Annotated in this window: 33 protein-coding genes (1 of these 33 running past the window's edge); 31 read left to right on the forward strand and 2 right to left on the reverse strand. The window is 37.6% G+C overall.

The window, feature by feature from the left end:
* From PMI10_RS00010 to PMI10_RS00055, 11 genes are all read left to right on the forward strand, one after another.
* Nucleotides 1-978 (forward strand): FecR family protein (locus tag PMI10_RS00010; RefSeq protein ID WP_007803090.1); only part of this gene is annotated, 978 nt, incomplete at its 5' end.
* Nucleotides 979-1,169: 191 nt separating this feature from the next.
* The gene (locus tag PMI10_RS00015; RefSeq protein ID WP_007803092.1) at nt 1,170-4,838 is read left to right on the forward strand and encodes a SusC/RagA family TonB-linked outer membrane protein; all 3,669 of its coding nucleotides are present in this window, start codon (nt 1,170-1,172) and stop codon (nt 4,836-4,838) included.
* 12 nt (nt 4,839-4,850) lie between these two features.
* Nucleotides 4,851-6,326 carry a RagB/SusD family nutrient uptake outer membrane protein gene (locus PMI10_RS00020; RefSeq protein WP_007803093.1) on the forward strand — a complete coding sequence of 492 codons (1,476 nt, stop codon included), beginning with the start codon at nt 4,851-4,853 and terminating at the stop codon, nt 6,324-6,326.
* A 15-nt stretch (nt 6,327-6,341) separates the two neighbouring features.
* Nucleotides 6,342-7,205, forward strand: coding sequence for a zinc-binding metallopeptidase (locus tag PMI10_RS00025; protein WP_007803095.1), 864 nt, complete (start codon nt 6,342-6,344; stop codon nt 7,203-7,205).
* 38 nt (nt 7,206-7,243) lie between these two features.
* Nucleotides 7,244-8,620: a DUF4302 domain-containing protein gene (locus PMI10_RS00030; RefSeq protein ID WP_007803097.1), complete on the forward strand. Its 1,377-nt coding sequence runs from the start codon at nt 7,244-7,246 to the stop codon at nt 8,618-8,620.
* A gap of 1,506 nt (nt 8,621-10,126) precedes the next feature.
* A complete protein-coding gene (locus PMI10_RS00035; RefSeq protein WP_007803099.1) occupies nt 10,127-14,146 on the forward strand; it encodes a two-component regulator propeller domain-containing protein in 4,020 nt (1,339 codons plus the stop codon).
* Nucleotides 14,147-14,480: 334 nt separating this feature from the next.
* Complete coding sequence (locus PMI10_RS00040) at nt 14,481-16,067, forward strand: glycoside hydrolase family 43 protein (protein ID WP_007803101.1); 1,587 nt, start codon at nt 14,481-14,483, stop codon at nt 16,065-16,067.
* A gap of 19 nt (nt 16,068-16,086) precedes the next feature.
* Nucleotides 16,087-16,224: a hypothetical protein gene (locus PMI10_RS00045; RefSeq protein ID WP_007803103.1), complete on the forward strand. Its 138-nt coding sequence runs from the start codon at nt 16,087-16,089 to the stop codon at nt 16,222-16,224.
* Between the two features lie 5 nt (nt 16,225-16,229).
* Nucleotides 16,230-17,600, forward strand: coding sequence for a glycoside hydrolase family 43 protein (locus PMI10_RS00050; RefSeq protein ID WP_007803105.1), 1,371 nt, complete (start codon nt 16,230-16,232; stop codon nt 17,598-17,600).
* Between the two features lie 33 nt (nt 17,601-17,633).
* Nucleotides 17,634-17,789: a hypothetical protein gene (locus PMI10_RS21980; RefSeq protein WP_007803107.1), complete on the forward strand. Its 156-nt coding sequence runs from the start codon at nt 17,634-17,636 to the stop codon at nt 17,787-17,789.
* A 2-nt stretch (nt 17,790-17,791) separates the two neighbouring features.
* The gene (locus PMI10_RS00055) at nt 17,792-19,312 is read left to right on the forward strand and encodes a DUF5605 domain-containing protein (RefSeq protein ID WP_007803110.1); all 1,521 of its coding nucleotides are present in this window, start codon (nt 17,792-17,794) and stop codon (nt 19,310-19,312) included.
* A gap of 280 nt (nt 19,313-19,592) precedes the next feature.
* On the opposite strand, the gene PMI10_RS00060 is transcribed toward PMI10_RS00055, so the two are convergent.
* Nucleotides 19,593-20,009: an ester cyclase gene (locus PMI10_RS00060; protein WP_007803113.1), complete on the reverse strand. Its 417-nt coding sequence runs from the start codon at nt 20,007-20,009 to the stop codon at nt 19,593-19,595.
* Between the two features lie 102 nt (nt 20,010-20,111).
* Nucleotides 20,112-20,693, reverse strand: coding sequence for a Crp/Fnr family transcriptional regulator (locus tag PMI10_RS00065; protein WP_007803115.1), 582 nt, complete (start codon nt 20,691-20,693; stop codon nt 20,112-20,114).
* A gap of 1,285 nt (nt 20,694-21,978) precedes the next feature.
* Between PMI10_RS00065 and PMI10_RS00070 the strand changes: the two genes are divergently transcribed.
* The 20 genes from PMI10_RS00070 to PMI10_RS00170 all read left to right on the forward strand — a co-directional run.
* Nucleotides 21,979-25,170: a SusC/RagA family TonB-linked outer membrane protein gene (locus PMI10_RS00070; RefSeq protein WP_007803117.1), complete on the forward strand. Its 3,192-nt coding sequence runs from the start codon at nt 21,979-21,981 to the stop codon at nt 25,168-25,170.
* An 18-nt stretch (nt 25,171-25,188) separates the two neighbouring features.
* Nucleotides 25,189-26,775, forward strand: coding sequence for a RagB/SusD family nutrient uptake outer membrane protein (locus PMI10_RS00075; RefSeq protein WP_007803118.1), 1,587 nt, complete (start codon nt 25,189-25,191; stop codon nt 26,773-26,775).
* A 19-nt stretch (nt 26,776-26,794) separates the two neighbouring features.
* Nucleotides 26,795-28,306 (forward strand): glycan-binding surface protein, encoded by a 1,512-nt coding sequence (locus tag PMI10_RS00080; RefSeq protein ID WP_007803120.1) that lies wholly within the window; start codon nt 26,795-26,797, stop codon nt 28,304-28,306.
* A gap of 129 nt (nt 28,307-28,435) precedes the next feature.
* Nucleotides 28,436-29,908 carry a cellulase family glycosylhydrolase gene (locus PMI10_RS00085; protein ID WP_007803122.1) on the forward strand — a complete coding sequence of 491 codons (1,473 nt, stop codon included), beginning with the start codon at nt 28,436-28,438 and terminating at the stop codon, nt 29,906-29,908.
* Nucleotides 29,909-30,083: 175 nt separating this feature from the next.
* Nucleotides 30,084-32,102, forward strand: a complete 2,019-nt coding sequence (locus tag PMI10_RS00090) for an NPCBM/NEW2 domain-containing protein (RefSeq protein WP_007803123.1) — start codon at nt 30,084-30,086, stop codon at nt 32,100-32,102.
* A 111-nt stretch (nt 32,103-32,213) separates the two neighbouring features.
* Nucleotides 32,214-33,692, forward strand: a complete 1,479-nt coding sequence (locus tag PMI10_RS00095) for a cellulase family glycosylhydrolase (protein WP_007803125.1) — start codon at nt 32,214-32,216, stop codon at nt 33,690-33,692.
* Between the two features lie 171 nt (nt 33,693-33,863).
* Nucleotides 33,864-35,396, forward strand: a complete 1,533-nt coding sequence (locus tag PMI10_RS00100; protein ID WP_007803126.1) for a glycoside hydrolase family 43 protein — start codon at nt 33,864-33,866, stop codon at nt 35,394-35,396.
* 109 nt (nt 35,397-35,505) lie between these two features.
* Complete coding sequence (locus tag PMI10_RS00105; protein WP_007803127.1) at nt 35,506-38,049, forward strand: alpha-L-arabinofuranosidase C-terminal domain-containing protein; 2,544 nt, start codon at nt 35,506-35,508, stop codon at nt 38,047-38,049.
* A gap of 174 nt (nt 38,050-38,223) precedes the next feature.
* Nucleotides 38,224-40,623, forward strand: coding sequence for a T9SS type A sorting domain-containing protein (locus tag PMI10_RS00115; RefSeq protein ID WP_007803129.1), 2,400 nt, complete (start codon nt 38,224-38,226; stop codon nt 40,621-40,623).
* Between the two features lie 238 nt (nt 40,624-40,861).
* Nucleotides 40,862-41,143, forward strand: coding sequence for a hypothetical protein (locus tag PMI10_RS00120; protein WP_007803130.1), 282 nt, complete (start codon nt 40,862-40,864; stop codon nt 41,141-41,143).
* Nucleotides 41,144-41,153: 10 nt separating this feature from the next.
* A complete protein-coding gene (locus PMI10_RS00125) occupies nt 41,154-44,000 on the forward strand; it encodes an RICIN domain-containing protein (protein WP_007803131.1) in 2,847 nt (948 codons plus the stop codon).
* A gap of 56 nt (nt 44,001-44,056) precedes the next feature.
* Nucleotides 44,057-45,685: an alpha-L-fucosidase gene (locus PMI10_RS00130; RefSeq protein ID WP_007803132.1), complete on the forward strand. Its 1,629-nt coding sequence runs from the start codon at nt 44,057-44,059 to the stop codon at nt 45,683-45,685.
* Nucleotides 45,686-45,855: 170 nt separating this feature from the next.
* Nucleotides 45,856-46,656 (forward strand): T9SS type A sorting domain-containing protein, encoded by an 801-nt coding sequence (locus PMI10_RS00135; RefSeq protein ID WP_007803133.1) that lies wholly within the window; start codon nt 45,856-45,858, stop codon nt 46,654-46,656.
* Nucleotides 46,657-46,807: 151 nt separating this feature from the next.
* On the forward strand, nt 46,808-47,161 hold the full coding sequence (locus PMI10_RS00140) for an L-rhamnose mutarotase (protein WP_007803134.1): 354 nt from the start codon (nt 46,808-46,810) through the stop codon (nt 47,159-47,161).
* A 227-nt stretch (nt 47,162-47,388) separates the two neighbouring features.
* On the forward strand, nt 47,389-49,296 hold the full coding sequence (locus tag PMI10_RS00145) for a glycoside hydrolase family 44 protein (RefSeq protein ID WP_007803135.1): 1,908 nt from the start codon (nt 47,389-47,391) through the stop codon (nt 49,294-49,296).
* A gap of 158 nt (nt 49,297-49,454) precedes the next feature.
* The gene (locus tag PMI10_RS00150; protein ID WP_007803136.1) at nt 49,455-51,884 is read left to right on the forward strand and encodes an alpha-L-arabinofuranosidase C-terminal domain-containing protein; all 2,430 of its coding nucleotides are present in this window, start codon (nt 49,455-49,457) and stop codon (nt 51,882-51,884) included.
* A 133-nt stretch (nt 51,885-52,017) separates the two neighbouring features.
* Entirely contained in the window at nt 52,018-52,860 is an 843-nt protein-coding gene (locus PMI10_RS00155; RefSeq protein ID WP_035631146.1) for a sialate O-acetylesterase, read from the forward strand.
* A 210-nt stretch (nt 52,861-53,070) separates the two neighbouring features.
* Complete coding sequence (locus tag PMI10_RS00160) at nt 53,071-55,407, forward strand: glycoside hydrolase family 2 TIM barrel-domain containing protein (protein WP_238539433.1); 2,337 nt, start codon at nt 53,071-53,073, stop codon at nt 55,405-55,407.
* A 3-nt stretch (nt 55,408-55,410) separates the two neighbouring features.
* Complete coding sequence (locus tag PMI10_RS00165; RefSeq protein ID WP_007803139.1) at nt 55,411-57,327, forward strand: glycoside hydrolase family 97 protein; 1,917 nt, start codon at nt 55,411-55,413, stop codon at nt 57,325-57,327.
* Between the two features lie 39 nt (nt 57,328-57,366).
* On the forward strand, nt 57,367-57,671 hold the 5' end (the start) of the coding sequence (locus tag PMI10_RS00170; protein WP_007803140.1) for a beta-glucosidase family protein. The gene runs 1,897 nt beyond the window's last position; the window shows 305 of its 2,202 coding nt (coding positions 1-305); its start codon is at nt 57,367-57,369; the stop codon falls past the right edge of the window.

Raw genomic sequence — 57,671 nt, forward strand, 5'->3', positions numbered from 1 at the left:
GATGCCAGACTTTTATTGCTGGCAATGAAAGTTCCTAATATTGTAATTTCTTCTTCCGAACTCAATACCGCATTACAATCAACATGGATTAAGATTGAAGAATTAGAAAATAGTAATAAATCCAATAAATATCATACTGTTAAATACTTAAAAAAGTATTGGTTTGCAGGAGTTGCAGCTGCTATGTTTTTTGCCTTTGTATCGGTTTGGTTTTATCAAAATCAATTTCGGGCCAATCATATTGTTTTGACTTATAAGGAACTTGTAAGCGATAATCATGAAGGACTTGTTGAGCAAACAAATAATTCTGACAAGCCGCAAGTAATTACTCTGTCTGATGGCAGTTCGGTTTTATTACAACCCAAAAGTAAATTAAGTTATCCTAAAATCTTTACCGGAAACGAAAGGAAGGTTTATTTATCCGGAGAAGGCTTCTTCGAAATTAGTAAAAATCCCCATAAACCTTTTTTAGTTTACGCAAACGAAATCATTACAAAAGTTGTTGGTACGAGTTTTCGGGTAAGAGCTTACCCGGATCAACCAAACGTTGAAGTACTTGTTCGTACCGGTAAAGTCAGGGTAATTTCAAACAAATTGGTTACAAATTCAGACCAGAAAAAAGAGGTTATTTTACTTCCCAATCAAGCCTTACGTTTCGTAAGAAGCAACTTAAATTTTGATAAGATAACAGATATTACAGAAGACAAGGCATTAGCCAGCAGTGTTGGTAATATTGAACAATTAAGTTTTGAATTTACTGATATTCCTATTGATCAGATTTTTAAAACAATAGAGCAGGCATATCTGATCAGAATTGATTTCCCTAAAGATAAATTAAAAGATTGTCATTTAACAACTTCGTTAAGTGATCAGCCATTATCAGAAAAACTTAAAATTATTTGTAAAAGTATTGGAAACGATACCAGTTTTGAAATGAATGGCAATCAAATTATAATAACCTCACAGGGCTGTTATTAAGTAATAATAAATCAAACGATATAATAATTTTAATAAAAACCAATTATTGCCTATGTGATAAAACTACAAAAAAAAGTGTCGAATGCGCTAACATCCGACACTTTATAAAATTAAATAACTCTCTGGAAAGAGTCATTTTATTGTGTTTCTAAAATACGCTTGAACAGTATTAATCAAAACAAATCAAATTTATGAAAAAATCAGTTGGTAAACAACGATTACTCTATCGAATCATGAAAATAACACTATTTCAGTTTGTCTTAGCACTTGTGTTTTCAAGTGTTACTTTGGCAAACAGTGTCAATGGGCAAAGAAAATTAGATACAAAAGTCACTATTGCAGTTGAAAATTTAAGTCTGGATAATGCGTTATCCAAGCTTGAAAAAGCTGCGAATGTAAAATTTTCGTATAATTCAAGATTACCACAGCTAAATCAAAAAGTTAGTATAAAGGCTAATCAGGAAACATTATCAAGTATTCTTAATCGAATCCTGAAACCATTGAATATTACTTATACAGAAATAAGCAATCAGATTATTTTGCAAAATAATCTAAAATTTGAAAGTCGTCCCGATCCTGTTATTAAAGGAAAAGTTACTGACCAAAACGGAGTGCCTCTATCAGGAGCCGTAGTAACGGCCAAAGGGACCAATACTTTTATATATACTGATTTTGATGGTAGTTTTTCTATCAAAATACCGGTGAATTGTCACCAGCTGGTTGTTTCTTATGTTGGAATGGGAACCAAAGAGGTTGAAGTAGAGGGTAGTGCTTTGTTAACGATAGTTTTAAATGAATTAGAACAAAGTTTAAAAGAAGTCGTAATTACAGGTTATGAAAAAACATCAAAAAGAACTTTTACAGGTGCTGTCAGTAAAATCCCTATTGAAGAACTTAAAGTTGACGGATTAGCTGATATAAGCAGAATGATTGAAGGAAAAGCGGCCGGGGTTACTGTACAGAATATTTCAGGAACATTTGGTACTGCTCCAAAAATTACGGTTCGTGGATCTTCTTCAATTTTTGGAGATACAAAACCATTATGGGTTATTGATGGTGTTGTTCAGGAAGATATTATTAATGTGTCTGTATCTGATTTGGCTTCAGGGAATTCTGCAACGTTATTAAGTTCTTCTGTTGCCGGAATAAATCCTAATGATATACAGAGCATTGAAATTTTGAAAGATGCATCTGCAACTTCGATTTATGGGTCAAGATCTTTAAATGGAGTTGTGGTTGTAACTACAAAACAAGGACGAAAAGACTCTCCATTAAAGATAACGTATTCATTAGACCAAACGACCAGAACAACACCTAATTATAGTCAGTATGATATTTTGAATTCAAAAGAAACAATGAGTATTTTGAAAGAAGTTGAAGCAAAAGGATTTTTAGATTTGCCTTCAACTGCTCAGGGACGTTATGGAGGAGTCTATAATATTTTAGCCAGAGGAATTAATACGTATGTTCCCGAAACAGACAGCTATTTAGTAAGTAATGATCAGGCTGGGCGCAATGCTTTTTTAAGAAAATATGAATTAGCCAATACAGATTGGTTTAAGGTACTCTTTAGACCTTCGATTGCCCAAAATCATTCATTAAGTTTTTCTAGTGGAGGAAAAAATAATGCGTTGTACGCTTCATTAGCCTATTATAGTGATCCGGGCTGGAGTGTTGCTGATCATGTAAAACAACTTTCATCAAACTTAAAAAGTACTTTTTATATTAATGATAAATTAAATATTACAATGACTACACAGGCTTCTGTAAGGAATCAGGGTGCTCCTGGAAGTTATGATACTGAAAAAGATACTTATTATGGAACGACAACCCGAAATTTTGATATCAACCCTTTTAAGTATGCCTTAAATACAAACAGGACTCTAAGACCTTACGATGACAATGGAAATTTGGAATATTACAGAAGCAATTGGGCGCCTTTTAATATTTTGAATGAACTTAAAAATAATTTCATGGAAATAGAGGTAAAAGATTTTCGTTTCCAAATGGATCTGGAATATAAAATTAATCCTTACCTGACTTATAACCTTGCGGGTTCAGCGCGTTATGCCAACACTAGCAGGGAACATAAAATTCTTGAAGATTCAAATATAGTTGGAGCTTATAATGCTGCAGAAACAACTGCTGTAAGAGATGCAAATATTTTTTTATATCAGGATCCAGATGATTTAACAGCTCCAAAAGTTGCCGTTCTTCCTAATGGTGGAATGTTAAGAAAATTTACAGATGATCTGACTTCCTATTATATAAGAAATAGCGTAAACTATAGACGTACTTTAAATTTTAAACATGAATTTGAAGGATTGTTTGGTACAGAGTTAAGGTCCATAAATAGAAATAGCGACAATTTTACCGCTTATGGGCTACAATATGACAAAGGCCTTACTGGTTTTACAGATCCAAGAATGTTGGAAAAAACTATTAATGAAGGAAATACGTATTTTGGATTTAATGCAGAAAGAGAAAGAACGGTAGGCTTTTTTGGAAAAGTGGGATATACCTACGATCGACGTTATACAGCATCAGTTACCGGACGTTATGACGGTTCAAACAGACAGGGTAATAATAATTCATCCAATTGGCTGCCAACTTACACTTTTAGTGGAAAATGGAACATGAAGGAAGAAAAATTTATGAAAGATGTTGAATCTATAAATAACTTAGCATTAAGAGCTTCTTACGGGCTTACAGCTACGGCAGGACCGGCTACCAATTCATTGGCAATTTATAAAAGTTTTATTACAGATCGTTTAAATCTTAGCGACAGAGAATCAGGTATTCGTATAGACCAATTGCAAAATGGAAATTTAACATGGGAAAAACAATTTGAAACCGACTTAGGTTTTGATCTTGGTATGTTCAATAACAAACTACAATTTACAACAGACGTATACAGCCGTAAAGCTTTTGATTTAGTTGATTATGTAGTAACATCAGGAATTGGCGGACAAACAATGAAACAAGGTAATAATGCCAATATGGAAACTAAAGGTCTTGAAATTAGCCTGTCGACTAAAAATATAACCACCAAAGATTTTAAATGGTCAACCAATTTTAATTTTTCTGTATATAATCAGAAAATTACAAAGTTAGAGAGCCAGGCATCAGCTTTTGATTTAATTGAAGGAACGGGAGGAAATACTGTTGGGCATCCCAGAAACTCTCTGTACTCTTATCATTTTACAGGATTAAATAATCAGGGTTTGCCAACTTTTGTAATGAAAGACGGGCAATTGGATAACATTGCCGGAGCAAATTTTAATGATAGTGATAATGTAACCAAATATTTAAAATATGAGGGCTCAATAGAGCCTAATAAATCTTTTGGACTTTCGAATACTTTCACTTACAAAAATTGGTCATTATACGTTTTTGTCGTTGCATCAGGAGGGAATAAAGTACGTTTGAATCCTGTTTATTCCAGTCAATATGATGACTTAACTGTTTTTACAAAAGATTTTACCAATCGTTGGATCAATCCCGGAGATGAAAATAATACCAATGTACCCGTAATAGCAGATAAAGCTTTGATTAATAATTATAGTGCTGAGTCAAAATCATTGGCAATTGCTTATAACACATACAATTTCTCAGATGTACGTATTGCAGATGGGGATTTTGTCAGATTAAAAAATGTATCCTTAAGTTGGGAATTCCCGAGAGCTTTCAAGCAAAAAATAGGGGTAACAAATTTTACATTAAAAGGATCAGCAATTAATCCATTATTAATTTATTCCGATAAAAGATTAAACGGTCAGGACCCTGAATTTCGTAATGCGGGAGGTGTAGCATTGCCAATTACAACTCAATATACATTTACTTTAAACATTTCATTATAATCTATAAATAGTATGAAAAAAATAAAAATTATACTGGCATTATTACTACTTGTAAGTATTAGCAGCTGTGATGAATTTCTTTCTGAAACCCCCGATAACAGGACACAAATAGATACACCGGAAAAAATTTCTGAATTGCTGGTTTATGCTTATCCTGATGCATGTTATATGGAGTTTGCCGAAACCATGACCGACAATGTCTTTGATAGTGGTGATCCCGGATTATTTAGAGTTATGAATTCGGAAAACTACAACTGGGAAATGAACAATAGTAATGATATTGACTCTCAGGCCTATTATTGGAAAGCCTGTTATACTGCAATTGCCCATGCTAATAAAGCACTTCAGGCTATTGAGGAGCTGGGCAGTCCTGCAAGCCTCAATCCGCAGAAAGGAGAGGCTTTGATTGCGAGGGCTTATGCACATTTTATGTTGGTTTCATTTTGGTCTAAACGTTATGACCCGGCTACTGCTGATACAGATTTGGGGATACCATATGTAACAGAACCTGAAGATGTATTGATCAAAAAATACAAAAGAAATTCTATGAAGGAAGTTTTTGACTATCTTGAAAATGATATAGAAGAAGGGTTAAAATACGTTACCAATGATTACAATCAGCCTCAATTCCATTTTAATAAAGAGGCAGCGAAAGCTTTTGCATCACGTTTTTACCTGATAAAAGGAAATTGGAACAGAGTTATTGAACTTACAGATCAATTAGCAGCTAATCCGGATGGAAAACTAAGGGATTATCCATCTTATCTGAATCTTGATTATGATACTCAGGTAAAAATTTATGCAGAGCCAACTCAGGAAACAAATTTATTGATTGCCTCAGCGACATCTTATTATTCAAGATCTTTTTATCAAAACAGGTTTCAGCTCACGTCAACCAGAATGAACGAAATTTTAGGTTCCGCAACCAATATTTTTAATAAACTATGGATTTATCAAATCTTAAGTTACAATGGTAATACAGTATTTGTACCCAAATTTAATGAATATTACAAATATACAAATGCCAATGCAGGTGTTGGTTATGCATATGTTGGAATGGTATTATTCAGTAATGATGAATTCTATTTGAATAGGATAGAAGCACTTGTAATGGCAAACAGAATAGATGAAGCCAGAGCAGCATTGCAATATTTTATTGGAATACGAACAGAGGAATACGATCCGGCAACCGATATTTTAACTGATGAATCAATAGTTGCTAAATATCCTGTAATCCAAAATGAATATACCCCTTTTTATGCTTTAACTGATTTACAAACATCATACATAAAGGCTATAGCTGAGTTCCGCAGGAGAGATTTTATACAGGAGGGCATCAGATGGTTTGATATTAAACGATTTAATTTAGAGATTGAACATGAAATATACAATGAACCAACAAATATTCTGACTAAAGATGACAATCGCCGGGCATTACAAATACCACTTCAGGCATCATTAAACGGTATCGAAAAAAATCCTAGATAATTTAATATCAAGCATATGAAAATAGTAAAACAATATACAATGGCATTTTTGGCGTTAGCCGTAATTGCTTTCGCAGGATGTTCACATGAGGATTTGTCTGGAGATAGTGAATTAGATGTCACAAATCCTCCTCAATCAACGTTAGATAATTGGATTACGGCTAATTATTTAAATCCTTATAACATAAATGTTCAATACAAATGGAACCAGAATGCCGTTGATGTTAATCGCTACCTGTATCCGCCTCAGGAAGAAAAAGTACAGCCCGTTTTAGAAATTATACAAAAAATATGGCTGGATAGTTATACAACAATTGCCGGTCCTGATTTTGTAAAGAAAATTGCTCCCCGTGAAATTGTAATGGTTGGGGGAATGAATCTGGATTTAACCGGAAATATTATTTTGGGTTTGGCAGAAGGCGGGCAAAGAGTAACACTTTTTGAAACTGATAATGTAGATGTTACAGACAGGGAAAATGTAAAACGATTTATCCATACGATACAACATGAATACATTCATATTTTGAATCAGCATAAACCATATGATGAAAAATCGATGGCAAAAATAACACCATCCGGTTACACGGCAAACTGGTATAGTACCTCAGATCAGGATGCTAATGAAGAAGGGTTTATTACAGCCTATGCAAAATCGAATATTAATGAGGATTTTGCTGAAATGGCTTCTGTTATGCTAACTAATTCTAAAGATGAATACGAGGCCTTTTTGGCTGGTATACAGAGTGAAACAGCTGTTGCTGCGATAAGAGCGAAAGAAGCTATTGTTGTCAAATATTTCAAAAAAGAGTTCAATCTGGATTTTTATGCTTTAAGGGATGAAGCAGAAAAAAATACTACAGCAGTATTAAATGGAAATTAAACTAATTGAGGTTAGGTTAACTTAAAAAAGAAAACATTATGAAAATAAAAAATATATTTAAGTTTCTGATTATTGCTTTTCTGGCAACACAATTAGAAGCCTGCGACCAGAATGAAGCAGAACAAAAATTTGATAAGACGCCAACGGAAAGAATAAATGCCCAAAAAAAAGAGCTTAATGATGTCTTACTTTCGTCTGAATATGGATGGAAGGCAGTTTATTTTACAGATAATACACAACTTGGCGGATTTACGCATTTGTTTAAATTTTCTGCTGACGGAAAAGTAGCTATGGCATCTGATTTTGACAGCGATACCAATATTTATAACAGTGATTACAGTATTGAGATAGGAAGCACAGTTAGTTTATTATTCTCTACCAAAAACAGAATACACCTGTTATCGGATTCAAATAATTATCCTACGGAGGCATTAAAAGGTAAAGGATACAAAGGAGACTTTCAATTTTTATATTACGGACAGGAAAATGGTGAAATAATTTTTAAAACTAAACGTAGTTTTCAGGAATTGCGCTTCGTAAAAGCAACAGCTGAAGATTGGACAGATCTGGAACTACATACTGAAATGGGCCAAAATGTAAAAGGTTCAGATAAGCGCCCTCTTTTTAGATTTTTGGAAATTAATGACGGTACCGAGATTCATAAATTAGATTTTAATTATGGTTCAAATACTCGATTTGCAACTGCAAATTCTGTAGAACAGGGTTACAGTATAAGTTATAATATGGGTATTGCTTTCACAAAAACAGGTATTATTGTAAGTCCGGCTTTAGTAGTCAACAATCAGGAATTAACTGAATTTATTTATGATGATAGTACCGGGGATTTTACTGCAACCGGTACAGATGGAGTGAGTGCTGTAATTAAATATAGTACAAAACCTTTGATTTTAACGGATGATTATCAATTGCTGTTACCCGGAGGCGGAAATAATGTCTATGCTTATATGCGTGGTCTTACAGAATCTGATGCACAAAACTCCCCATTGTTTTTATCTTTATTAGAAGACATAGAGAAAGCCAGTGGAGTACCGCTTATAAGAGCACAGCTTTGGTTTAATAATGCTGATGGGACTAATTATATAGAATACAGAAGATCTGTTGACGACGAAACTGAACAAAGGTATTATCACTACTTTACTGTAAAAGCAGATGATGTAAACAAAACCGTTACATTTATTCCGGGTGTTTGGAAATCAGGTATTGCACCCGCCGGGGCTTCAGGTATGGATCCAGAAGGACCGGCGATCCCGCGTCCATCTTTCTTAAAAGCGCTTGATGATGAATTTATGAATCCTAATGGTCTTTATTTTACAGAGATACCGACTATTGGCTATAGAGGTTATACTTTTACAAGTACAACAACTCCTTTTAGAATGGTTGCTTCCTTTCTTTAAAAATTTAATTTAAGCACGATTTAAAAAGAAAAACACCATGAATTTTGTTGTCAGGACAATGCTGATTAGATTGGAGAAGAACTTCCAAAACAAAATCGGTAACACTCTTGACGAGGAAAATTATGCTCTGATATAAAACGATCCGCGTTATACCATTATTTGTCCGGTAAACGCGAGATCAAACAATCCCAATTCTGGTAGAGTGCCTACTATTTTTAAAAGCCGTCTCAATCTAAAATTTGAGACGGTTTTTTCATATAAAACCGTGGTAATGTATCAATTGTATTGTTTTTGTTTTTCAAAACTAAAAGATATTGATAATCAGTACTTATTAAATAAATTTTACTTTAAAGGATGAGTATTGAAATACACGTTTAACATACGAAATCGTCTTAGAATTGATATTTCCTCAAAATAACTTAAAATTACTAATTATGAGAATAGCAATGTTTATAATTTTCGTTCTGGTTGTTATCCTGATTTGTGACGATAACGACTATACCAAACACAATTAAACTAACAAAAAAATGGCTAAAATAACTACTTTAGATAATTCCAGGAAAAGCCGTTGCTCTTGCTTTGTTATCTAAATAATGTTACTTTCTTTAATGGACTATTATCAACTATAATAAACAACTTTCAAAGACTATTTAATTGTGGAAAGTTTTTTATGGTACGCATTTCCTGTTCTTAGCCTATAATTGCAACAAATAAGGTAGCTTTTTGATACAAAAGGATACCGTAGAATAAAGAAGTTTTAATGATGTTTGCATATACAATTTTTTATTGCATGACAAGCTAAATAGAAATGGTGTTTTTTTTTAATATTGACTTCTAACTTATGATAAGAAACGCATTCATTATCATTTTAACAGAAGTCTTATTTGAATTAATAAGTTTTACTCTCCGCCGATAGATTGGTAAGGATTTTGAAATTATAGAGACATCTGCTTCTTTGCTGTAGAATTAATGTAAAGAAGGAGCTGAATTGAGCCCTCTCCTAATATACATTAAACATGACAATTTTTAAGTTGAATGGTTAAATTTAAGTTAGTTTGCTTTTAAACTAGGGAGTTTTTATAGTCTCCCTAGTTTTTTGTTACTATTTTTGAGTTTTGACAGATAGCATTTGCTTAATTATTTGTTGGATAAGCTTATACATGAATTAGGAATTAAAAAAAGGTCTGATGTTACTTTGGTGTAAATGGCAAGGCAGATAGATAAAAAACATTTGTTATATTTGAATGTTAGCAGAGTCAAAAGAGATACAAATGAAAAGAAAATCCAAAAGTGTCCTTTTTAGATAAAAATTAATGCTGTCAGTTTTACAATCGCTCCTTATGAATCTGAGTTTATTGAAATAAAGCAGGATACAAAAGTTTCCTGATCAGAAGAATAAAATGTTTATCATATTTATTTAGAGAAATAAAATCCTTTTAAATACAGAAAAAATTCAGCTTACATATTTTTGCCCATCTACTCTAATTTTCTATTGACCATTTTAGTATGAAAAAAAATCTAAGACAAATCTGCATACATGTACTCGTAATATTTTGGATTGTTTCTTTTCAAAGTATTATAGGGCAGTCGTCCTATGTTTTTCATCATTTAGAAACTAATGAAGGTCTTTCAAATAATAATGTAAAAACTATTCTGAGAGATAGTTACGGATTTCTTTGGATAGGAACAGAGTCTGGACTAAATAGATATGACGGATACGGATTTAAGGTTTATAAAATGCATCCCGGTGTATCTAATGCTCTGTCTTCAAATATTATAGTTGAATTGCAGGAAGATGGCCTGGGTAATATCTGGATAGACTTAGGATATTCTTACATGGTATATAAAAGAGATAAAGATTCCTTTTCAGATACAAAACTGTTGTTGCTCAATCTGGGGATAGAGGCAGATTTTAATGCCAGAGTTTTTGTCGATAAAAATCGTAATCTCTGGGTACTAAACAAAAAGAAGGTGTTTTTTTATAATATTAAGAAAAAAAAGACTTCTGTATTCCAATTAAAGACTCCTTTAAAAGAAGAAATTTCCATTACTGATAGTGGTAAATTTCTGTACGCAATTCAAAATGATTCAGGGATCTGCTGGAAACTGAATAAAAATTCAGGGGTTTTAACCTTCATAGAATTACCTGACTTTATAAAACAGAATGCTATTAATGCCACTAATATAATTTATATAGACAGCAATAACGGGCTGTGGATTTGTTCGGATAAAAGTGAACAGGTTTTTTACAAAAAGAACTCAATTGAAGAGTGGAAAAGATTAGAATTGCCTTCAAAATTAAAAACTGAAGCCAATCATATAACAAGTATTATCGAAAATCAGCCGGGACAAATCTGGATAGGAACAGACCACAAAGGATTGTTTATCTACGACAAAGGAAAAGATTTGTTTAAAAATGTGGTATCTGATCCATGGGTTGAGACAGGCCCATCATCGAACAGTGTGAGGTGTCTGTACAAAGACAACAATGAGACGGTCTGGATTGGATACGATAAAAAGGGACTTTCGTTTTATCATGAAAGTTTCCGGAATTTTATCAATTTCCGACACCCTGAATGTTCCGATATTATGTCTATAATGGAAGACCATCATGGAAATATTTGGTTGGGAACAGATGGAAACGGACTATATATAAAAGAAAAGAACTCAGAGACCATTAGGAAACTCCCGGTTCCAAACATCGCGATAATATCTTTACTGGAAGACAGGAAAAATCGTATTTGGATTGGGGCCTATCAAAAAGGACTTTTTTGTTATGAAAATGGCAAAATGATCCAGTATACTACAAAGAACAGCAAAATAACCAGTAATAGTATTTGGAATTTAAAAGAAGACAGGTATGGAAATCTATGGATAGGATCATTAGGTGGCAAAATTCAGGTATTACAATCAGACTCGGATGATTTTAATGCTGTGATTACCCCATTTGATGATATTGTTTATGCGTTGGATATGTCTTATGATGGCGGTGATAAAATGTATGTTGGTACTGTATTTGGCCTTTTGATAATTGATATTACGAATTATAAAAAGACTTTGTATCTTGGCAATAAGAAAGGAAATCAAACTTTCCCCCAACCTCTGATTTCAAATGTCTATAAAGATAAACGTGGCATTATATGGTTAGGCAGTAATGAAGGGCTGACGATCTGGAATCAAAAAAAAGACACTATTTATTATTTTAATAAAGAAAATGGGTTATGTGATAATTCAATTAAAGGTATAACAGAAGATAATCTCAATAATATTTGGGTAACAACAAGTAATGGGCTTTCAATACTTACTGTTACGCCGGCATCAAACGGAGGATTTACTTTTTCAAGTAAAAATTACTCAGTCAAAGATGGCCTTATGAATAATTATTTTAATGATCGCGCTGTTTGCAAACTACAAAATAGTGATATTCTGCTTGGTAGTGTGGAAGGATATACTATTTTGAATCCGAATAAAATGTCTGAAAAAGACCAATCTACACCAAAAGTTATATTTACTGAATTGACAGTTGGGAATAATACTATTCAGGTCGACTCCTATTATGATGGACGCAAATTGCTCGACCACCCAATGCAATTAACTTCCGAGTTAAATTTCAGGCATGATGACAAACTTATTTCCTTACAGTTTACAACTGGAAATTTACTGAATGCTGATAAAGTAAAATATATTTATCAAATAGAAGGCTTTGATACACAATGGGTGCCTACTCAAAAAAATAAAATAGTAATATCTTCACTTCCAACCGGTAATTACAGACTTTTAATAAAAGCACGTAACGGTGATGGTGTTTGGAACAATGTCCCTACAGAATTATTTATAAATGTAATGCCTCCTTTCTATTTTTCAATTTGGGCTTTTATCATATATGCAATTTTAATTATTAGTGCGGTGACATTTTATGTTCGCAGAACAAAAGAAAAGCATGTTATAAAACTGGAACAGCAGCGTATGCAAATGGATCATGAGAAGGAGATACATATTAATGAGATAAAATTAAGGTTTTTTACCAATATCAGCCATGATTTGCGTACACCACTTACGCTCATTATTACCCCTTTGCAGATTTTATTGAAAGATGCAGCCAACGAAAGCATGAGAAAAAAGTTGAGTGTAATGTATAAAAATGCACAACAGCTAATGGCATTAATAAACTCACTGCTTGATTTTCATAAACTGGATGTTGGTGTAGAAAGACTGAATTTAAAGTCCGGTGATTTTGTTAGTTTTATTAATGAAATTTACAATTCATTTTGTATTTATGCAGAAGAACGTAATATTAATTTATTGTTGTTCACAGATATAGAAAGTTTAACAATGTCATTTGACCGGGATAAAGTTCAAAAAATACTTACCAATATACTTTCAAATGCATTCAAGTATACTTTAGACGGCGGTACTATCCGCATCCATATAAAACGAGTGAATGATACTGTTTCTGTAAGTGTTTCCGACACAGGATCCGGTATTAGCAATAAAGAGAAAGAACATATTTTTGAACGGTTTTATCAGGCTCAGCAAGAACAGGAAAAAACCGGGGCAGGTATAGGATTACATATTGTACATGAATATGTCAATCTTCACGGAGGAACTATAAATGTTACAGATAATGTGCCGCAGGGTAGTATTTTTACCTTTCAGATTCCAATCAGAATGGCTGATTTAGGCACAGTAGAAGAGTATCCAAGAGAAAATATTTCAGACGAATTTGCTATTGAGGAAGAGGAAGGAACAAATATCATTACAAATAAAAAAATATTATTATTTGTAGATGACAACAATGACTTTTGTGAATTTATTAAAGATAATCTTGAGGATGAATATTATGTAATAACTGCCAATAATGGAGAAGAGGCCCTGCAATTGCTGCATAAGTTTAACGTAACCATTATTGTAAGTGATGTAATGATGCCTGTTATGAACGGAATAGAGCTTTGCAGACAAATAAAAACTAATATTTATTGGTCTCATATTCCGGTTATCCTATTGACGGCACGTACCGCTGAAGAACATGTAATGGAAGGTCTGGAACTTGGCGCTGATGATTATATAACCAAACCTTTTAATTTTATTTTGCTAAAACTGCGCATTCAGAAATTTGTAGAATGGACAGAGAAAAGTCATGTCTCGTTTAGTCAAAAGTTAGATGTTTCTCCTGCAGAAATTACCATTACCTCTTTGGATGAAGCTCTGATAGCCAAAGCTATTAAGGTGGTAGAAGAACATATAAGCGACATTGAGTTTTCTGTTGAAGCCCTTAGTATAGCTTTAGGTCTTAGTCGTGGTCATTTATACAAAAAATTAATTGCCATTACCGGTAAAGGACCAATCGAATTTATTCGAACCATACGATTAAAACGCGGACGCCAGCTTCTTGAAAAAAGCCAAATGCAAATTGCCGAAATAGCATATGAAGTAGGGTTTAATTCCCCAAAAAGATTTGCCAAGTACTTTCGGGAAGAATTTGGGTCCTTACCTTCTGAATATCTGCGCATATATAAACAGCAATAAGATCTGTTGGGAGGAATTATAAATGCCTATTCCTAAAAAAGTGATACAGGATTAAATAACAAATATAAGTACAGTTTTAGAGAGTAGTAAGCTTAGGTTTACTACTTTTTTTTTGATACTACTTATTTTTAACCTGGTCAATGAATTATACTATTTCCAAATCTTATTGATATAATTCCATAAATTTTAGATTGATTTATAAATGTTGATATAGGTTTTTCATTTAATACAATTGGCGCACTCTTTCGATACAAAAAGAAACGTTGTATGGTATTGTTTTCTTGTTATTTTGTTTACTGAAACCATTTATATACTATTGACCAATTTTTAAATTATGAAAAAAAATAATAAGCTTATTTTAGGCTTCTTAGTTTTGCTTGTTCAGGCCGTTGCTTTGGCGCAAGCCCAAAATCCATTAATTTTTGCTGATGTGCCTGATATGTCTATGATCAGGGTTGGTAAAAATTATTATATGAGCAGTACCACGATGCACATGAACCCGGGTGTGCCCATTATGAAATCTACAGATCTTGTCAATTGGAAAATCATCAACTATGCCTATGATACTTTGGCAGATCTGCCGGCGCTAAATTTGACAGAAGGAAAAAATATATATAGCAGAGGTTCATGGGCAAGTAGTTTGCGCTACCACAAGGGGATGTATTATGTAACCACTTTTGCACATGACATACCAGGTGAAACCTATATTTTTAAAACAAAAGATATAGAAAAAGGAAACTGGGAAAGAGTTTCTTTTAAGCCATCCCTCCATGACCATTCCTTGTTTTTTGATGATGATGGCAAGGTATATTTAATTTATGACGCAGACAGGCTTAAAATTGTTGAATTAAATGATGATCTGACAGGAGTTAAACAAGGCGTTCCGGAGAGAGTTCTCATCGAAAAAGCCAGCGCACCAACAGGGAAAGAAGTAGGCCTTGGAGCTGAAGGATCTCAATTGTTTAAAGTAAAAGGGAAATATTATCTATTTAATATTTGCGCGCCACGCGGTGGAATGCGAACTGTAATTATACATAGGGCAGATAATATCAACGGTCCCTGGGAAGGAAAAGTTGGCTTACAGGATAGAGGAATTGCTCAGGGAGGATTGATAGACACTCCCGATGGGCGTTGGTTCTCTTATCTTTTCCGCGATTTTGGGGCTGTTGGCCGCGTTCCTTATCTCGTTCCCGTAAAGTGGGAAGACGGTTGGCCTGTATTAGGAGAAAACGGCAAAGTCCCGGAAACATTAGACCTGCCAGCCAGTAAAGGTTTGATTCCGAACTTGGTTGCTTCTGATGAATTCAATCGAAAAAAAGGACAGGCAGCACTTTCTTTAGTATGGCAATGGAATCATAATCCGGATAACAAACTTTGGTCAATAAAAGAAAGAAAGGGATATCTCCGACTAAAAACAGCCAGAATTGATACCGTATTTACGCAGGTAAGAAATATACTTACGCAACGTACAATTGGCCCAACATGTACTGGTTCAATTTTATTGGATGTTTCCAAAATGAAGGAAGGTGATTTCGCAGGATTATGTGCCTTTCAAAAAAAATACGGACAGGTTGGAGTGAAGGTCGAAAATGGTCAAAAGTCGATAGTAATGGTAAGTGCCGGTTCGGGTAAACCTGTAGAAATACAGCAAGTTCCTTTGACACAAAATTACGTTTATTTAAAGATTGATTGCGATTTTACCGGTATGAACGATGAAGCTAATAACCTTTACGCTCTTAATGGGAAAGACGAAGCTAAATTCTCGTACAGCTTAGATGGAAAAGTGTGGAATCCTATTGGGAATATATTGAAAATGAAATATGACATCCCGCATTTTATGGGGTATCGTTTTGGCTTGTTTAATTATGCAACCAAAAATACTGGCGGATATGTAGATTTTGATTGGTTTAGAATTAAATAGTAAGATAAATAAATTGCGGATGCTTGCTGGTCAGAGCGTCGTTATGTATAATGACAAGAATGATAAAGAAACCTACACGACAACCATGAAAGTTTCTAAAAATGAAGAATTATCAATAACTATCCAGCCGAACGGAGGATTTTTATTAACTAAATAACTAAAATGAAACATACCTATAAACTTATAGCGACACTTATAGCTATCATAAATTGTTCTATTGGAGAAGCACAAAATCCTATAGTGCAGACCAAATATTCGGCAGATCCGGCACCAATGGTACATAACGGGACAGTATATCTGTATACAAGCCATGATGAAGACGATGCCAATGCCGACGGCAAGGGTTTTAAAATGCTCAATTGGTCACTTTATACATCAACCGACATGGTCAATTGGACAGACCATGGAATAGTTGCTTCTCTAAAAGATTTTAGTTGGGCAAAGCAGGATAATGGTGCCTGGGCAGTTCAGTGTATTGAACGAAATGGTAAATTTTATTTATACTGTCCCATGCATGGCGGAAATATAGGAGTTTTAGTTTCAGATAGTCCTTATGGTCCATTTAAAGACCCTATTGGCAAGAAACTTATCAATCATCATCCCTGGAACGATATTGATCCTACTCCCTTTATTGATAAAGATGGCCAGGCGTATTTGTTTTGGGGAAATCCCGGCTTGTATTACGTAAAGCTGAATAAGGACATGATATCCTGTTCGGGTGAAGTTAAACAAATACCCAATACTTTGGAATCTTTTGGTAAACGCGAAGGAGAAAAAAATGATATAAGACCTACCACTTATGAGGAAGGACCATGGCTGTATAAACGCAATAGTCTGTATTATTTATTTTTTGCCGCAGGGCCAATATCGGAACATATTGGTTATTCAACCAGTAAAAGTATAACAGGACCCTGGAAATATCAAGGTGTCGTCATGCCTACACAAGGAAATTCTTTTACCAATCATCCCGGTATAATTGATTTTAAGGGAAAAAGCTATTTTTTCTACCACAATGGTGCATTGCCGGGAGGCGGCGGTTTTACCCGTTCAGTTTGTGTAGAAGAAGCCAGGTTTAATAAAGATGGTTCGATCATGCAAATGAATATGACAGAAGGTATTAAACAGAGTTTAAATCCATTAAATCCTTATGTCAAAACGGAAGCTGAAACCATTGCCTGGTCTGAAGGAGTAAAGTCGATGGAAGATAATGTGGCCGGCACTTTTATTACGGCAAAATACAATGACGCTTTTATCAAAGTAAAAGAGGTGGATTTCCGTAAAGGTGCTTCGAAATTCACGACAAGAATCGGCACAACGCACAACGGAAATGTTTCAATGGAGATACGATTGGACTCTAAAAATGGAGAGTTGCTCGGAACCGTAAATGTACCAATGACGGTAGGCAATGACAAATGGGCATCGCAGACAATTGATATTAAAAAAGTTTCAGGAATTCACGATTTGTATTTTGTTTTTAAAGGAGAAGCCAAGACCAATATACTGTATTTTGATTATTGGAAATTCTTAAAATAATTTTCACAAAAAAAAGCAATCTGCTGTCTAAAAATGAAATTGGCCAAAGCAGACCACGATGTTTTTGAAGATCCAAACCGTATCTGTTTTGAATTAGGAGTCTCTTTGGGATATGTTTCTGATGTTAAAAATAAGGATGCCCGTACCGAAGGAATGTCATATGGAATGATATTTATTAAACAATTATAATTATGCGTAGATTAATACTATTATTGACAGTCTCTTTATCTTTTTTGAGTATTTCGGCTCAAAATAAAGTTGAAAAATGGCGTATTTATGAGATCATTCTTAATGGTTATTCAAAAGGTAATCCGTTCACTGATGTACAGCTAAGTGCTAAATTTACAAATGGTGAGAATATAAAAACAGTTTCAGGTTTTTATGATGGAAATGGGATATATAAAATCCGTTTTATGCCACAAGCGACAGGTGCCTGGACTTATATCACATCAAGCAATTTAAAGTCACTTAATAATAAAAAAGGCAAATTTGAATGTTTTTCAAACATCAACAGTAATCACGGGCAAGTAGTAGTAAAAGATACTTTTAATTTTGCTTATTCAGACAATAAGGCATATTACCCTTTTGGTACGACCTGTTATGCATGGGTTCATCAGGGAGATAGTCTTGCCCAATTAACATTGAAAACCCTTGCTAATGGATATTTCAATAAAATGCGCATGTGTATTTTTCCTAAAGACTACGATTGGAATAAAAACGAGCCACTCTTGTATCCTTTTGAGGGAAAGCCTTTAACTGATTGGGATTACACGAAATTTAACCCTGCATATTTTCAGAATATTGAGAAAAGGATAGCGCAATTGGATTCACTTGGCATCGAAGCCGATTTAATTGTTTTTCATCCTTACGACCGTTGGGGGTTTCAAAAAATGGACAGAAAAACCGATGATTTATATATCAATTATATTATTGCCCGCTTTGCTGCCTATAAAAATGTATGGTGGAGTCTGGCTAATGAATATGATTTTATGAAATCTAAGAAGACGGACGATTGGAACCATTTTATTGAGTTATTTGCCGAAAAAGACCCCTACAATCACTTGCTTTCAATACACAATGGAGCTAACCTCTATGACCACACAAATCCCTTGATAACACATGTGAGCATACAGAATGATGACACCTATAAAGCAAAGGAATTAAGGACAAAATATAAAAAACCAATAGTTTATGATGAATGCCGGTACGAAGGAAATATTAATTGGCCGTGGGGGAATTTAACAGGTCAAGAGATGGTGAACAAATTTTGGCGTGGTGTTGTAAATGGAGGCTTTGTTGGGCATGGAGAAACTTATGTTACTGAAAATCCCGTTAAATGGGGATATGAATCGCAAGATATTTTGTGGTGGTCAAAAGGGGGAGTTCTCAGAGGGCAAAGTCAGGAAAGGATTAAATTTTTAAGAAATATAATTGAATCTGCCCCAGGATATTTAACACCTATTATCAATACGGAATTTTGGGTACCCTATTCATATGTTGCTTTTAAAGATGAATATTTTTTGCACTATTTTAGTGTTGACCAGTCACGCAGCCAAATTGTATATTTACCCGAAAATTCAAAATATAAAATTGAAATTATCGATGCATGGGATATGACAATTACGCCTGTTAAGGGAGAATTTAGTGGGAAAAATTTAATTCAGCTTCCACAAAAACCTTTTACAGCATTGCGTATCACTAAAATAATGTGATTAGTTTTTATTTGATTACTTAACTATTTAATAAAGAAAATTTGTTGCATTATGAAAATAGGAACTAATGAAGGGTTAAGTCAAAAAGTTGTGGGAAAACAAAAAAACTCCTTAATTTCTTAAGGAGTTTCCTGGTGGAATGTTAGGGACAGCAATCGAACACTTAATACCAATTTGACATTTTTTTGAAAATATAAAATGGATGCTAAAAACTATCCGCCATGTCATAGAAGTTTATTTTTGAACCCTATGCTTATTATCTTGCCATTTTATCAGAATATTATTTATTTGTAGGGACTGCTCCAATTTGTTGCAATAATGCTAATAAATCAGGTTGTCCATATTCTTCTGTAATCTGATTATTAGTAAGACGATAAAAATTAGTAGCTTGTACTTTAATGCTCTTTCCAGTTGGAGGAACCCCAAAAAAAGTTCCTTTATGTGTACCAGTCATTGTAAAACGAATAGCAGATTTATCGTTTTCTGAGATTATTTCTTCTAAATGCCACTGGATATCAGGAAATCCTTCACGCATCATCAAAATAGTTTTCAAATATCCTGCTGGACCAATAAGAGGCTCTACTTGACCTGGCGTATAAAATTTTGCTGTTGGATTAATAAGTTGTTGTGCTAAATTTTCATCAGCAGTATTAATAAATTCAACAAATTGTTTAAAGAAATTTTTGTGATTTGTCATTTTTCCATTTTTAAAATTTATAATGTAAATGTACAATGGCAATTTGCGGTGAACCAATAAACAATCTTAAGAAATTGCCTTAATATAGATTAAGAGTAAAAACTATTTAATATGTGTTTCACTACGAATTTTACTAAGAAATTCAGGTGTAATACCAAGATAAGAAGCTATTTGAGTATTAGGCAATCTTAATGCAAGTTGTGGATATTGTTCCAAAAAATCTAAGTAACGTTGATTTGCACTTGAGCTAATATTTTGTAATAAACGATTTTGGAGCTCAATAAATTTTTCTTCAATAATAACCCTGAAATTTCGATCAAATTTCGATACATTAACGAATAAGTAAAGTAAGTCTTGTTTTTCAATTTGCAGGATAAAAGAAGGTTCAATTGCTTCAATAAACAGTTTGCTTGGTTTTTCTGAGTAGAAACTTCCTAAATCTGCTATCCACTCATTTTCGACCGCAAAACTAATATTGTGTTCACAGCCTTTTTCATCTACACTATACATTTTAAAACAACCCTTAACTACAAATGTATAATGTTTGCAAACAAAGTTTTCCTGCAAAATCATTTGTCTGCGCTTGATTTGTCGCTGTGTCGTCCTTTTGTCTAATAATGAACTTTCTTCCTTATTTAACGGAAGATAATTTTTAAAATTTTCGATGATGGGCTGTGCAGTCAATTTCTATTTTTTTCGTTTGGTCTTTTACTTGTTAATAACATTAGGCTTGTCGAAGTGATGAAGTTAAAGATATAATGTTTTAATTTAATATTTCTGTTTCCATTTTTTTACAAACCTTGATTAAGTAGCTGTTTTTTAATATGTTAAAACCATAAAAATACACTTTCATTACAATCAATCAAAAACAAAGATAAATATTGGGGAGGAATTTTATTCTGATACATATGTACAGTATTTGAAAAACAAAAATACAAAATTTAATACGCATAAATTTGCGCGGTATTGATTGATTTTTATTTGCCTTGTAGATTTGCAGACATAAAATATAAACATTATGCTAAAATTTCAAATTTTTGATTAATTAGGTATCGTATATGAGTATCAAGGAGCTTGTTGATTATCATAAAACCATCATGCGTCGCTGTTTACTTCAATTCCTCTGCTGCCGCACGAATCCTTTCGTGTGGCTTGCTTTACTCACAACTGTTGTTGTTTTATAATTTCCTTACTATAATCCAATAGCCAAATCTATCTCCATTTATTCGAAATGTACCCAAACTATTGGCAGACTCAGATATGTTTACACGTGTAAATAGGTTTGCTTCTGGCACTTCAGTATTTAAATTATAATTCTCCACAGTTAAAGCTGAAGTCAACTCAAAACCTTCTTTTTAATAATCGAACCCGGATTAAAAACAAAGTATCTTTCTGAAGAATACTGAGGTTTTTTTCTAAAATTATTTTAAATCTCACTTAACAGCTTCTATTCCATTTTGCCCTTTTTAGCAGGACTTTAATTTGTGATGTTAACAGCTATAATACAATTCTGTTTTTTAGCAAAATTGATTTAAAAAGAACAACAATAAAGCATCTTTCCGGCAGACAAAATACTCCTCTAAAATCTATAGAATTCTGTTAAAGAAACTCCTTCAAAATGCAAACTTAATGTTAAAAAGTCAATTTTTATATGTTCAGTTTATCTCGAATCAGGGTCTATTTTAAATTATTGAAATAACAATTTTTTATGACATTAAATATGATAATGAAATATTTATAGGTTTTTTTTTATGGTAACTCTACGATTGCAACAATTGATACCGTCTTTAGATACAAAATGAGCCATAGTTTGGCGCTGCTTTATTGTTAATTTGTTCCTAATGTTATGTGGAAATGTATAAGACAATGAAATAACAAATATTAAAAATGTTTCATGACAAAAGACATCTTTTCATGTAAAATTAAACCACTTAATTAACTAATTAACTAACTCAAAACTAATTTAATTATGAACGAAAAACACGTAATTCAACGCTTTGTAAAAGCAAAAAAGCTATTTGGCAAGTATGCTTTATTGTTTATGCTTTGTTCGTTTAGCTTGGTATCAGCTCAAAATTCTGATGTGAAAATTACCGGTACAGTATTAGAAGATTCAAATGGCCAGCCACTTTTTGGGGTCAGCATTTATCTTAAAGGAACTAAGACCGGTGTGGCTACGGACGTAGACGGGTCATTTTCTATTAAAGCTAAAATTGGAGAGACACTTGTTGCAAGCTATCTGGGCTATGTAAGTGCAGAAGTAAAAGTTACAGATAATCAATTAAAAATTCGCCTGAAAGAAGATCGAAAAGTATTAGACGACGTGGTGGTAATTGGTTATGGTAAAGCAAAGAGAAAAGATCTTACGGGATCCATATCTTCCATATCGGGTGAGGAGCTTCTTAAAACACGTCCTGTAACATTTGACCAGGCCTTGCAGGGTAAAGTAGCCGGTGTAGTTGTGCAGCAGACTTCCGGTCAACCGGGAGGGGGTGTTAATATACAAATACGAGGCCTGTCTTCTTTTGGTGGCAGTTCTCCCTTATATGTAATTGATGGAGTTATAATTGGCCAAAGTTATGGTACAGGTAATGGTACAAATCCATTAGCAGCTATCAGCCCTTCGGATATTCAGTCTATTGACGTCTTAAAAGATGCATCAGCAACAGCCATTTATGGTTCGCAGGCAACTAATGGTGTAATTGTTATTACTACCAAGAGAGGTAGAGAAGGAGCGCCAAAAATTACTTATGAATTTACAACCGGATATCAGGAGCTGATTAAGAAATATCCAACTATGGATTTAAGGGAATATGGTAAGTTTATTAACGACAGGGCTACTGTTTGGGGTTTTGATACCAGACCGGAATTTGCTAACCCACAGTATTTAGGCAAGGGTACAAACTGGCAGGACGAATTATTCAGAAAAGCTCCGGTAAAAAGCCATACGCTTACTTTAAGCGGCGGTAATGATAAAACGCAGTATTTATTGTCGGGGTCTTATTTTAATCAGGAAGGTATAGCAATTGGGTCTGAGTTTACCAGAACTTCATTAAGGTTAAATTTAGACAACAAAACTACAGACTGGTTAAAAGTAGGGACCAGTTTACAGTTAACCCATATTGATGAGAATGTAAATTCAACAGGTTCAAATGTTATCGCAGAGGCATTGGGTCAAACACCGGATATCCCGGTAAGAAATCCTGATGGCAGTTTTGCAGGAGAAGAAAGCAGTGAAGGATGGATTGCAAAGCGTGTAAATCCGTATGCTCTTGCTCTTATTAATAAAAATAATCCTAAAAGGAATCAGTTCTTTGGTAACTTATATACAGAAATAGCATTTACAAAAGCCTTGTCTTTTAGAAATGAAGTGTCAGGAAATTTTTCATTTAGTACAGAGGATAGATATAGCCCTACTTACAAGTTTGGGTTAGCGGAGAGAGTAGTGAATGATGCATTTTATTCCTACAGTCAGGACTATTTTACGACTTTCAGAAGTTTCTTAACGTATGCTAAAGTGTTTAAAAACAAATATAATGTTAATGCAGTGGCAGGACATGAGGCACAGTTGTCCCAGTACGAAGATGTTTCTGCAGCAAGAAGAAATTTCATTTCGGATGCTATTACCAATATTGGCAGCGGCGATGCGCTGACAGCAACCAATGGCGGGACCAAAAGAGAGAGTGCACAGGAGTCTTATTTTGGACGTGTAAATTTTATTTATAATGACAAATATTTATTTACGGTCAATGCCCGTGCAGACGGTACTTCAAAATTTGCGGCAGAGAACCGCTGGGTGACCACTTATTCAGGAGCATTTGCCTGGAAATTAAATAATGAGAAATTTTTAAAAGGTTCAAAAATAGTCAATGAACTAAAGTTAAGGGTGGGTTACGGTCTTACCAATAACCAAAATGCCGGAAATAATGCTAATTTAACTCTATTGACTTCAACTCAAAATGGTTTATCCGGTAATGCACAAGTTACTTCTAATTTAGGAAACCCTGAACTTGAATGGGAAAAAACAGAATACAGCAATGCAGGGATTGACGCAGCACTTTTTGGCTGGAAACTTAATTTTTCTGTTGATGTTTATAATCGTCTTACAGACGGACTGTTGCTACAGGTTCCTTTACCAGCGTATTCGGGAACAACTGCCGGGTATTCTCCGGGAGCAATTGCAGCTCCGTATATAAATGCAGGAACTGTTAGAAACAGAGGGGTAGACTTTCATTTGAATTCAAGAAATATAACAGGAAGCGGGGATGATTTTAACTGGAGTACCGATTTTACGTTATCCCATAACAAAAATAAGGTAATGAAATTAAATACAGACGGTGCTTCATTACCTGGGTACCTTGGAGGCGAAGTTGTTGCCCAAACGAAAGTGGGCGGATCTATTGGAGACTTTTACGGCTATAAAGTAGATGGGATATTTGCAACTGCGAGCGATTTTGAAACGCATGCTTTGCCTACTGATACCGATGGTAATGTTTTGCCGGTCAGACCAACTTCCGGTGGGGTATGGTATGGAGACCTGAAATTTAAGGATTTAAACGGGGATGGTGTAATTACAGAAAAGGACAGGACCTATTTAGGCTCGCCTATCCCGGATTTTCAACTGGGCCTTGGTAATAACTTTAGCTATAAAGGTTTTGACCTGAATATTTTCTTTAGCGCCAATATTGGTAATGAAGTTGTAAATGGTATGAGGATTAATGGAGAAAACCCTTTGACAAATTATGGTTACCTAAAATCATTAAATAACTATGCTCAATTGGCCTTAATTGATCCAAATGGTTCAGCATCAGATGTAAATAACGTATATGTTACCAACCCAAACACTACAATTATAGGACTTAGAAATGGTGACAGCAATAGAAATAATCGTTTCTCTGACAAGTATGTTGAAAACGGATCTTTTATCAGATGCAAGAACATGACTTTGGGGTATACAATGCCAAATGAGTGGATGCAAAAGATGCATATAAATTCTCTGCGTATGTATGTTAGTGTAACCAATCCTTTTCTTATTACTAAATATAAAGGAATGGATCCGGAAGTGGGTTCATGGAATCCGTTACAGGCCGGAATTGATTATGGCTTTTATCCACAAGCCCGAACATTTACTTTGGGAATTAATGTAGGATTAACTAAATAAAAATTAAACTTAACAGATATGAAATCAATTTACAAAATAACTATTTTAACCCTGTTGGGAGTACTCGTTTTGAGTGGCTGCCAGGATGATTTTCTCGATCGTCCTAATCTGTCAGAGACAAATACTGAAAATTTTTATAAGACAAAACAAGAAATCAGGTTAGCTACGGCAGGACTTTATGGTGGTAAAGTATGGGGGCAATGGAATAATCTTGCATATCTTCCATTAGGGGATATATTAAGCGGAAACCTTTATCTTCAATACCAGGGTGCAGACCTGGTACAGCTTAATACTTTTACCCTTTCAGGATCCAATGCACGTTTAACAACCGGCTGGGCAGCGCTATATATTATAGTTGCACACTGTAATGCTACAATTAATGGGATTAATAAAAATACGCCGGCAACAGTTTCCGCCGCAGATAAAAATGCTGGAATAGCTGAAGCAAGATTTATACGTGCCATAGCCTACTATCACCTTGCCATGTTGTGGGGAGAAGTGCCTATTATTGAAGATAATACGAAGTTGATACAATCACCTTTGGTAAATAAAAATAAAGCAGCAGATGTCTACAGATTTATTACGGAAGATTTAACTTTTGCTGCCGAAAATCTTCCTAAAACTGATGAGAAAGGCAGGGTTACCTGCTGGTCTGCAAAAGGAATGTTAAGTAAGGTGTATTTAACTTGGGCAGGATTAGGACAGCTCGGAGGTACGCGTAATCAGGGCTATTTAGACAAGGCAAAACTATATGCAAAGGATGTAATTGAAAACAGTGGTTTAGTTTTGCTTCCAAGTTATTATGATCTTTTTAGAACGCAATATAATGATAACCCCGAATCATTATTTGCACTGCAATGGTCCAGTATCAGTAGTGGATGGAATGAAGGGAATCAATTGTTGACCTACTCGCCAAGTCTTGAGATTAATCCACAAAAATCATCAGCCTGGGGATCTCCGTCACCTAGTTATGATTTGTATCTGGCTTATACGCAGCAGGATTCTATAAGACGTAAAGCGAGTATTATGCTGACAGGTGACCATTATGCAGAATTAAACGCTGCCGGCGGTGGTTATACTGCAACAGCACCGGGTATGAAAAAGCATATTATTGGTAATGAAGCAGATAATAATTCACCTACAATGACAGCTACATCTTCTATAGAGCATAATTCATTATTAAGATTAGCAGATATTTATTTAATATATGCAGAGGCCATCCTTGGTAATGATGCATCTACAAGTAATGCTGATGCGTTATTATATTTTAATAAGGTAAGAACGCGTGCAGGTGTTGATCCGGTAACCGTACTTAATACAGATGTTATTCTAAATGAAAGAAGGGTTGAGTTTGCCTGTGAAGGACAATATTGGTTTGATTTGGTAAGACTTTCTTATTATAATCCTCAAAAAGCAGTTGACCTTATTAGTAGTCAGCAAAGGGTTCCGTTTGATTATAATAAAGATACACAAGTGGCTACACCCAAAGATCCTATTGGGCCTATTTCTCCTGCTACCTTCAGTACTTTTACTTTACAGTTGCCGGCAACAGAGGTAATTGCTAATCCTAAATTGAACGAACCATCAGTGCCTTATTATGAATAGTGATAAAAAATATATAAATATGAAAAAATTATTAAATAATCGTATTAGCCATTTGCTTTTTTTAAGCATGATGCTGATTATTACAATGCTGACATCTTGTAATAATGATGATGATTCAAATGGTGCTCCTGTTATTACAGCAGTAAGGAATTATGCACCCGCTCCAAATGATACATTAGTGACAAGTATTATCCCTGGACAATGGATTGTAATTCATGGGAAGAATCTAAAAGAAGCCACTCAGATAAGTTTTAATGGTACTCCTGTTGACTTCGATGCCGGATTGTTTTCAGATAAAACAGCTGTTGTACAAGTTCCCTGGTCATTGCCTTTTAATAACATTGATCCTGATGTTGTTAATACTATAAAATATGTTACCAATGCCGGAACAATTACTTATAAATTTAATGTAATTCCGCCGCCGGCTACCATTACAGGCAATTCGATGACTGCAGCTACTAAGGTAGGTGATTCGGTTTATGTTTATGGTACCAATTTATATTTGATAGAAAAATTAACTATAGCGGGTATAAATATTTCGCCGCTTAAAACAGCAGACGATGGTAGTTCTGTAGGGTTTTTACTTCCGGCAATTAATACGCCAATGCCTTGGGCAGGAGAGATTGTTGCTGCATCTGGTGTTTATGAATTTGCTGTTTTAATTGTTCCGGAAATTTATGCTGTTTCCAATGCAAATCCTTCGCAGGGCGATTTGGTACGTGTGTATGGTAAAAATTTGAGTGGTATTTCAAGTTTTAGTTTTGGCGGTGCTGCTATTACAGATTTTACAGAAGCTGTTGATGGCTCGTCGGTAGAGTTTTTGGCTCCTGCTATGAACTTCGCCAGTGGACCGGTGACCATTGTTAATTCTTATGGAACGGTTGCTACTGCTTATGATATAAATACCCAAAATAACAAATGGTTAGGTCTTTTAGCAAATTTTGAGTGGGGTGATTATTTTGGTTACCAATGGTGGGGAGATATTAGTTTAGCTAGTAACATGGCCGATTTTAATGGTTCGATGGGGACAAATACAAGTCAGTATGTATATTTTAATTCTCCTGTTTTAGCTGCCGGTGAAAGTAAATACGCCCCATTAGGTAATTCTAATACTGGTAATAAATGGATACCTCTGGAAAATCTTTCAGATCCTGTTGAAAACTGGGGTCTTCAATTTGAAATAAGTGTGGCCCACCCATGGAATGGTGGTACTCTTTATATTAAAACTGAATTTGCAGGTGAAAGTTTTGTAGCGCGTTATGAGCCATGGAAAATTCCCGGTTCTAATAAGACTCTTGCTTTTAAAACGGATGGCTGGCAGACTGTTACTATTCCTTTATCTGAATTCAGATCAAAAGTTAATGAATTAGGGGATGGTGAATCACCTACTCGTTTAAACCAATTATTAGGGTCTACTGGTGCGAGTAGTTATAATATGACCCTTAAAAATTTCGCTTCTTTTAAAACATCAACAGGTTTGTATGCCGCTATTGACAATATCAGGGTTGTGAAAATCAAAATCGAAGAATAAAAACCTTATTAATTTAATAACAGATTAATAGTTAAAAATATAAGTAAAGACCTGTAGCTATTTCATAAAAGTTAAACTTTTCTGCAGGTCTTAAATAAAGATTATTATTAATTCTAAAAAAAACAAAAAATGAGACTTAAACATTTTTATAAAATTGTACTACTGCTGATCATTACCGGATTTTCGGTCTCTTGTTCAAAAAACGATGAGGACCCACAATTATCGGTTTCAGCAACAACTGTTTCTTTTGAATATGAAGGAGGTACATCAGAAGAAATTACTATTGAAGCAAACAGTGCATGGAGTATTAGTAATTCGGCAGCATCATGGCTGCAGTTAAGCAAAGCGAGTGGTACTAATGGGACTGAAGCCACAACAATAACTGTTGTAAGCAACGAAACGGGGTATAGCAGGTCTGTTATACTAACTGTTGAGGCAGCTAATGGTCAGGCCCGAAGAATTACCATTATTCAAAAAGGCAGCTTATATCCAACATATAATTTAACGCCTAAAGCTCCCGACGAAACAGGAATGAGTAGCACAGCGGTACAATTGGCGGCAAAAATGCAGACAGGCATGGGAATAAATATTGGCAATACCATGGAAGCACCAACCGAAGCTGAATGGGTGAGCAGTAAAATTACCGAATCGTATATAAAATTTTTAAAACAAAAAGGTTTCAATTCTATAAGAATTCCATGTGGCTGGGTTTGGACTCATTTAGACAATCCGGAGAAAATGAAAATTAACCAGGCCTGGCTTAACCGCGTGAAAGAAGTGATTGGATGGTGTGTGGATAATGATATGTATGTGATGCTAAATGCTCATGCGGATAATGGCTGGCTTGATAATAATATCACTAAGGCAAAGCAAGAGTCCATTAATGCAAAGCAAAAGGCGATTTGGGAGCAGATTGCCACAACTATGAGAGATTTTGATGAGCACCTTATATTTGCCGGTGCAAACGAACCTCCGGCTGATAATGCCGAGCAGATGTCCATACTTAATGGTTACTACGAAACATTCATCAAGGCAGTTCGCGCTACCGGAGGCAAAAACAGTTACAGGGTGCTGGTTGTGCAGGGTCCTCGCACTAACGGTGAATTAACTTATGATCTGATGAATACGATGCCAACAGACAAGGTTCCTAACAAATTGATGGTTGAGATACATAATTACACGCCTGCTTTATTTACGATAGTAACGGAGGGAGATGTAAGCTGGGGCAATATGATTTACTATTGGGGCGCTGGGAATCATTCTACTATTGAGCCGGAACGTAACTCCACCTTTGGAGAAGAGGATGCAATTATTGATGAATTCCAAAAGATGAAACAGAAGTTTGTTGATAAAGGTATCCCTGTGATCCTTGGTGAATATGCAGTCTGGAGGAGGAATGCCATTAACAACGCGAATTATCTTCCTAAGGATATGGCAATGCACAACAAGTCTGTGGATTACTGGTCATATTTTGTGACCAAACAGGCTAAAGCACATGGTATTATGCCATTCTGGTGGGAGATAGGTTTTATGTTAGACAGATCTAATAATGTGGTAAAAGACCAGCCTATGTATGATGCCATTGTTGAAGGATATAAGTAAAAAGTAAGATGCTATAACTAAATAAAACAACAGTTTTGCAGGGTATCATGTATTGGTACCATTAAGCAGGGATTGAATTAAAAAATCTGTGACTCTTAGGAGTCACAGATTTACTTATAAAGAATTCTCAGTGAAACAATGGATTTAAAATTTATTGATTCTAAAAAAACAAAAAATGAAGCTTAAACATTTTTATAAAATTATTTTGCTGCTGATCGTTAACGGTACTCTTTCCGCACAAACCGTTTGGTTAGATCAACTGGATCTCAGCACAGCTACACAGGGCTGGGGCATACCTAAAAAAAACAGGTCGGTTGATGACAACATCATGACCATCGCAGGCAAAACCTTTGAGCGTGGCTTCGGCACACACGCAGAAAGCTCTCTTTTTATTCAGCTCGATGGTAAGGCAAATTCGTTTACCGCGCAGGTTGGCATTGATGATGAGGTGAAAGGGCGTCAGCCCGCCGTAGAGTTTATTGTATACGGAGATGGAGCGAAGCTTTGGTCGAGCGGTGTAATGCATGAAGATGATACTGCCCGGCTATGTAGTGTGAAACTTTCGGGTGTGAAAAAACTTGAGCTGCGGGTAACAGACGGAGAAAACGGTGACAGCAGCGATCATGCCGACTGGGCAGATGCAAAATTTGAGGCAATAGGTGTGGCAAGTTTTGTTACTTATTATCCTGTCCCAAGTGAGTCCTACATTCTTACCCCTAAGCCATCGGCAAAACCGAAGATCAATAGCGCAAGCGTTTTCGGTGTCCGCCCGGGCTCTCCGTTTCAGTTCAGGATACCTGCCACCGGAGACTGGCCAATGACCTTTCAGGTTACCGGCTTGCCTCAGGGACTAAAGCTGGATCAAAAAACAGGACTTATCACCGGTAAGCTTGAAAAAGCCGGCACTTACGTTATTCAATTGAAGGCAAAGAATGCGAAAGGCATAGCCGAAAAAAGTTTACGCATTATCTGTGGCGATAAAATTGCACTTACCCCGCCAATGGGTTGGAATAGCTGGAATTGTTTCGCTCATGAAGTTTCTGGTGAAAAAATTAAGCGCGCTGCGGAAGTAATGGTGAAAACCGGACTTATAAATTACGGATGGAGTTATGTAAATATTGACGACTACTGGCAAAATAACCGCGATTCGAAAGATCCTTCCCTGCAAGGTAAGCTGCGGGACGAGGCTGGTAATATAGTTCCTAATAAAAAGTTTGGGGATATGAAAGCCCTGACAGACTATGTGCATGGCTTGGGTTTGAAGATCGGAATCTATTCCAGTCCTGGTCCCTGGACTTGTGGTGGCTGTGTCGGTAGTTATGGTCATGAGAGGCAAGATGCCGAAACTTATGCCAAATGGGGTTTCGATTATCTGAAATACGATTGGTGCAGCTATGGGGGAGCGGTAAATGGAATACCTGACAACGACCCAAACAAAGTAATCTCCATATCTTACAATGGAGGTTATCAATTGTCTACCGCCGTCAAACCATACAAACTAATGGGAGAGTACATCCGTCAGCAACCCCGCGACATAGTTTTCAGCTTGTGTCAGTACGGAATGTCGGATGTATGGAAATGGGGCGATTCGGTAGGAGGAAACAGCTGGCGTACAACCAATGATATATTGGACACCTGGTCTAACGTTAAAGTCATTGCATTAGCTCAGGATCAGACTGCAGCCTGGGCTAAACCCGGTAACTGGAATGATGCGGATATGCTGGTTGTAGGAACAGTAGGCTGGGGCAGCCTGCATCCGAGCAAGCTTAAACCGGATGAACAGTATCTTCACGTCAGCCTTTGGAGTCTTTTCTCTACTCCCCTGCTAATTGGCTGCGATATGGAAAAGCTGGATGCCTTTACCCTGAATTTATTGACAAACGATGAAGTGATTGCCGTTAATCAGGATGCTCTTGGCAAACAGGCTACCTGTGTTCAGACTATCGGAGACCTGCGTATTTATGTAAAAGAATTGGAGGATGGCAGTCGTGTAGCAGGCTTTTGCAATTTCGGTCTGGAGAAAGTGGATATCCCTTACAAGGATCTGAAAAAGCTTGGTATTTCAGGAAAGCAAAAGGTGCGTGATCTTTGGCGTCAGAAAGATATTGCAACAATCCATGCAGATAAAGAGGCTTTTTCGGTGAAGGTTCCGATGCATGGGGTGGCGCTGTACAAATTTACGCCGGTTAAATAGCAGATAAGATCTCTTAACCTGAGCTCAATTTATAAGCAAAGAAGCTTACTTGGTAATCATTTGGGATAAACTTAAAATTAATTGCAATAAATAATTCTAAAAAAACAAAAAATGAGACTTAAACATTTTTATAAAATTGTTTTACTGCTGATCATTACCGGATTTTCGGTCTCTTGTTCAAAAAACGATGACGAAGCCCCACAATTATCGGTTTCAGCAAAAACAGTTTCTTTTGAGCCGGAAGGAGGTACATCAGAAGAAATTACCATTGAAGCAAACAGTACATGGAGTGTTAGTAATTCGGCAACATCCTGGTTGCAATTAACCAAAACAAGTGGCAATAGTGGAACTACTGCAACACAATTTACAGCTTTAAGTAATGAAACCGGATTAACCCGCTCTGTTATACTAACTGTTGAGGCAGGTAATGGTCAGGCCCGAAGAATTACGATTACACAAACTGGTAATTTATATCCAACATATAATTTAACGCCTAAAGCTCCCGACGAAACAGGGATGAGCAGTACAGCGTTACAACTGGCTGCAAAAATGCGTATGGGTATGGGAATAAATATTGGTAATACCATGGAATCACCAAATGAAGGTGAGTGGGTGAACAGTAAAATTACCGAATCGTATATAAAATTTTTAAAACAAACAGGTTTCAATGCTGTACGTCTTCCCACTGGCTGGGTTTGGAGTCATTTAAGTGATCCTGCAAAAATGAAAATTGACCCTGTATGGCTTAATCGCGTGAAAGAAGTGGTTAAATGGTGTGTGGATAATGATATGTATGTAGTACTAAATGCTCACGGAGATGATGGCTGGCTGGAAAAAAGTGTCAATAAGGCAATGCAAGAAACCATTAATGCAAAGCAAAAGGCGATTTGGGAGCAGATTGCTACAACCATGCGTGACTTTGATGAGCACCTTATATTTGCCGGCACAAATGAACCTGCGGTTGACAATGCCGAACAGATGGCGATACTTAATAGTTATCACGAAACTTTCATCAAGGCAGTTCGTTCTACGGGTGGAAAAAATAGTTATAGAGTGCTGGTTGTGCAGGGGCCTTCAACTGACATTATTAAAACTTCTCAGCTGATGACTCCGACTACGCTTCCTCATGACCCGGTACCTAATCGTTTGATGCTTGAGGTACATTTTTATGGACCTTGGCATTTTAATCTACCAAAAGATGGATTATATAATGCGGACACCAAAGCGAGTTACTACTGGGGAGCTGGGAACCATTCTATTATTGAGCCATTGCGAAACGCCCCTGATGGAGAAGAGGATGAGCTCAGTGCAGAAATCGGAAAGATTAAAAAGTTTGTTGATGCAGGTATCCCTGTGATGCTGGGTGAATATGGAACCTGGAGACGTACTGCCGAGTATAACGGGCAGATTCCTCTGGATACGGAGATGCACAACAAGTCTGTGGATGCCTGGGCAACTTTTGTGACCAAAACGGCTAAAGCGAATGGTATTCTGCCATTCTGGTGGGAGATAGGTTTTAATTTAGACAGAGCTAATAATTCGGTAAAGGACCAGGCTTTGATAAATGCCATTAAAGCAGGATATAATTAATAATTTATAGTATCAATTATAGTATAAAGGTTATTTTCCTTCCCTAACATTAACATTGGCCAAGCGTTTACCGCCCTAGGGAAGGATTAACTTCTTTGTTATAGTTGTTTAAAGAATAATTGAAATTAACCCATAACGAGTATCCGTTTTTTGGGTAAAATAAAAAAAAGCATGTTTAGAAAAAAAGTATTGTTAAGTACACTCATTGTTATGACTTTTCTGGGAGGCAGAGAATCTGCAGAAGCTCAAGCCAGTGCAGGTAAATCGAAAAAGTTTAAAGAAAACCTGGCAGAAAAATTCGCAAATGTTTCGCCGAAACTTACCTCCAATAATGGAAATCCATTAATAGATTTTATGTTTACGGCCGACCCGACTGCTGTAGAATACAATGGAAGAATGTATGTGTATGGCACGAATGATCATCAACAGTATGAGCATGTCGGAAAGGATGGAAAAAATTCATACGAGCATATCCATACACTGGTCATGATGTCTACTGATGATATGGTCAACTGGACGTATCATGGTCTCATAGATACATCAAAGCTGGCACCATGGACTCAGAATTCCTGGGCGCCTTCTATTACATCCAGACTGGAAGCAGATGGTAAGACACACTTCTATTTGTATTATTCCAATAGCGGTGTTGGCTCAGCTGTGCTTACTTCCACCTCTCCCGTTGGACCTTGGAGTGATCCGTTAGGAAAAAACATAGTCGACCGTTCTGTTCCTGGTGTGGATGTCGATGCTCCATTCGATCCCGGAGTTGTGATTGACGACCAGGGTACAGGCTGGCTGACTTTTGGAGGCGGAACGCCTAAAACAAAATATATGCCGGATAATGCCAGAATCGTCAAATTAGGAGCAGATATGATCAGTTTGTCCAGCGATGTTGCCAAGATACCCGCTCCTTATTTTTTTGAGGCGAGCGACCTTAACTTTATCAATGGAACCTGGGTTTATACCTATAATACGAGTTGGGAACCACGCACTGAATGGCCTTATACGAATATTGATAAACCAACCATATGCAACATGTCTTATATGACAAGCAAAACACCCTTAAGTTCGGATAGCTGGAAGTATCGCGATAATTACTTTAAGAATACAGGCGACGTTAATGTGGGACCTTTGACAAACAATCACACGCACCTGTTCAAGTTTAAAGAGAAATATTATATTGCTTACCATGCCATGTATTTACAGGATTATTTTGGCACTAAGGGCGGTTTCCGTAATATAGGTATCGAAGAAATGCAGGTGGATGAAAAGAATGTGAATATCCCCATGGTCAAAGCAACTTTTAAAGGTCCGTCACAACTTAACCCATTAAATCCATTCGTACTCCAACAGGCAGAAACCACTGCAGGTACTTCAGGGCAAGTCCAGTTCGAAGTTGTTGGGAATGTGGGCAATATGGCTGCCAAAGGAAAAGCCGATAAACAATGTCTCATGGTTCGAGGAGCTGATTTCAGCAAACAGATTCCTAAAAAAATTGAAGCCAGGGTGAAAGGAAAAGGTAAAATTGATGTGTATGTAAATAATCTGGAAGGTACACCTATTGTTTCCCTTACATGTGATGGGAAGGAATGGGTTACGATCTCAAAGAAAATAGGACATAAAATAGATAAAGGAGTAGGGAATATCTATTTTGTATTTAATGGAGAAGATTTTTTGTTTGATGAATGGAAATTCATTAATTAATCCTGGTTACTGCTTTATTGCTGCTTTAACTTAAGGGTTCCGCCGCTGTCGGTCTTATGACCAGCAGCATTTATTAATTAATATAAAACTAATATTAAAACAGACTAAAATGACAATGAAATTAAAAAGCAAATATGAAAAGGCAATTTATGCTGCGGGTTTATTGTTGTTGTTGTTATATTGTTCGGCAGAAGCAGTTGCGCAAACAGACGAATTGGTTATCAATGTTAAAGGGAAAGGCGCAGATGTATCATCGTCGATGTACGGAATATTTTTTGAAGAAATTAACCACGCAGGAGACGGAGGATTGTACGGGGAATTGATAAAGAACAGAAGCTTTGAAGAACTTGAAATGCCTCCCGGATATACAGCAAAGGGCGATCGCTTAATTCCTGTTCAGGTAGAAAACCATGTTACGGGAAAAATAGTTGACCATTATTCACAGTGGACAACGGAACCTGTGCCCGGCTGGTCTTTGAATGTCGATTCATCTGTAGCCGACATGAAACTTACCAAAGAAAATCCGAGGTATGCAACCGCTCCTAATAACCTAAAAATTTCTATTGCTGATGCTTCAAAACCCGTATCACTTATTAATGGGGGATATTGGGGTATGGGAATAAGGAAAGATGAAAAATACAACCTTCGGGTAATTATAAAAGCTTCATCAAAACACAAAGTAGAAGTAACTGCAAAACTTTTGTCGCAGGATGGAACAGAACTGGCAAAGGCGCCTCTGACAGGACTGAAAGCGAATAATAAATGGAATGAATACAACGTCACCTTGCTTGCAAAGGCACATGACCCTAAGGCAAAGCTGGCTTTGGAGTTCAAGGGAGAAGGGACTGTTTACCTGGATTACGTTTCTTTGTTTCCGGAAAAAACATTTCATAACAGGGAAAATGGATTCCGCAATGATGTAGCAAACATGCTTGCAGGCTTAAAGCCCGGGTTTGTGCGTTGGCCCGGCGGTTGTGTGGTAGAAGGAGCAACCACGCATAACCGTTTTGAATGGAAAAAAACACTAGGGGATCCCGCCGCCCGTTCCGGCGAATACAGCCTTTGGGGATATCGGAATACTTATGGTTTTGGGTATTATGAGTTCCTGCAATTCTGCGAAGACACAGGTGCCGGAGGCATGTTTGTCACCAGTGTAGGTATTGGATGCCAGTTCAGAATGGGCGATGCGTGTAGTGAAGAAAAAATAGAGTATTACCTTGACGATTGCCTTGACGCAATTGAATACGCCTTAGGTGATAAAAACACCGAATGGGGTGCCAAACGCGCTGCTGCCGGCCATCCAAAACCTTTCCCGCTTAAGTATGTAGAAATAGGCAATGAAAACTGGGGTGATGAATACGACAAGCGATTCGACATGTTCTACGCGGCGATTAAAAAGAAATATCCGCAACTCATATTAATCTCAAATCATGGTACAGGGGGAACCGGTAAAATAGCAAAAACCGATATGATAGATCCTCACTGGTACGTTAGTCCTGATTTTTTCTTTGAGAATGCTAAACTTTTTGATAATTATTCCAGAGGGAATCATACTGTATATGTAGGGGAATATGCCAGCAATAACGGAGTAGGTACAGGCAACATGAATGCGGCTTTATCGGAAGCTGCCTTTTTAACAGGTATGGAGCGAAACAGCGACCTGGTAAAAATGGCTTCTTACGCGCCCCTGATTGAAAACAGCAATAAGCGCGACTGGTCTGTAAATCTTATCTGGCTGAACAGCGACCAGGTGATGGGGAGGAGTTCTTATTATGTTCAGAAAATGTTTGCCGAAAATAAACCTTCTTACAACCTTAAAACCAATGTTACGGAAGGCGCCAGGTCTTCTCAGGATTTCGAGGCAGGAAGCGTTGGTCTTGGTACATATTCAACCCAGGCAGAATATAAAGATATTCGAATTATTCAGGGTAACAAATTAATCAGTTTAGATGTATCAGAATTCAAGGGTAAAAAAGGAAACTGGAATACTGAAAACGGAGTCTTAATTCAAACCTCATCGGAAACCAATACGCAAGGGATCTTTAACGGGTTCAAAGGAAAGAAGGATTATACCCTCGAATTTAAAGCCCGTAAAACAGGCGGCAATGAAGGCTTTCTGGTTTACTTTGCGATCTCTGACGAGGGGAAAGGATTTGCGATGAATGTAGGAGGGTGGAATAATACTTCTACCGCTATACAAAAAGCATCGGGAGAATGGCTTAGTGATGTCATTTCTCAGAAAAATCATAGCATTGAGACAAACAAATGGTATGATATGAAGCTGATCGTAAAATCGGACGAAGTAATTTTGTACATGGACGGGAAAGAGGTAATCGCTTCCCGGAACACGTCTGCTCCGAAGCAGTTTTATGCGGCAGGTTATGACGAAGCCACAGGGGAAGTAATCGTGAAGGTAGTGAACAGTAGTAATCTTCCTTATGGACTGAATATTAAATTAGACGGAGCCACTGGTATAAAAAATACCGGAAAAATTATTTCCATGAAAGCGAACAACGAAAAAGAAGAAAATTCTTTTGAAAATCCCACGAAAATATTTCCGAAAGAAGAAGTCTATAATTTCCCCGGAAATGAATTTTTATATTCCTTCGCCCCTTATTCATTCACGATAGTTCGGATAAAAGCGGATAAATAAAAAAATCATCACTGATGAGGATACCATTCCAAAGATCTGGTAAACTGGAAAATTCCCCCGCTGCTGATCTTGTAGGTGATAACAATAAGGACAAAGTAATAAAGCTTTTTTTGAGTTCAGATGATTCAGAATTGAACAAAAAAAATAGAATAATAATAATATTAAATATTAAATATGAAAAACTATATACATAATGTAAAAATTTTCTTTTTACACCTTGTTTTGGTATTTAGCCCGGTTTTAACAAACGCCCAGACATATACATGGAAGAATGCACCCATCGGCGGAGGCGGGTTTGTAACCGGAATCATTACACACCGAGCCTCCGGCGATAGGTATTGCCGCACGGATGTGGGCGGAGCCTACCGCTGGGATGCTGCCAACAGTAAATGGATTCAGCTGCTCGATTGGGTTAACGAGTCGGAACGTAATTTTTTTAGCGTGGAAGCTCTGACAATTGATCCGCAGAATGCCAATAACATTTATATGCTCTGTGGTCTCGATTATTTAGACTCAGGGAAAACAGCTATATTGAAATCTACTGATAAGGGAAATACCTTCACGGCTATTGATGTTACTTCCAAGTTCAAAGCGCATGGAAACGGGATAGGACGTTCAACTGGGGAGCGCCTTATTGTTGATCCCCACAACAGCAATATTTTGTTCTGCGGAACAAGACGGAACGGATTATGGAAAAGCACTGACGGAGGCAATAACTGGAACCTTGCCTGGGGCGGGGTGACCACGACTCCCAACGATAATGGAATATGCTTTGTCGTTTATGATCCTTCGAGTGCTGTGGTAAACGGGGTTACTCAAACAATGTATATAGGGGTTTCCCGCACAGGTGGTGGTAACATCTACAAGAGTACAAATGGAGGGGCCAGCTTTACAGACATTTCACCAACCACCAGTTTTATGCCGCATCGGGTTGCATTGCAGGGAACTACCATGTATGTTACCTACTCGGATGATACTAATGGAAAGTTATATAAACTAAACACATCTACAGAGGTCTGGACGAACGTCACACCTGTTCAGTCGAGTGATTATTCATACGGAGGAGTAAGTATAGATCCTACTAATATTGACAGAATAATCGTTTCTACCTATAACAGATATAATAATTACCAGTTTGGCACTGGTTGGGGAGACTTTATTTTCTTGTCTACAGATGGAGGGGCGACCTGGACACTTAAGAACGGCAGCAACGCTACCTTCGATAATAATGGCATGGGATGGCATATTGGTTCATTAAACTTGATGGACTGTATCGAGTTTGACCAGGATAATCTTTCGAAAGTGCGGGTAATTGGCGGAAGAGGAATATATACCTGTTCTGATATTACAGCTACAAATCCTTTATGGAAATATGATGTCGTAGGACTTGAAGAGACAGCATTCCTTGACGGGATAAGCATTCCGGGGGGGGCATTTATTTCTGCTTTGGGAGACGAATCAGGCTTTGTGCATGAATCACTGATTTCTCCTCCGTTAACAAAACTTGTGGGTGGTTCTAATAATACTAGCATTGCCTATGCTGCCGACAACACAAACAAAGTAGTAAGAGCTTCAAATGGGGGAAGCGTTATTTACTATTCTGCCGACAAAGGGGCTACATGGATGGCTTCCGCTACTAATATGGGGCCGGACGGTAGGGTAGCCATCAGCGCCGATGGAGGAATGATTCTGCATCGTCCAGGTGGTTCCTCAACTACCTACTACACGACCAATAATGGAGGAAGCTGGTCCGGTTGTTCGGGTGTGTCATCTTCAGATGCCGTTCCTGTGGCCGACCAGGTAAATTCAAATTACTTCTATATCTATAATCCAGCGAACGGGCAGATGCTTGTGAGTTCCAATAAGGGAGTCAGCTTTTCAGTAGCAGGTACTCCTGGTACCAATACATTTGGGACTTGGGAATTAACAACGCTGATTCGGACGGCTCCTGGCCTGGAAGGAAATGTTTGGGTGCCCCTTGGCGGCAATGGTTTAAAATATTCTACCGACCATGGAGCGACCTTTACAACGGTTGCCAATGTAACCTACTGCAAATCCATTGGAATTGGAAAGACCATCTCCGGAGCGAGCTATCCTACTATTTTCATATGGGGAACCGTGTCAGGTGTCACAGGTCTTTTCAGATCAACAGATCAGGGTGCTACATGGCTCAGAATGAATGATGATGCCCATGAGTTTGGCGGAGCGCCAATGTTGATCGGAGATATGAATGTTGATGGAAGAGTATACATGAGTTCTGCAGGAGGAAGAGGCGTAATTTACTGGGAACCTTCTGTTATCTTGTCTAACGATGATATTTCAAAGCATTCAGACTTTTCGATAGACTTTTATCCAAATCCATTTGTTAATGGTTTTAAGGTTGAAGCTAAAAAATCGAATGAACCAATTCGTGTCAGCATTTTTGATATGATGGGAAAAAAAGTAGAAGCAGCAGAATCCTCTGAATCAGGACAATTGTTAATGGGATCTTCATTGAAACCAGGATTATATATAGTGCAGGTTGAAGGAGTAAACTTAAATTTCTCAAAATCATTTAAGATTGTTAAAAAATAAATAATTGTTTTTTGCTAGTAATTTATTTTGGAATAAGTACTGGCTTTAAAATAGTGGCATTTTTTATTATGTTTTTTCATTTCTATAGTCCAATAGAAATGAATAAATCATTATTTAATTAATCCTAAAAAGAAAAATCGCAGAGGTTAATTTTATCTCAGCAATGGTGTTGAACGATTTAACAGGTCTGTTTGTTGAGATTTTGAAAAGAGTATAAATATAAAAGTATAAAAGCCATATGAAAATTGACCAGTTTATATGGTTTGTATCCTGTTTTCAAATTTTTTTGACAGCTCAGGAAAGTTATGTATCCCGATTAGGGAGGGTAATAGACCTTGCTGTCGGCAATTTTGCATCAGTCAGGCAATCGTTGCAGCACTATAAATCCCGAGTGGTTCCAAAATGCAAGTTTGGGATGTGGGCCGCAGTGCCAACCCGAACAGGAAGATTTGTTTGGGATATTTATAACGAAGGGGAGAATAAATATTTAAAAATGTTTCTATACTATCTAACCAATTAACCATTAAATTATGAAAAACCACTTATGTAATGTAAAAATTTTCTTTTTATACCTTGTTTTGGTATTTAGTCCGGTTTTAACAAACGCCCAGACTTATGGGGTGAAACACGCATCTCTTGGTGGTGGCGGGTATGTAACAGGCATCATTACCCACCAAAAATCCCGCGATATCTACTGTCGTACAGACGTGGGCGGCGCTTACCGCTGGGATGCCGCAACCAGTAAATGGGTGCAGTTACTTGACTGGATATCTGAAGAAGAGAGAAATTTTTCAGGGGTAGAAGCTATGGCACTTGATCCGCAAAACGCCAATACCATTTACATGCTCTGTGGTCTCGATTATTATGACTTTGGGAAAACAGCGATATTGAAATCTACTGATAAGGGAAATACCTTCACGTCTATTGATGTTACCTCCAAGTTTAAAGCGCATGGAAACGGGAGAGGACGTTCAACCGGGGAGCGGCTTACTGTTGATCCCAAAAACAGCAACATTTTGTTCTGCGGAACCAGGGCGAACGGATTATGGAAAAGTACCGATGCCGGCGTTACCTGGAACCAAGCCTGGAAAGATGTAACCACCACTGCTAATGGGAATGGGATATGTTTTGTTCTCTTTGATCCTTCAGGCAGTGTGGTAAACGGAGTTAGTCAAACCATGTATATAGGCGTTTCCCGCACCGGCAGCGCGAATATTTACAAGAGTACCAACGGAGGAGCAACCTTTACCGCCATTTCCGCTACCACGGACTTTATACCTAATCGGGCTGCCCTGACAGGTACTACGATGTATGTGACACATGGGGATGAAGACGGTTTAGGCAGACTATACAAGCTCAACACTTCCGCAGGCACCTGGACAAATGTAACGCCTAACGCGAACAACTATTCCTATGGAGGTGTAAGCGTAGACCCTTCCAATGTTAACCGGGTAGTGGTATCAACCATCGCTAGGTTTAATAATGATCAGTATGGTACTACCTGGGGCGATTTCATTTATTTATCGACCAATGGAGGCACCGACTGGACACTTACGAACGGCAGCAACAGCACCTATAACAATGATGGCATAGGATGGTCAAACGGGCAGTTGCACTGGGCTGGCTCAGCCGAGTTTACACCGGGCAATACGGCGGAGGTACGAGTGGTTTCCGGCAATGGACTTTTTACCTGTTCCAATATTAATGCAGCCAGCCCAAGCTGGAAATTTGATGTGAGAGGAATGGAGGAAACCGGCTTAAATGACGGAATCAGCATTCCCGGCGGTCCAGTCATTACCGCTTTCGGGGACATAACAGGCTTTGTACATAACGACCTGACCTCTTATCCTGCAAGCACTCATCAGCCAGCCGGCGGATCGAACGGAGGCATTGATTATGCCGCAGCCAATACAAGCAAGCTAGTAAGAACAACTAATGGCGATAAGGGTGCGAGTTATGTTTATTATTCTACCAACAAGGGATCTACATGGACGGCATGTTCCACCACTAAAGGGGTCGCAGGAAAAGTTGCCATCAGCGCGGACGGAGGCACGATACTTCATTGTCCTGTGGGATCTTCAACCACTTGGCGTACCAATAACAATGGCGACAGCTGGACAAGTGTGGGCGGAGTTGCAATATCGAATACATTCCCTGTAGCTGACCGGGTAAACAGCAATTACTTTTATATCCATAATCAGTCAAGCGGAGAGATGCTTGTAAGTTCTAACAATGGAGTCAGCTTTTCAGTTGCCGGTAATCCCGGGGCGACAACAACGTCATGGGTGCCGACCTTTATTCGTACTGTGCCGGGATATGAAGGGCATATATGGGTGCCTCTGGTTGGCAATGGACTGAAATATTCTACCGACCATGGAGCGACTTATACTACTGTTTCCAATGTACCTTACTGTACAGCGGTTGGGATAGGAAAGGCAATGGCCGGAGCCAGTTATCCTACTATTTTCATCTGGGGAACAGTGGGAGGTATGAAAGGGCTTTTCAGATCTACAGACAAAGGAGCTAACTGGATCCGTGTCAATGATGATGCCCACGAGTTCGGTGGTACCACCCTGATATTTGGTGATTTAAATGTTTTCGGAAGGGTATATGTGTGGGGCTTATCGGCACGCGGTTTAATTTACTGGGAGCCTGCAGCACCTTCTGTGACCTATGTTTCTTTAGCCAACCGGGCTACAGGCTTGCGTATGGATGGAATGGGCAAAACCACAGAAGGCTCCAACTGTGCACAATGGAGTAGTAGCGAAAGTGTTAACCAGCAATGGATAATAGAGACGGTTGGAAACTATGTGATGCTGAAAAACCGAGCTACCGGGTTGTATATTGATGGCATGTACAGAACCACAAAGGGCTTCGCTGCGGGGCAGCACAGTTATAGTGGCACTAATGCACAATATTGGACACGCGAAACTGCTGGAAGCTATGTTAAGTTTAAAAATAAGGAGACCGGATTCTATCTCGATGGAATGGGTCTAAAGACCAATGGTGCTGATTTAGGCCAATGGAGCTCGAGTAGCCATAATAACCAGCAGTGGACGATCACTACAGTTGGGAATGGACAAACTGCCAAAATGGGTTCGATATCTACAGATGATATTGCAGAGGAGCCAAACTTTTCGATAAATTTTTCTCCAAATCCATTTGTGAATGATTTTAAGATTGAAGCTACAAAATCGAATGAACCAATTCGTGTCAGCATTTTTGATATGTTGGGGAAAAAAGTAGAAACAGCAGAATCCTCTCTTGAATCAGGGCAATTGTTAATGGGGTCTTCATTGAAACCAGGATTATACATAGTGCAGGTTGAAGGTGTAAACTTAAATTTCTCAAAATCATTTAAGATTATTAAAAAATAGATCTGTTTGTTTGGATTTGAAAAGTATAAATATAAAAGTATAAAAGACATATGAAAATGGATCGGTTTATAGTGGTTTGTATCTTGTTTTCACATTTTTTGACAGCTCAGGAAAATTATCCATCCCCAATTAGGGATGGTAATGAACCTGTTGCTGCCGGAAAGTTTGCGCCAACATGGCAATCTTTGCAACAATATAAAACTCCGGAATGGTTCCAAAATGCCAAGTTCGGGATATGGGCGCATTGGGGACCTCAATGCCAACCCGAACAAGGAGACTGGTTTGGGAGATTTATGTATAACGAAGGCGGCGACCAATATAAATGGTTTGCTGAACATTACGGGCATCCATCCAAAGTTGGATTTAAGGAAGTCATTAAGGATTGGAAAGCAGAAAATTGGGATCCTGAAAAACTTGTAGCGCTATACAAACGGGCAGGGGCCCAATATTTCTTTGCCATGGCAAATCATCATGACAATCTGGATTTATGGGACAGCAAATACCAGGAATGGAACTCCGTACGTGTGGGACCTAAGAAAGATATTATAACCGGTTGGTCAAAAGCAGCCAAAAAATATAATCTTCCGTTCGGGCTTAGTGTACACGCTTCGCATACATGGACATGGTTCGAGACTTCTCAGCGATCAGATAAAAAAGGATCGCTGGCAGGTGTTTCATACGACGGAAAGCTTACCAAAGCCGATGGTAAAGGAACATGGTGGGAAGGGCTTGATCCGAAGGAGCTTTATGCCCAAAATCATCCTTTGAGCGAAAAAAGTGACCAAGATATATTTGCTCTTTGGAATCAGTGGGATTGGAACAATGGCGCATCGATACCTTCGCAGGCTTACTGTGAAAAATTCTATAATCGTACCATAGACCTAATCAACAAATACAATCCCGATCTGATTTATTTTGATGACAGCGTACTGCCGCTTTACCCGGTAAGCGATGCGGGATTAAAAATTGCGGCTGATTTCTATAACCATAATATGGCAACCCACAATAACAAGCTTGAGGCTGTCCTGTTCGGGAAAATGCTGGACGCTGAACAAAAAAAATGTATGGTATGGGATGTAGAAAGAGGTGCGCCGGATAAAATCGAAGATTTGCCATGGCAAACCTGTACCTGTATCGGCGACTGGCACTACAGCAAATCAGTTTATGAAAATAATGGGTACAAATCTGCGGCTACAGTAATCCACATGTTGGTTGATATTGTTAGTAAAAATGGAAACCTGCTGCTTAATATTCCTGTTAAGGGAGACGGCACGATCGATGATAAGGAGGTTGCAATTCTTGAAAAAATAGCGACCTGGATGGATATGAACAAAGAAAGCATTTTTGATACACGCCCGTGGAAGCTCTATGGTGAAGGACCAGCTTCAGATGCTGTAAAACCTGGTGAATACAAAAGTTTCAATGAAGGAAAAGTAAAGTTGTCGGCTAATGACATCCGCTATAATCAAAAAGGAAAAATTCTTTATGCCACTCTTTTAGGAGTGCCTTCCAGGAATATCTGCTTAAAATCGCTTGGCAAAAATAAAAATAATTCCAAAATCAAGAATATCCAGATTCTTGGCAGTAAAGAAAAACTTTCGTGGAAACAATATGCCGATTCACTGGTAATTATAAAACCGAAGATTATCCCGAACGATATTGCAATGGTGCTTAAAATAAAATAAAAATAAAGAAAATATATGGACTTATTTTAGTTTAAAAAACGAAAATATTTCAAAGAAATTGTTTTTAATAACTGGAGTTGGATCTATGCTTTATATTATTTGTCCCAGTTTTTTGAACAAATTATTACCTAATTTCTAATCAATATTTATTAAACTTAAAAACAATTACCATGAAAAAAATTACACTATTATTTTTGGCTTTAACAGGGATGTTAAATGTGACCAACGCTCAACAAACTCTGTACAGCGAAAATTTTGAATCAAATTTAGGCTTAACTAGTGATCAAGTGGTCACTTTTAAACCATCTACAAAGGCAGGTACATGGAGTGGTGGAAAAGATTTGACAACCACTGGCGATGCTAATATGAGTTTGCGTTTTGGGTGGAGTTCTACCAATTTGCGATTAAACTCTACAGAAACCGCTGTTACCATATCTAATATCAATGTGGCTGGTTATACAAATTTAAGCCTTTCTTTTCTTCTGGTTTTTGAGGGTCCGGCTGTAGCACCATTCATTGAAGCAAGTGCTGATGGTGGTGCTTGGGTAACTCTAACTACAGTTCCTAGCGGGGATTGGTACGCCAGAGGATCACAATCTGTTGCTTTGCCTGCAGCAATTAGTACAATAAGCCTCAGAATAAATCCTCCTACAGGAATTGATCAAATTTTTGATGATTTTAAAATAACTGGAACAGTTAGCCTGGGGATTGGATCGAACGAATTAACCGAGAATTCAATTAAGGTTTACCCAAACCCATTTGCCAGCGAATTTAATATTGATGCGACAAATTCAGAAGGACCACTTCAAGTTAGCGTTTTTGATGTTTTGGGAAGAAAAATAGAATCAACCAAATCTGCATCTTCAAGCCAATTATCAATGGGATCTTCGTTGAAATCAGGATTATATATAGTGCAGGTTGAAGGAGTAAATTCAAATTATTCAAAATCATTTAAGATGGTTAAAAAATAAGTAACTGAGTTTTTTGTATGGAGTCAGCGCAAAAATAATGCTGACTCCATTCATATAAGGTTTATTATGAAATAGTTCTGATAATAGGAAACTTAAAAAACAAATAAATAAATACTATTTTTTTAATCAATAGAACAACAATTGTAAAAAAATGCAAAATTCATTCAAACGTTATTGCAAAACCATGGAGCTGCTTAACGACCCAACATTAATCGAAGCCTATAAAAAAGCGCACGCCAAAGGAGCTGCGTGGCCTGAAATAACCCAGGGCATGAAAGAGGTTGGGATTATCGATATGGAAATCTACCTTTTTGGAACAAAGCTTTTCATGATTATGGATACCATAGCAGATTTTGATCACGACAAGGTGATGGCCGAATTAGTACTAAAGCCACGTCAAAGCGAATGGGAAGTACATATGTCGCAATTTCAGGACAGCTCGGCCGAGGCAACTGCCGACCAAAAATGGCAATTGATGGATCGGATTTATAAAATGGACAAATAAACGAGTGATTGTATATATGATGAACCAGTAAATAGAAATAGTTAGTAAAAATATTGACAGATTTTATTTTAGCATTGGACAGATTGGTAATGGACAAGACAGCAGTTTGAAACCCTGTTTTGTGCATACCCAACCCTTTTATCCAATGAATTGTATTCAGTAAAAATAAATAATAACTCACAACACCAACTTAAAAAATTTATAGTAGTAAATAAATAAAATTAGATATGAATTTGAAATTTTTGTACTTAAAAAAATATTTTTTTACAGTAAGCTTTTGTTGTCTTTTCAGTACTGCAACGTTTGCTCAGGCTGTTCAGATTACAGTAAATGCTGCTGTAAACAAAAAAAAGATATCGCCTAATATCTATGGAAAAAATGACTTCTTTAACCACCCCGACCAATTTTATAAAGATGCAGGCTTGCGCTTTGCCCGCCTGAATGGTGGTAATAATGCATCAGCCTATAACTGGCAGGCAAAACTTACTGTTCATCCCGACTGGTATAATAATGTTTATACTACTGATTGGGGTGTCTCGGCACAAAAGATTAATACCGACTTTCCTGATATGCAAGGCATGTTTGCCTTTCAGTTACTGGGTAGGGTTGCATCCAATACCAATAACAATTTCAATGACTGGGGGTACAATCAGGCACAATACTGGTCTGGGGTTAATCAAAATTTGGCAGGTGGAGGAACTCCCGATCCAAACGGCGGGGGTAAGGCCCTGGTTGATGGAAACCCTAATTTGTTCAGTCAGGCATGGCCAGCCGACTCTTCGGTGGGCATTCTTAATCATTGGTTTGGGGCCAATGGTTTAGGGCTGAACAAAGACCAGTTTGTATACTGGAATATGGATAACGAGGTAGATATATGGAACGGTACACATGATTGGGCAATGCCAACGTTACTATCTGCTTCTGCCTTTATGGATCGTTATATTGAATTAGCGAAGAAAGCGAAAGCTTTATATCCTGGTATCAAGCTCTGTGGACCTGTTACAACCTCTGAATGGCAATGGTACAAATGGTCAAATGAAAGTATATACATCAATGGGAGGTATTATCCATGGATAGAGTATTTTATAAAACGCCTTGGCGATGAGTATAAAGCAACCGGTATCAAATTGGTCGATGTGTTAGATATTCACAACTACCCTTCGTATAATAATAATGATGCAGCGGCATTGCAGGGACACCGAATTTATTATGATACAAATTATGATTATCCGGGTTCAAACGGTATTAAAACAATTACAGGTGGTTGGGAGAACACACCTAAAAAACAATACATTTTCAAGCGCATCGACGACTGGTTAACCGAACATTTTGGTGCAAACCACGGGATAACTCCTGGCGTAAGCGAATGGGGTACCCAGTCAGGCAGCAACCCAAGCCTTGAATCGGTTATATATGCTTCACATCTTGGGACGTTTGCCAATAATGGTGTTGAATTGTTTAGCCCATGGAACTGGTCTGTAGGTATGTGGGAAACTTTACACCTTTTCAGCCGCTATGCAAAAGATTATAGTGTTTCCAGCACTTCCTCACTTGAAGACACAGTTTCGGCATACACTTCTGTAAGCCAAGCTGCAGATGCGATGACTGTAATCATTGTGAACAAGGATATGAATGCATCACGTACTGTAACGGTAAACCTTACTGGTTTTTCTGCTGCAAATGGAAATTCAGAAACACTGCAGCTTTCCTCATTGCCAGCAACGGAAACATTTGTATCTCATACTGATAATGCCTTAAAAAAGAGTTCTGTAAGCGTTAATTCAAATTCATTTACCATTACTGTACCTTCTTTGTCAACAACAGCAGTTTTGCTTAAGGCAGCAGCCCCATTGTCGGTTGGTGATATAAACACACTGCCAACTAGTGAAACAGTAATGATTTATCCTAATCCGGTAAATGATAAGCTTCAAATAAAATTTGATTTGGCAATTGCAGAACCAACTGAAATGGCAATATATAATCTTGCAGGTCAAAGGCTAAAAGTCCTGACTGTAAATAGTGACCGACAAATGGTACAAACCCTGGACGTGAGTGCATTCTCTGCCGGTTCGTATTTCTTATCAGTAAAAAACAGCAGGTATAAAAAAAGTATACCTTTTATAATTGCCCGATAAAACAGCTTAAAAAGTATTATTTCAACAGGCAGTCCCACAAGCGATAGCTTAAAGAGTCAGATAAAACCAGACGAACAGGAACTGCCAATAATCTGGTGGCGGTTAATAACTGCCACCTTCATTACAGTTAGCTGTAAATGAAAAAAAATAAGAAACTAATGAAAAAAGACATAAATAAAAAGCTTATTACGTGTTTATTACTTTGCGGATTGAGCATTGTTCTGAACGCTCAGACGAACAAAGAAGCTAAGGCTAAAATTACTGTTGAAGTCAATAATCCGGGACATACAATTTCACCTACCTTGTTCGGTATTTTCTTCGAAGATATTAACCTATCTGCCGATGGAGGATTGTATCCCGAAATGGTAAAAAATCGTTCGTTTGAAGATGCTGATATTCCTCAGGATTGGAAGTTTACAAGTGGCGATGGCAAAAGTTCGGCTTCGATCAGCAATGCCGACCTTTTCGCGAAACAAGCGATACCGCCATTAAACTCCTTCAATCGCAAAGCATTGTTAATTAATGCTTCCGGTTCTTTTAAACTGGAAAATTCAGGCTACTGGGGCATGAATATGGTGCAGGGTCAAAGTTATATGCTGAAGTTTGCCGCACGTGCTATTGAAGGTTTTTCCTCTCCTTTAAAAATAAAAATTCTTGATGCGAAAGGCAATGAAATATCGGCTGCTGAAATAAAAGGAATTACCGGAGACTGGGCGTATTATACTGCAAATCTGAAAATAAGCACAGGCGATCCCAAAGCAAGCCTGCAAATTTCAGGCGAAGGCAACGGGAAACTATTTCTGGATATGGTTTCGCTGCTCCCAGATAAAACATGGAAAAATCATGGTTTGCGCACCGATATTTCCGAAGCGTTTGATGCTCTTCACCCCAAATTTTTACGCTTTCCGGGAGGTTGCTGGGTGGAAGGTGACGATTTCAAGCACATGTACAATTGGAAAAATACAATCGGAAACATTGATACACGCACAGCACTCTGGAATATATGGGGTTACAATGCTACTAACGGACTTGGGTTTCACGAATATCTTCAACTTTCCGAAGATTTGGGCGCTGAACCACTTTATTGCATAAATATTGGAATGTCACACAAAGAAGTAATTCCGCTCGACCAAATGGGACAATGGGTGCAAGATGCTCTTGATGCAATCGAATATGCCAATGGACCGGAATCTTCGGTTTGGGGAAGTCTTCGGGTTAAAAACGGACATCCGGAACCATTTAACCTGAAATACATGGAAATAGGGAACGAAAATGGCGGAACTCCTTATAACGAACGCTGGCCATTGTTTGTAAAGGCAATTCAGGCAAAATACCCGTACATGAAACTCGTTGCCAACGAGTGGGCTGGTGGACACCCTGAAGAGCCAAAGCCGGAATTAATTGATGAGCATTATTACAACAATCCAGATTGGTTTATCTGGAATTCAAATAAATATGACAGCTACGACCGCAATGGCTTCAAAGTTTTTATTGGCGAATATGCGGTAACTTCAGGCACAGGAAACGGTAACCTGCGCGGTGCAATAGGTGAAGCTGCCTGGATGACAGGCATGGAACGAAACTCGGATGTAGTTGTCCTGGGAGCTTATGCACCCTTGTTGTGCAATGCAAACCACAAAGCATGGCCGGTAAACCTAATTAATTTCGACAGCCACCAGTGGTTTGGCTTGCCAAGCTATTATGTTCAGGAAATGTTTTCAAACAACCAGGGAACGAATGTACTTCCTTTCTCTGTAGAGAATAATCCGGTCATTGAAACGCCCGTAGGAATGGGTTGTATTGGTTTTGGAACCTGGATGAATTCGGCCGAATTTAAAGATATTGTGGTTACGGCTCCTAACGGGGAAATTCTGTTTAAACCCGATTTTGCGGAACTTGGTAAGGATTGGAGACAAACCGGAAAAGGTGAATGGAGTGTAAAAGATGGAGTTCTCAAACAATCGGCAATAGAACCAGGAGTGAGCATTTTTATGGGAGATTCTACGTGGAAAGACTACACGATCACTCTGAAAGCTCGCAGGATTTCGGGCGAAAACGGATTCCAGATATTGTTCCATAATAGGAATAATGAGGAACGTAACCGTTTCGAAGTAGGTGGTTGGAACAATTCTGTTATGCACCTGGAAATGGGCATGGCTATTACAGAAATGAAAGGAGAAGCCAAAACGGAACAATGGTATGATGTGAAAATTGAAATCAAAGGAGGTAACGTAAGAGCCTGTCTTGATGGAAAACTGGTTCAGGAAATTTCAGAAAAAAACCTTACTGTGAAAAGCTTGATTATGAGTGCTGTGAAAGACGATAAATCAGGTGATGTGATTCTTAAAGTTGTAAATGCCTCAGCCAAAGCAATAAAATCACAGATTGACCTGAAAGAGGCAAAAGTTTTTACCGGGAAAGGAAAAGCCATTGTGCTTACATCTGCCAGTCCGCTGGATGAAAATACAATGGAACAGCCTACTAAAGTTTCCCCAAAAACAGAAAATGTGAAATTTTCAGGAACGACTATTACACGTTCATTCCCCGGGAATTCATTGACAGTATTACGTTTGGAGACTTTACATTAGAAGATGGGAGTTTATTGAGGTTAAATAGGTTTTTAAATAATCTAATAAGCTTCTGATAAACCGTTTGAATTTTATATGAATAAAAATTAACTATTTGGTTTATGATGTGTTGTTTAACAATAAACATAATAATATGAAGAGGCTAAATATTTTCATTTTTACTGTTGTGAGCTTATTCGTTTTGAATACGGGAGCTTTTGCGCAAGATCGTAATTTTTACATCTTTATCTGTTTTGGCCAATCGAACATGCAGGGTGCAGCTCCAATAGAGAGTCAGGACAAGATAATAAATAACCGGTTCAAAGTGTTTCAGGCACAGGATTGCCCAGACCCGAACAGAAAAAAGGCTGAATGGAATTCTGCTGTTCCGCCTACATGTCAATGTAATTCGGGGTTATCACCTGCGGATTATTTCGGAAGAACTTTGGTTGCCAATCTTCCGGATAATATTACAGTTGGGATTATTAACGTTTCGGTGGCTGGCTGTGACATTAGGCTGTTCGACAAGGATATTTACAAGGATTTTGATTCGACCTATAAGGAGAAATGGTTTACCTCGCTGGTAGCGTCTTATGATGGAAATCCTTATCAATATCTTATCGGTTTGGCCAAATTGGCCCAAAAAGACGGAGTCGTTAAAGGAATTCTTTTACATCAGGGCGAGACGAATGCGGGACAAGAACAATGGCCATCGTATGTAAAGAAAATTTACGGCGATATGTTGACCGACCTTTCGTTAAATGCCGATTCGGTTCCTCTTTTGGCAGGTGAATTATTATCTGCCGATGGTAATTGTTGTTCAAAAATGAATCCGATTATACGGAAGTTACCCGATACTATTCCATCAGCACATATTATTTCTTCGGAAGGTTGTACCGGATTTGACAACGCCCATTTTGATTCCAATGGTTACAGGGAATTGGGCAGACGATATGGTATTGAAATGCTTACCTTATTAGGATATCCTAAACTTTAATAGAGAACAAGCCCGTAATACTATGGCATCATTAATATGTCGGAAGATAATTGTCTTTCTAAAATAAATCACATAGTATAATATTAATAATAGAATAAAAACAACAAAATGAAGCGCTTAAATTCATATAAAAGACAATGTTTTGCAAAACAAATAGTATTGGTATTGATGCTATTTATCAGCTTTTTTTCAGGCTATGCCCAAAAGGGCATGGAAAGAAAACAGTTATTTGACTATGACTGGAAATTCTTTTTAGGCGATGTCCCTGAAGCCAAAACAAACAATTTCAGTGATGTGGGCTGGCGCAAACTCGACTTGCCCCATGATTGGAGTATCGAAGGAAAAATTCATCCTAAAAATACTACCGGTGGAGGTGGCGGATATTTTCCGTCAGGAATTGGCTGGTATCGCAAAACCTTTCAGGTGCCTGATAGCTGGAAAGCAAAAAAAACAGCTATTTATTTTGAAGGTGCTTATATGAATTCCGAAGTTTTTATCAATGGAAAATCGCTGGGTGTTTATCCTTATGGCTACTCCTCATTCAGTTATGATCTTACCCCTTATCTGAATTTTGGAAAAGAGAATGTTATCGCTGTGCGGGTCGACAATTCACAACAGATGAACAGCCGCTGGTACAGTGGCTCGGGAATCTATCGCCATGTCTGGATGATCGCTTCCGATCCCGTGCATGTGGCACATTGGGGTGTTGCCATTTCAACTCCTGAAGTATCTGCAAAAAAGGCAACTGTACTGGTGAAAACCAAGATCAAAAATGAAACAGCATCTGCCCAGAGCATTATTGTAAAGACTTTTCTTTGGAATAAAAGTTCTAAAAGTGCAGGAAATGGCCAGATAAAGGTTGAGCTTCCTGCCAATAGTGAGAAGGAAGTAACCCAAACCATCCAGGTGTCAAATCCGATGCTCTGGACACCGGAAACGCCGCATTTATATCAGGCCCAGATTCAGGTAGTAAAAGACAAAAAAGTGCTGGACGATACAAAAACCAATTTTGGTATCCGTTCTATAAAATTTACTGTCGAAAATGGATTTCAGCTTAACGGAAAAACAGTGAAAATAAATGGTGGTTGTGTGCATCACGATAATGGCTGTCTAGGTGCAGCTGCCTTTGACCGTGCCGAAGAACGCAAAGTTGAATTGCTTAAAGCCGGTGGATTCAATGCCGTGAGAACTTCTCACAATCCACCTTCAGAAGCATTTCTTGACGCTTGCGACAGATTGGGTTTACTGGTAATGGACGAATCTTTCGATTGCTGGAAAATCGGAAAAAACAATAACGATTATTCTAAGTATTTCAACCAGTGGTGGCAACGTGATTTGGAAGCAATGGTATTGCGCGATCGCAATCACCCTTCAGTTTTCATGTGGAGTATAGGCAACGAAATACCGGAGAGGACAGATCCTGACGCAGTAAAAACAGCCCAAATGCTTTCGGATGCATTAAAGAAAATAGATAATACCCGACCTGTTACATCCGCAATTGTAAACAGCGGCAAGAATTGGGACGTATTTGATCCGCTGATGGCGGTACATGATGTTGCCGGTTATAATTACAACCTGCATACTGCTGCGGACGATCATAAAAGAGTGCCTTCGCGTATCATAGTCCAAACCGAATCCTATCCAAAAGATGCTTTTAATAATTGGAAATTGGTACAGGAAAACAATTATGTAATCGGAGATTTCGTCTGGACAGCCATGGATTATTTGGGTGAGTCAGGTATCGGCCGTTATTATTATTCAGGAGAAGTTCCAGGCCAGCACTGGGAAAATGATTTCTTCCCTTATCACGGTGCTTACTGCGGTGATATCGATTTGATTGGCTGGAGAAAACCCATTTCACATTACCGAAGCCTGTTGTATAATACCAACGAGAAACTCTACATGGCAGTTCGTGAACCAGCCCCGGAACCGTTAGAAATCAAGGAAACCTGGTGGTCGGTTTATCCAACGTGGGAAAGCTGGACCTGGCCTGGTTTTGAAGATAAAACGGTTCAGGTTGAGGTATATTCCAAGTATCCAAAAGTAAGGCTATACCTGAACGACAAACTCATTGGTGAACAAAAAACCAGTAAAGAGGAGCAATTTAAGGCTACTTTTCCGATTCCATATTCTGCAGGTTTGCTTAAGGCTGTTGGAGTAGAAAATGATAAGGAAATGGAATCAACGATTCTTCAAACTGCCGGTGATGCCGCAAAAATAAAACTGACAGCCGACCGAAAAGAAATACTGGCCAACGGACAGGATTTATCATTCATCACTATTGAAATAACAGATAAGGCCGGAATATTCCAGCCGAATGCCACCAACCGTCTGGATTTTAAAATTGATGGGCCGGGAGTTATTGCCGGAGTAGATAATGCTGATATAAAAGACTTCGAGCAATACGTAAACAATACACGCAAGGCATGGAAAGGACGAGCGCTGGTTGTGATAAAAAGCAACCATCAGGCTGGTGAAATTAAACTATCGGTATCGTCCAATGGACTGGAAGGAAAAAGTATAGTCATTAAATCAAAACAAAATTAATCTATGAGAGTATCAATAAAACATAGTATTTCTTTACTATTTGTTATTTTAAGTTTAAGTATAAATGCACAGGAAATAATTTCGCCCAACGGGAAAGTAAAAGTTGTTTTGAATTTGTCTGAAAGAAATGCTGCACACCATCTTTTTTTTAAGGTATTGTATAAAATTGAAAACAAGTTTACAGAAGTATTGCCAGATTCTAAACTGGGTATTAATCGTACCGATGAACAGTTTGCAGATAACTTGCATTTGATTGCAATATCAAAATCTGTTTCCATACACGATAAGTATAAAATGGTTTGTGGCAAACGCCACGAATGCAAAAATTCAGGCATTGAAAAAACATTCAGTTTTCAAAATTCCAATCATCAGCCATTGGATATTGTTTTCAGGGTATATAATGATGGTATTGCGTTTCGTTATACTTTTCCAAATCAATCCGATTCAAAGGTTAATGTTATAAATGAGGCTACAACATATGTTTTGCCTGACAGCACATCCCGTTGGATGCAGCCTTTCAATCTTGCATATGAAGGTTTTTATCCATTGAAGAAAACGGGTTTAAACATTGATAAATACCAGGAATGGGGTTTTCCCGCTTTATACAAAGTGAATAATCAGCCAGTTTGGGGATTAATTTCTGAGGCAGATATAACAGAAAATAATTGTGGAGCAAAACTAAGTAATTTTAAAAATACTAATGAATATCAGGTTACATACCCTTCTGCCCGTGATAATTTTAAGCAGGAAGGAGTCAAGACTACATTACCCTGGAATTCTCAGTGGCATACCCTTATCGTTGGTGAATTATTAGATATTGTCGAATCAACTTTGATTACCGATGTAAGTGAACCAAACCAATTGAAAGATACTGACTGGATTAAACCCGGTGCGGTTTCGTGGATTTATTGGGCAAACAATCACGGTTCAAAGGATTACAAAAAAGTAGTTGAATATGTTGATTTAGCCGTGGAAATGAATTGGCCTTATGTATTGATCGACTGGGAATGGGATGTAATGGGCAATGGCGGGAATATAACCGATGTGGTAAACTATGCAAAAAGTAAAGGAATAAAACCATTGATGTGGTATAATTCCGGTTCAATCTGGCTCGACCCGACACCAAATGACCGCTTACTTACAGCAGAAAAACGTGCCAAGGAATTTGCGTGGCTCAATAAAATAGGTGTGTATGGAATCAAGGTAGATTTTTTTGCCGGTGACCACCAGGATATGATGAAGTATTACATTACTATTTTGAAAGATGCGGCAAAATATCATTTAATGGTAAACTTTCATGGCGCAACAATTCCCCGTGGTTGGGCGCGCACGTACCCCAACCTGATGACAACTGAGGCGGTGTATGGCGCAGAATGGTACAATAATGATCAGGTATTGACTAATAAAGCAGCAGGTCATAATACTACGCTTCCATTTACACGAAATGTAATCGGATCAATGGATTATACTCCTGTTACTTTTTCAAATTCACAGCATCCGCATATCACATCTTATGCCCATGAATTGGCTTTGTCTGTTGTATTTGAATCAGGGTTACAGCACTTTGCCGACAGACCGTCAGCATATGAATCTTTACCGGCCGAACCAAAAGACTTTTTGAGACAGGTGCCGACTGCCTGGGACGATACAAAACTAATTGACGGTTATCCGGGAGAAAAAGTTATTATGGCCCGTAAGAAAGGAAATCAGTGGTATATCGCCGGGCTGAACGGTAAAGACGTGCCTCAGACTTTAATAGTAAAATTTGATTTTCTTGGTAAAGGAAACCATAGTTTTCAGCTTATCAAAGATGGAAAGGATGATAAATCTTTTTCTTCAGAAATAGTAAAAGTTAAAAAAGGAGATACATTAAAAATTGAATGTCTTCCAAGAGGAGGGTTTGTTGGGGTAATAAAATAGAATAATGATGTAGTTTGATAAATACATCGAAAGAATATCATGAAAAAAAGAAAAATTAACGTTTTAGTATTATTATTTAGTCTGTTGTCGATTTGTGGATGGGCACAAGAGTCTGTTTACCTGGATGAAAGCAAACCAGTAGAAGCCCGCATAAAAGATGCATTGTCAAGGATGACTTTAGAAGAAAAAGTAGCCCTTTGCCATGCGCAGTCAAAATTCAGTTCAAAAGGAGTTCCCCGACTGGGCATTCCGGATGTATGGTCTGCCGATGGATCGCATGGTGTGAGCGATGAGAAATTATGGGATGAATGGAACGGGGCCCAATGGACGAATGACTCCTGCAC

The organism is Flavobacterium sp. CF136, assembly GCF_000282055.1.
GTDB lineage: Bacteria > Bacteroidota > Bacteroidia > Flavobacteriales > Flavobacteriaceae > Flavobacterium.

Bases quoted from the DNA above. Each gene is read 5' to 3' on its own strand.
- PMI10_RS00015 (WP_007803092.1), top strand. From the start codon at position 1,170: ATGAAAAAATCAGTTGGTAAACAACGATTACTCTATCGAATCATGAAA.
- PMI10_RS00020 (WP_007803093.1), top strand. From the start codon at position 4,851: ATGAAAAAAATAAAAATTATACTGGCATTATTACTACTTGTAAGTATT.
- PMI10_RS00025 (WP_007803095.1), top strand. From the start codon at position 6,342: ATGAAAATAGTAAAACAATATACAATGGCATTTTTGGCGTTAGCCGTA.
- PMI10_RS00030 (WP_007803097.1), top strand. From the start codon at position 7,244: ATGAAAATAAAAAATATATTTAAGTTTCTGATTATTGCTTTTCTGGCA.
- PMI10_RS00035 (WP_007803099.1), top strand. From the start codon at position 10,127: ATGAAAAAAAATCTAAGACAAATCTGCATACATGTACTCGTAATATTT.
- PMI10_RS00040 (WP_007803101.1), top strand. From the start codon at position 14,481: ATGAAAAAAAATAATAAGCTTATTTTAGGCTTCTTAGTTTTGCTTGTT.
- PMI10_RS00045 (WP_007803103.1), top strand. From the start codon at position 16,087: ATGCTTGCTGGTCAGAGCGTCGTTATGTATAATGACAAGAATGATAAA.
- PMI10_RS00050 (WP_007803105.1), top strand. From the start codon at position 16,230: ATGAAACATACCTATAAACTTATAGCGACACTTATAGCTATCATAAAT.
- PMI10_RS21980 (WP_007803107.1), top strand. From the start codon at position 17,634: ATGAAATTGGCCAAAGCAGACCACGATGTTTTTGAAGATCCAAACCGT.
- PMI10_RS00055 (WP_007803110.1), top strand. From the start codon at position 17,792: ATGCGTAGATTAATACTATTATTGACAGTCTCTTTATCTTTTTTGAGT.
- PMI10_RS00060 (WP_007803113.1), bottom strand. From the start codon at position 20,009: ATGACAAATCACAAAAATTTCTTTAAACAATTTGTTGAATTTATTAAT.
- PMI10_RS00070 (WP_007803117.1), top strand. From the start codon at position 21,979: ATGAACGAAAAACACGTAATTCAACGCTTTGTAAAAGCAAAAAAGCTA.
- PMI10_RS00075 (WP_007803118.1), top strand. From the start codon at position 25,189: ATGAAATCAATTTACAAAATAACTATTTTAACCCTGTTGGGAGTACTC.
- PMI10_RS00080 (WP_007803120.1), top strand. From the start codon at position 26,795: ATGAAAAAATTATTAAATAATCGTATTAGCCATTTGCTTTTTTTAAGC.
- PMI10_RS00085 (WP_007803122.1), top strand. From the start codon at position 28,436: ATGAGACTTAAACATTTTTATAAAATTGTACTACTGCTGATCATTACC.
- PMI10_RS00090 (WP_007803123.1), top strand. From the start codon at position 30,084: ATGAAGCTTAAACATTTTTATAAAATTATTTTGCTGCTGATCGTTAAC.
- PMI10_RS00095 (WP_007803125.1), top strand. From the start codon at position 32,214: ATGAGACTTAAACATTTTTATAAAATTGTTTTACTGCTGATCATTACC.
- PMI10_RS00100 (WP_007803126.1), top strand. From the start codon at position 33,864: ATGTTTAGAAAAAAAGTATTGTTAAGTACACTCATTGTTATGACTTTT.
- PMI10_RS00105 (WP_007803127.1), top strand. From the start codon at position 35,506: ATGACAATGAAATTAAAAAGCAAATATGAAAAGGCAATTTATGCTGCG.
- PMI10_RS00115 (WP_007803129.1), top strand. From the start codon at position 38,224: ATGAAAAACTATATACATAATGTAAAAATTTTCTTTTTACACCTTGTT.
- PMI10_RS00120 (WP_007803130.1), top strand. From the start codon at position 40,862: ATGAAAATTGACCAGTTTATATGGTTTGTATCCTGTTTTCAAATTTTT.
- PMI10_RS00125 (WP_007803131.1), top strand. From the start codon at position 41,154: ATGAAAAACCACTTATGTAATGTAAAAATTTTCTTTTTATACCTTGTT.
- PMI10_RS00130 (WP_007803132.1), top strand. From the start codon at position 44,057: ATGGATCGGTTTATAGTGGTTTGTATCTTGTTTTCACATTTTTTGACA.
- PMI10_RS00135 (WP_007803133.1), top strand. From the start codon at position 45,856: ATGAAAAAAATTACACTATTATTTTTGGCTTTAACAGGGATGTTAAAT.
- PMI10_RS00140 (WP_007803134.1), top strand. From the start codon at position 46,808: ATGCAAAATTCATTCAAACGTTATTGCAAAACCATGGAGCTGCTTAAC.
- PMI10_RS00145 (WP_007803135.1), top strand. From the start codon at position 47,389: ATGAATTTGAAATTTTTGTACTTAAAAAAATATTTTTTTACAGTAAGC.
- PMI10_RS00150 (WP_007803136.1), top strand. From the start codon at position 49,455: ATGAAAAAAGACATAAATAAAAAGCTTATTACGTGTTTATTACTTTGC.
- PMI10_RS00155 (WP_035631146.1), top strand. From the start codon at position 52,018: ATGAAGAGGCTAAATATTTTCATTTTTACTGTTGTGAGCTTATTCGTT.
- PMI10_RS00160 (WP_238539433.1), top strand. From the start codon at position 53,071: ATGGAAAGAAAACAGTTATTTGACTATGACTGGAAATTCTTTTTAGGC.
- PMI10_RS00165 (WP_007803139.1), top strand. From the start codon at position 55,411: ATGAGAGTATCAATAAAACATAGTATTTCTTTACTATTTGTTATTTTA.